This is a genomic window from Kordiimonas aquimaris, assembly GCF_025574485.1.
GTDB classification, from domain to species: domain Bacteria; phylum Pseudomonadota; class Alphaproteobacteria; order Sphingomonadales; family Kordiimonadaceae; genus Kordiimonas; species Kordiimonas aquimaris.
This window is the reverse complement of the sequence record NZ_JAOBPO010000001.1, coordinates 697516-755186: the sequence shown is the minus strand read 5'-3', so window position 1 is coordinate 755186 and position 57671 is coordinate 697516. Positions and strand designations below refer to the sequence as shown.

At 47.7% G+C, this 57671-nt stretch carries 56 protein-coding genes; 24 read left to right on the top strand and 32 right to left on the bottom strand.

All coding sequences use genetic code 11. The features are described from left to right. Positions 1-27 precede the first annotated feature (27 nt). A complete protein-coding gene (locus OEU88_RS03530) occupies positions 28-1422 on the bottom strand; it encodes a sodium-dependent transporter (protein WP_262693721.1) in 1395 nt (464 codons plus the stop codon). A gap of 228 nt (positions 1423-1650) precedes the next feature. Between OEU88_RS03530 and OEU88_RS03525 the strand changes: the two genes are divergently transcribed. After that, positions 1651-2505 carry an MBL fold metallo-hydrolase gene (locus tag OEU88_RS03525; protein ID WP_262693719.1) on the top strand — a complete coding sequence of 285 codons (855 nt, stop codon included), beginning with the start codon at positions 1651-1653 and terminating at the stop codon, positions 2503-2505. Between the two features lie 16 nt (positions 2506-2521). On the opposite strand, the gene OEU88_RS03520 is transcribed toward OEU88_RS03525, so the two are convergent. Beyond that, positions 2522-2962: a GIY-YIG nuclease family protein gene (locus OEU88_RS03520; RefSeq protein WP_262693718.1), complete on the bottom strand. Its 441-nt coding sequence runs from the start codon at positions 2960-2962 to the stop codon at positions 2522-2524. Between the two features lie 167 nt (positions 2963-3129). Then, the gene (locus OEU88_RS03515; RefSeq protein ID WP_262693717.1) at positions 3130-4017 is read right to left on the bottom strand and encodes a LysR family transcriptional regulator; all 888 of its coding nucleotides are present in this window, start codon (positions 4015-4017) and stop codon (positions 3130-3132) included. A 98-nt stretch (positions 4018-4115) separates the two neighbouring features. On the opposite strand from OEU88_RS03515, the gene OEU88_RS03510 reads away from it, so the two are divergent. After that, positions 4116-4982 (top strand): SDR family oxidoreductase, encoded by an 867-nt coding sequence (locus OEU88_RS03510; RefSeq protein WP_262693716.1) that lies wholly within the window; start codon positions 4116-4118, stop codon positions 4980-4982. A gap of 114 nt (positions 4983-5096) precedes the next feature. Next, positions 5097-5318 (top strand): tautomerase family protein, encoded by a 222-nt coding sequence (locus OEU88_RS03505; RefSeq protein ID WP_262693715.1) that lies wholly within the window; start codon positions 5097-5099, stop codon positions 5316-5318. 95 nt (positions 5319-5413) lie between these two features. Here OEU88_RS03505 and OEU88_RS03500 read toward each other — a convergent pair whose 3' ends face one another. Next, on the bottom strand, positions 5414-6241 hold the full coding sequence (locus tag OEU88_RS03500) for a DUF2189 domain-containing protein (protein WP_262693714.1): 828 nt from the start codon (positions 6239-6241) through the stop codon (positions 5414-5416). Between the two features lie 198 nt (positions 6242-6439). Between OEU88_RS03500 and OEU88_RS03495 the strand changes: the two genes are divergently transcribed. The 6 genes from OEU88_RS03495 to OEU88_RS03470 all read left to right on the top strand — a co-directional run bounded on the left by OEU88_RS03495 (position 6440) and on the right by OEU88_RS03470 (position 13859). Then, positions 6440-7555, top strand: coding sequence for a pyridoxal phosphate-dependent decarboxylase family protein (locus OEU88_RS03495; RefSeq protein ID WP_262693713.1), 1116 nt, complete (start codon positions 6440-6442; stop codon positions 7553-7555). Between the two features lie 106 nt (positions 7556-7661). Further along, positions 7662-8759: an alpha/beta fold hydrolase gene (locus OEU88_RS03490; RefSeq protein WP_262693712.1), complete on the top strand. Its 1098-nt coding sequence runs from the start codon at positions 7662-7664 to the stop codon at positions 8757-8759. Between the two features lie 266 nt (positions 8760-9025). Further along, a complete protein-coding gene (locus OEU88_RS03485) occupies positions 9026-9874 on the top strand; it encodes an MCP four helix bundle domain-containing protein (protein ID WP_262693711.1) in 849 nt (282 codons plus the stop codon). Beyond that, entirely contained in the window at positions 9822-11222 is a 1401-nt protein-coding gene (locus tag OEU88_RS03480) for a methyl-accepting chemotaxis protein (RefSeq protein ID WP_262693710.1), read from the top strand. The genes OEU88_RS03485 and OEU88_RS03480 overlap by 53 nt, the downstream gene beginning before the upstream one ends. A gap of 121 nt (positions 11223-11343) precedes the next feature. Further along, the gene (locus OEU88_RS03475) at positions 11344-12090 is read left to right on the top strand and encodes a hypothetical protein (protein ID WP_262693709.1); all 747 of its coding nucleotides are present in this window, start codon (positions 11344-11346) and stop codon (positions 12088-12090) included. A gap of 308 nt (positions 12091-12398) precedes the next feature. Next, on the top strand, positions 12399-13859 hold the full coding sequence (locus OEU88_RS03470; protein ID WP_262693708.1) for an MBL fold metallo-hydrolase: 1461 nt from the start codon (positions 12399-12401) through the stop codon (positions 13857-13859). Between the two features lie 187 nt (positions 13860-14046). Here the strand turns inward: OEU88_RS03470 and OEU88_RS03465 are convergent, their stop codons facing one another. Further along, the gene (locus OEU88_RS03465) at positions 14047-15045 is read right to left on the bottom strand and encodes a helix-turn-helix domain-containing protein (protein WP_262693707.1); all 999 of its coding nucleotides are present in this window, start codon (positions 15043-15045) and stop codon (positions 14047-14049) included. 249 nt (positions 15046-15294) lie between these two features. On the opposite strand from OEU88_RS03465, the gene OEU88_RS03460 reads away from it, so the two are divergent. From OEU88_RS03460 to OEU88_RS03435, 6 genes are all read left to right on the top strand, one after another. Then, a complete protein-coding gene (locus OEU88_RS03460) occupies positions 15295-16155 on the top strand; it encodes a DUF2306 domain-containing protein (RefSeq protein ID WP_262693706.1) in 861 nt (286 codons plus the stop codon). 261 nt (positions 16156-16416) lie between these two features. Next, positions 16417-16770, top strand: coding sequence for a YigZ family protein (locus tag OEU88_RS03455; RefSeq protein WP_262693705.1), 354 nt, complete (start codon positions 16417-16419; stop codon positions 16768-16770). A 215-nt stretch (positions 16771-16985) separates the two neighbouring features. Then, positions 16986-19439, top strand: a complete 2454-nt coding sequence (locus tag OEU88_RS03450; RefSeq protein ID WP_262693704.1) for a zinc-dependent metalloprotease — start codon at positions 16986-16988, stop codon at positions 19437-19439. 154 nt (positions 19440-19593) lie between these two features. Next, positions 19594-21825, top strand: a complete 2232-nt coding sequence (locus OEU88_RS03445; protein WP_262693703.1) for a patatin-like phospholipase family protein — start codon at positions 19594-19596, stop codon at positions 21823-21825. 180 nt (positions 21826-22005) lie between these two features. Further along, positions 22006-22401, top strand: a complete 396-nt coding sequence (locus tag OEU88_RS03440) for a hypothetical protein (RefSeq protein WP_262693702.1) — start codon at positions 22006-22008, stop codon at positions 22399-22401. A 114-nt stretch (positions 22402-22515) separates the two neighbouring features. Continuing rightward, complete coding sequence (locus OEU88_RS03435) at positions 22516-22896, top strand: VOC family protein (RefSeq protein ID WP_262693701.1); 381 nt, start codon at positions 22516-22518, stop codon at positions 22894-22896. 77 nt (positions 22897-22973) lie between these two features. On the opposite strand, the gene OEU88_RS03430 is transcribed toward OEU88_RS03435, so the two are convergent. Then, entirely contained in the window at positions 22974-23966 is a 993-nt protein-coding gene (locus tag OEU88_RS03430; protein ID WP_262693700.1) for a 2-hydroxyacid dehydrogenase, read from the bottom strand. A 141-nt stretch (positions 23967-24107) separates the two neighbouring features. Here OEU88_RS03430 and OEU88_RS03425 point away from each other — a divergent pair, with 141 nt between their 5' ends. The 4 genes from OEU88_RS03425 (at position 24108) to OEU88_RS03410 (ending at position 26774) form a co-directional block, all read left to right on the top strand. Then, positions 24108-24632, top strand: coding sequence for an SH3 domain-containing protein (locus OEU88_RS03425; protein ID WP_262693699.1), 525 nt, complete (start codon positions 24108-24110; stop codon positions 24630-24632). Positions 24633-24800: 168 nt separating this feature from the next. Next, positions 24801-25769 carry a bifunctional helix-turn-helix transcriptional regulator/GNAT family N-acetyltransferase gene (locus OEU88_RS03420; protein WP_262693698.1) on the top strand — a complete coding sequence of 323 codons (969 nt, stop codon included), beginning with the start codon at positions 24801-24803 and terminating at the stop codon, positions 25767-25769. Next, positions 25762-26223 (top strand): GNAT family N-acetyltransferase, encoded by a 462-nt coding sequence (locus tag OEU88_RS03415; protein ID WP_262693697.1) that lies wholly within the window; start codon positions 25762-25764, stop codon positions 26221-26223. The genes OEU88_RS03420 and OEU88_RS03415 overlap by 8 nt, the downstream gene beginning before the upstream one ends. 89 nt (positions 26224-26312) lie before the next feature. Further along, positions 26313-26774 (top strand): AAC(3)-I family aminoglycoside N-acetyltransferase, encoded by a 462-nt coding sequence (locus OEU88_RS03410; protein WP_262693696.1) that lies wholly within the window; start codon positions 26313-26315, stop codon positions 26772-26774. 101 nt (positions 26775-26875) lie between these two features. Here the strand turns inward: OEU88_RS03410 and OEU88_RS03405 are convergent, their stop codons facing one another. Both OEU88_RS03405 and OEU88_RS03400 read right to left on the bottom strand, forming a co-directional pair. Beyond that, positions 26876-27706, bottom strand: coding sequence for a hypothetical protein (locus OEU88_RS03405; RefSeq protein WP_262693695.1), 831 nt, complete (start codon positions 27704-27706; stop codon positions 26876-26878). Positions 27707-27710: 4 nt separating this feature from the next. Continuing rightward, a complete protein-coding gene (locus OEU88_RS03400) occupies positions 27711-28175 on the bottom strand; it encodes a GntR family transcriptional regulator (RefSeq protein WP_262693694.1) in 465 nt (154 codons plus the stop codon). An 11-nt stretch (positions 28176-28186) separates the two neighbouring features. Between OEU88_RS03400 and OEU88_RS03395 the strand changes: the two genes are divergently transcribed. Continuing rightward, positions 28187-29542 (top strand): serine hydrolase, encoded by a 1356-nt coding sequence (locus tag OEU88_RS03395; RefSeq protein WP_262693693.1) that lies wholly within the window; start codon positions 28187-28189, stop codon positions 29540-29542. A gap of 14 nt (positions 29543-29556) precedes the next feature. Here the strand turns inward: OEU88_RS03395 and OEU88_RS03390 are convergent, their stop codons facing one another. Next, a complete protein-coding gene (locus OEU88_RS03390; protein ID WP_262693692.1) occupies positions 29557-29934 on the bottom strand; it encodes a Rid family hydrolase in 378 nt (125 codons plus the stop codon). Positions 29935-30058: 124 nt separating this feature from the next. On the opposite strand from OEU88_RS03390, the gene OEU88_RS03385 reads away from it, so the two are divergent. Further along, complete coding sequence (locus OEU88_RS03385) at positions 30059-30430, top strand: hypothetical protein (protein WP_262693691.1); 372 nt, start codon at positions 30059-30061, stop codon at positions 30428-30430. A gap of 53 nt (positions 30431-30483) precedes the next feature. Here OEU88_RS03385 and OEU88_RS03380 read toward each other — a convergent pair whose 3' ends face one another. From OEU88_RS03380 to OEU88_RS03300, 17 genes are all read right to left on the bottom strand, one after another. After that, entirely contained in the window at positions 30484-31878 is a 1395-nt protein-coding gene (locus tag OEU88_RS03380) for an NAD(P)H-dependent flavin oxidoreductase (RefSeq protein ID WP_262693690.1), read from the bottom strand. Between the two features lie 197 nt (positions 31879-32075). Continuing rightward, positions 32076-34241 carry a polyribonucleotide nucleotidyltransferase gene (gene pnp / locus OEU88_RS03375; protein WP_262693689.1) on the bottom strand — a complete coding sequence of 722 codons (2166 nt, stop codon included), beginning with the start codon at positions 34239-34241 and terminating at the stop codon, positions 32076-32078. Between the two features lie 239 nt (positions 34242-34480). Further along, on the bottom strand, positions 34481-34750 hold the full coding sequence (gene rpsO, locus OEU88_RS03370) for a 30S ribosomal protein S15 (RefSeq protein WP_262693688.1): 270 nt from the start codon (positions 34748-34750) through the stop codon (positions 34481-34483). Positions 34751-34770: 20 nt separating this feature from the next. After that, positions 34771-35670 (bottom strand): tRNA pseudouridine(55) synthase TruB, encoded by a 900-nt coding sequence (gene truB / locus OEU88_RS03365; protein WP_262693687.1) that lies wholly within the window; start codon positions 35668-35670, stop codon positions 34771-34773. Beyond that, on the bottom strand, positions 35670-36080 hold the full coding sequence (gene rbfA, locus OEU88_RS03360; RefSeq protein ID WP_262693686.1) for a 30S ribosome-binding factor RbfA: 411 nt from the start codon (positions 36078-36080) through the stop codon (positions 35670-35672). Before rbfA ends, truB begins: the two co-directional genes overlap by 1 nt. 29 nt (positions 36081-36109) lie before the next feature. Beyond that, on the bottom strand, positions 36110-38707 hold the full coding sequence (gene infB, locus OEU88_RS03355) for a translation initiation factor IF-2 (RefSeq protein WP_262693685.1): 2598 nt from the start codon (positions 38705-38707) through the stop codon (positions 36110-36112). Positions 38708-38743: 36 nt separating this feature from the next. Next, positions 38744-39349, bottom strand: coding sequence for a DUF448 domain-containing protein (locus OEU88_RS03350; RefSeq protein ID WP_262693684.1), 606 nt, complete (start codon positions 39347-39349; stop codon positions 38744-38746). Positions 39350-39372: 23 nt separating this feature from the next. Then, a complete protein-coding gene (nusA, locus tag OEU88_RS03345) occupies positions 39373-40983 on the bottom strand; it encodes a transcription termination factor NusA (RefSeq protein ID WP_262693683.1) in 1611 nt (536 codons plus the stop codon). 61 nt (positions 40984-41044) lie between these two features. Then, a complete protein-coding gene (gene rimP, locus OEU88_RS03340; protein WP_262693682.1) occupies positions 41045-41557 on the bottom strand; it encodes a ribosome maturation factor RimP in 513 nt (170 codons plus the stop codon). A 190-nt stretch (positions 41558-41747) separates the two neighbouring features. After that, positions 41748-42488, bottom strand: coding sequence for a tRNA (guanine(46)-N(7))-methyltransferase TrmB (trmB, locus tag OEU88_RS03335; RefSeq protein WP_262693681.1), 741 nt, complete (start codon positions 42486-42488; stop codon positions 41748-41750). A gap of 112 nt (positions 42489-42600) precedes the next feature. Further along, positions 42601-44259 carry an apolipoprotein N-acyltransferase gene (gene lnt, locus OEU88_RS03330; RefSeq protein WP_262693680.1) on the bottom strand — a complete coding sequence of 553 codons (1659 nt, stop codon included), beginning with the start codon at positions 44257-44259 and terminating at the stop codon, positions 42601-42603. Continuing rightward, entirely contained in the window at positions 44259-45257 is a 999-nt protein-coding gene (locus tag OEU88_RS03325) for a hemolysin family protein (protein ID WP_262693679.1), read from the bottom strand. The genes lnt and OEU88_RS03325 overlap by 1 nt, the downstream gene beginning before the upstream one ends. After that, entirely contained in the window at positions 45247-45849 is a 603-nt protein-coding gene (gene ybeY / locus OEU88_RS03320; protein WP_262693678.1) for an rRNA maturation RNase YbeY, read from the bottom strand. The genes OEU88_RS03325 and ybeY overlap by 11 nt, the downstream gene beginning before the upstream one ends. A gap of 5 nt (positions 45850-45854) precedes the next feature. Then, entirely contained in the window at positions 45855-46970 is a 1116-nt protein-coding gene (locus OEU88_RS03315; RefSeq protein WP_262693677.1) for a PhoH family protein, read from the bottom strand. Between the two features lie 36 nt (positions 46971-47006). After that, positions 47007-48410, bottom strand: coding sequence for a tRNA (N6-isopentenyl adenosine(37)-C2)-methylthiotransferase MiaB (gene miaB / locus OEU88_RS03310; protein ID WP_262693676.1), 1404 nt, complete (start codon positions 48408-48410; stop codon positions 47007-47009). A 119-nt stretch (positions 48411-48529) separates the two neighbouring features. Further along, positions 48530-49450 carry a lysophospholipid acyltransferase family protein gene (locus tag OEU88_RS03305; protein ID WP_262693675.1) on the bottom strand — a complete coding sequence of 307 codons (921 nt, stop codon included), beginning with the start codon at positions 49448-49450 and terminating at the stop codon, positions 48530-48532. Then, positions 49434-49859, bottom strand: a complete 426-nt coding sequence (locus OEU88_RS03300; protein WP_262693674.1) for a Fur family transcriptional regulator — start codon at positions 49857-49859, stop codon at positions 49434-49436. Before OEU88_RS03300 ends, OEU88_RS03305 begins: the two co-directional genes overlap by 17 nt. Positions 49860-50137: 278 nt before the next feature. Here OEU88_RS03300 and OEU88_RS17665 point away from each other — a divergent pair, with 278 nt between their 5' ends. Beyond that, positions 50138-50428, top strand: a complete 291-nt coding sequence (locus tag OEU88_RS17665; protein WP_394805207.1) for a sulfurtransferase TusA family protein — start codon at positions 50138-50140, stop codon at positions 50426-50428. 4 nt (positions 50429-50432) lie between these two features. Here the strand turns inward: OEU88_RS17665 and OEU88_RS03295 are convergent, their stop codons facing one another. Genes OEU88_RS03295 through OEU88_RS03285 form a run of 3 tightly spaced genes read right to left on the bottom strand, consistent with a single transcriptional unit; the run spans position 50433 to position 52332 of the window. Further along, entirely contained in the window at positions 50433-50930 is a 498-nt protein-coding gene (locus OEU88_RS03295) for a GNAT family N-acetyltransferase (RefSeq protein ID WP_262693673.1), read from the bottom strand. Between the two features lie 39 nt (positions 50931-50969). Then, on the bottom strand, positions 50970-51674 hold the full coding sequence (gene tsaB / locus OEU88_RS03290) for a tRNA (adenosine(37)-N6)-threonylcarbamoyltransferase complex dimerization subunit type 1 TsaB (RefSeq protein WP_262693672.1): 705 nt from the start codon (positions 51672-51674) through the stop codon (positions 50970-50972). 52 nt (positions 51675-51726) lie between these two features. Further along, positions 51727-52332 (bottom strand): malonic semialdehyde reductase, encoded by a 606-nt coding sequence (locus OEU88_RS03285; protein WP_262693671.1) that lies wholly within the window; start codon positions 52330-52332, stop codon positions 51727-51729. A 128-nt stretch (positions 52333-52460) separates the two neighbouring features. Here OEU88_RS03285 and OEU88_RS03280 point away from each other — a divergent pair, with 128 nt between their 5' ends. After that, positions 52461-53504 (top strand): polysaccharide deacetylase family protein, encoded by a 1044-nt coding sequence (locus tag OEU88_RS03280; protein WP_262693670.1) that lies wholly within the window; start codon positions 52461-52463, stop codon positions 53502-53504. A gap of 18 nt (positions 53505-53522) precedes the next feature. Here the strand turns inward: OEU88_RS03280 and OEU88_RS03275 are convergent, their stop codons facing one another. Further along, positions 53523-54083 carry a NifU family protein gene (locus OEU88_RS03275; RefSeq protein ID WP_262693669.1) on the bottom strand — a complete coding sequence of 187 codons (561 nt, stop codon included), beginning with the start codon at positions 54081-54083 and terminating at the stop codon, positions 53523-53525. Between the two features lie 137 nt (positions 54084-54220). Beyond that, positions 54221-54793 carry a TetR/AcrR family transcriptional regulator gene (locus OEU88_RS03270; RefSeq protein ID WP_262693668.1) on the bottom strand — a complete coding sequence of 191 codons (573 nt, stop codon included), beginning with the start codon at positions 54791-54793 and terminating at the stop codon, positions 54221-54223. 250 nt (positions 54794-55043) lie between these two features. On the opposite strand from OEU88_RS03270, the gene OEU88_RS03265 reads away from it, so the two are divergent. Further along, complete coding sequence (locus tag OEU88_RS03265) at positions 55044-56990, top strand: transglycosylase domain-containing protein (RefSeq protein WP_262693667.1); 1947 nt, start codon at positions 55044-55046, stop codon at positions 56988-56990. Positions 56991-57185: 195 nt separating this feature from the next. Here the strand turns inward: OEU88_RS03265 and OEU88_RS03260 are convergent, their stop codons facing one another. Continuing rightward, positions 57186-57515 carry an SdpI family protein gene (locus tag OEU88_RS03260; protein ID WP_262693666.1) on the bottom strand — a complete coding sequence of 110 codons (330 nt, stop codon included), beginning with the start codon at positions 57513-57515 and terminating at the stop codon, positions 57186-57188. Between the last annotated feature and the right edge of the window lie 156 nt (positions 57516-57671).

Sequence of the window (57671 nt, the reverse complement as noted above, 5' to 3'; positions counted from 1 at the left end):
TAGTTGGGTTTATAGATGGCTTAGTTTTTAACTGAGGCCTGAAACCAGGATCACCACAAGGGCTGCCGGGCAAATGAAGCGGATCAGCACACGCCAAAACGCGAACAAGCCACCTTCTGGCAGATCAAGCTCTTTGCGGATGGTTTCTGACGAAACGGCCCACCCTGCAAACAGCGCCACAAACAAACCACCAATTGGCAGCACAATGTTCGAGACGAAGAAATCATTGATCTGGTAGAAGGTTGCCGGGCTGCCAGCAAGCTCACTAAGGCCCAAGAACGCCAGCGGGTAAAACTCTGCCCAGTCATTAAACGAGAAGACCGACAGCAAGCCAATGGTAAAGGCAATGCCGCCCGCAATGATCGCCGCAACCCAGCGGCCCATGCCAAGCTTTTCACCGAAGTAGGACACTGCAGGCTCCAGCAGCGAAATGGACGATGTGATCGCCGCCACACCCAGCAGCACAAAGAACAGCGTACCAAACAGGATACCACCCGGCATTTGCGCGAAGGCAACCGGCAGGGTTTCAAACAGCAGGCCAGGGCCAGAGTTTGGCTGAAGACCAAAGGCGAAAACGAGCGGGAAGATCGCGAGGCCCGCAAGCAAAGCAACGCCTGTGTCAGCCGCCGCAATAATGCCTGCTGACTTGGTGATGGAAATATCCTTCGACAGGTATGCGCCGTAAGCAAACATGGTGCCCACCGCAACCGATAGCGAGAACAGCGCCTGACCCAGCGCCGCGATCACTACACCAGCGGTGATTTTGGAGAAGTCCGGCGCGAACAGATACGCAAGGCCCTGCTGGAAATTACCAACGGCCATGGAGTAACCGACAAGCACCAGCAAAATGACAAACAGCATGGGCATGAGGTAAAGCACGGCTTTTTCAAGCCCGCCCTTGATGCCCTTGCCGACAATGAAAATGGTCAGGCAAATGAACGCCAGATGCCAGAAGGCCATCATGGGGCCGTTGGCGTAATGGTTCGCGAGCTCCGCTTGTGCTTCAGGTGCCGTGATGCCGACAAACGTGCCGGTTAGGGCCTTGATGACATACGCCATCACCCAGCCTGCGATCACGCTGTAATACGACAAGAGCGCGAGGCCACCGGCGAAGGTGCCAAGGAAACCAAGCCACTTCCAGTTAGCTGACTTGCCGCTGTCTACCGCGATTTTCTCAACGGAGCCGATCGGGCTTTTGCCCGCATAGCGGCCAATGGCAAGTTCTGACACCAGCACGGGCCAGCCAATTAAAAACACAAAAAATATGTAGATGAGCACAAAGGCGCCGCCGCCGTTTTCACCTGCAATGTACGGAAACCGCCAAATGTTCCCGAGGCCAACTGCGCTCCCCACAGCGGCAAAAATGAAAGCAGCGCGCGAAGACCAATTCTCCTGACCGCCGCCTGATGTTGATATTGCCATAATTCCCTCCCCTGAAATTAAAGGCCGACCCGATCCGGGTTCTGACGCCCCTGTGCAATGATGACAGACTAGCCATGAAGGGACATATGTCAACGCAGTGACACCCAAAAGGGATTAACGCGGTGCAATCAGGGGCAGTGCTGGCATCACGAAAAACTGAGGTGACAGTTGCCTATGATGCATGGGAAACAGCGGCTAAACATGTCACTCAATGTAAGGGGAAGAGGTATGAACCGTTTTAAATTTATGGCCGCCGTGGTGGCAACCGGGCTGGGCCTGAACATGGCGACCACTGCGCCAACGCTGGCGCAAGACGAGGCTGTGCGCGAGATCACGAACATTAAAGGCAACCTGTACCGGTTCCGGAACAATGGTCATTTTTCCGCCTTTCTGGTGACATCAGACGGCGTGATTGCAACTGACCCGATCAACGAAGCCGCAGCCACATGGCTGAAAGCCACACTCCGCTCGCGCTTTGGTAAGGAAATTAAGTATGTGATCTATAGCCATGAGCATAATGACCATGTCTCTGGCGGGGAAGTGTTTGACGAAACAGCAACCATTGTTGCCCACGCAAACACAGCAGAAGCACTGCACAAAAACCCGTTTACGGCAGTGCCTGAGCGCACGTTCGAAAAATCAACCACCATCAAGCTGGGTGACGGCGCAGTGAACCTGCACTATTTCGGCCCAAGCCATACGGACAATGTGATTGCGATTGAGTTTCCGGCAGAACGCGCCGTTTTTGTGGTGGATGCCATTTCGGTTGATCGCCTGCCGTACCGCAACCTTTATGCTCACGACATGCCCGGCGCGATTGATTTCATTAAAGGCGTTGAAGCACTTGATTTTGATATCTTCATGCCCGGCCACGGCAGCCTTGGCACCAAAGCAGATGTGGTGGAGCACCGCGAATACCACGAAGACCTGCGCGATGCAGTGCAAGATGTGATTGATGACGGCGGCACGCTCGCCGATGCCAAAGAGCAAATCAAGCTGGAAAAATACCGCGACTTTGAAAACTACGACGGCTGGCTTGGTGAAAACATTGACGGCATGTGGCGCTTGCTGACTGCCAAGTAAGTAAAGCTGTTAGCCTCTATACAGGCATCAATAAGTGGCTGACGCATGTGCGGCAGTCACTGCTGCCAAAACCGGGAACGGCGACTTGAAACCGGCCTGAGTTGATCAGCACCGCGCCCAGCATACACTCGTCACCATCCGCTACGGCAAGTGCAGAAACGTGTGCGGCCCGCGTGGTCAATTGGTCAACGTGCCAGTGGATTTCCTTTTGCCTTTTGAAATGACGCGCAAGCCGGGCCTTCATGCCACCACCGCCGTTCGCGCTACCGACATAAAGGTATGTGCCAACTGAAAGCGTGAAGGCATCTCGCCCCGGCAGTTTAACGGCAACGGCTCTCTCAAGCGTGACGAAGAGGATATAGGCTCCTTTGGTTTGATCGAGATTATCAAGTGCATTAGGCGTTGTTCGCTCTGAATGAAGCCCTTTGAGTTGCAACATAGCGGTCAACTTGTCCATGTTAATATTTTCTCGAAGGGTCAATTCTAACTCCTGTAACCAACACTATCTGTTCGCTCAATATGACAGGCATTCTTTGCATGCAGATTTCTGGTCGATTTCATTAATCATTAAATCAATGAATGTTCTGACTTTAGACGCGAGTACGCTTATCTGTGGGTACAGGGTCATTTAAGTTTCTCTGCGAGAAAATCAACAAATGCGCGAACCTTCGGCGCTAAATGCCGGTTGTGCGCAAAAACTGCATGGATAGGTGTTGCTGAAGGGAGTAAAGGAAAATCTTCGAGCAACGGTATGAGAAGTTTTTCCTTCAGCGCAGAATGAACCATCCATGATGGGATCATAATGATACCTTGTCCAGTTAGAGCATTTTCCTTCAAAAAAGTAAGGTTGTTGGCATTCAAAGAACCAGATATCGGAATGTCTAATGTTTTTCCTTGATCGTTGAACTTCCAATAATTTTTACCTGCTGCTGTACGAAAAGACAGACAATTATGTTTTCCAAGTTGGCTTGGGTGTGACGGTGTACCATAGGTGGCAAGATAGTCAGGGCTTGCACATATCACTGAAGAACTCATAGCAAGCTTTCGTGCGATTAATCCAGAATCTCCCAAGTGACCGAATCGTATTGCCAAGTCCATCGCATTATCCACAATATCCAGATTATCTGTATTCATGGAAAATCGTACTTGAACTTTTGGATAACGTATAAAAAACTCTGGTAAAACAGGCGCTATAAACGTAACGGCAAAATCTGTTTCTACCGTCACATGCAAGTGCCCTGAGGGTGACTCAGCCAATTGGCTTACAGCGCGTTTCGCCTCTTCAATATCTGCAACAATCCGCAGGGTGTGTTGATAGTATATCTGACCTGCCTCGGTAAGACTTTGCTTACGTGTCGTTCGATGAAAAAGACGCGCACCCAGCTCGTTCTCCAGATGTGAAATCTGCCGCGATACAGAAGATGGCATGATTCCGAAGTAACGGGCAGTGGCTGAGAAACTGCCTTCTTCCACAACTTTAACAAACAATTGCATATTCGAAAGGTTATTCATTTGTGCATTTATTGCACAGATCATATGTATTTCAAGGTATTTATCTAATCAAATGCACATATTAAGTTCCTAGTCAGTAACAAAATAAGGAAACAAATATGTCGAAAGTCATTCTCATTACTGGCGCATCAACTGGATTTGGTCGCTACACAGTCGAAACACTAGCTGCTGAAGGTCATAGAGTCTTTGCTTCTATGCGGGATATAAATGGTAAAAACCGCGAGCACGCGGGCGCCATAAAAGCCAAAGGCATTGAGGTCGTTGAGCTTGACGTAACTGAGACTCAATCGGTGGAACAGGCAGTCGCATCTGTCGTCAACAAAGCAGGGCGTATCGACGTTTTGATTAATAATGCTGGTGTAGCTTCAGCAGGTGTTTCGGAGGCCTTCACGGATACGCAAGTGACAGCGCTCTTCGATGTGAACGTTATCGGTCTGCATCGTGTCACCCGTGCAGTCTTGCCAATATTTCGTCGTAAAAGGAGCGGATTAATCATCAATATTGGCTCAATTTTGGGTCGAGTGACGTTCCCATTTTTCGGTATTTACGGTGCCAGCAAATTCGCTGTTGAAGCGATAACGGATAGTCTACGATATGAAACTTCACAGTTTGGCATTGACGTCGCTTTGGTTCAACCAAGCGCATATCCAACGCAAATGTATAGCAGTGCCGCCCAGCCTCACGACACGGTGAAAATAGAGGAATACGGGGATGTTGGGGAAATTCCAGGAGCGATGTTTGAGAGTTTCATGTCTATGTTCGAGGGCGCTGACGCTCCAAATCCTCATGATATTGCCGAAGCAGTAGCAACACTGATTGAAACACCTGCTGGACAACGACCTACTCGTACAGTCGTCGGTGCAAGTTTCGGTGCTGACACAATCAATAATGCGATTGAGCCCGTGCAAGCCAGCAGCGTGAAGGCATTAAGTCTCGATCATCTTGAGATATTAAAAACTGTGTAAAACAATATCAATCTACCATGTGTTCATAGATTTCAGATCGAAGTAGGGGTGGTAAATTACCATCCCTCTCAACTTAAGTGTTGTAAACCCAGCCACACTAGAAAGGAATTTCTCATGCCACTTATTGAGGTGAAAGTATTCAAGGATGAACTCGATAAAGATCAATCCGCAGCGATTATTGCCAAAATTACAAATGTAGTTGTTGAAGTAACTAATGAAAGAATTCGTCCCTACACATGGGTGATTATTAATGAAGTGAAAAACGGCCAGTGGGGCGCCGGAGGTAAAGCGTTAAGCCTCTCAGACATAAGAAAAATCACGCTAGATGGATCATAAAATCAAACAACACTAAGAGAAAAACAGACGATGAATTACAACACCTCAAGTTTGCCCACACAACTATCACTACAGACGTATTTAGCGGTGACGACCTATGCCTCGTTTTCTGCGGCAACGAGGGCTTCTTCACTGCGCATAGCCTGATAGGCATGCCACGTGCCGTGACCCAGTATTGGAAAAATCACAATAAGCCCAACAAATGCATTGGCAACACTGAACAGGAATAGTGCCAGCACGATACTGCCCCACACAAAAACAACTGATTTGTTCATCCAGGCGATAACCACACTTAGCGCCACAGCCGTCATGGTGTCTTTCTTTTCATTCATCAGCATGGGAATTGAAAAGGCACTGATGGAAAAAGAGAAAGCCGCCATTAAGCCACCCACAGCGCTGCCAACCATCAAAAGCGTGCGCCCCGTATTGGTTAAAAAAAGCGTATCAATAGTTTGTTCCAAACCACCGAACGGTGCCAAACCAAAAAACAGTGCATAAAGCACAACTGCAAACCGCAGCCAAAAGGTCATGATCAGCATCAGCACAATGCCCACAAGGAGGAGTTGCCCTGGTGACTTTGGCTTAACAGACAGCATCTCACGCGTGGATACACCGGCAGCCCCTGCCGCCAGCAATCGGCTTTTTCCGTATAGCCCAGTGGCGATGAAAGGCCCCAAAACCATAAACCCCGCAATAGCCGGAAACAGAAAATAACTGAAACCGAAGCGAAACATAACAGCGACGAAAGCAACCGATATCAAAAACACCGCCAAGCCATACGATAGGCTGCTGACAGGTGAAGCAAACGTATCGCGCACACCCGCTTTCAACCAATCAAATGGTGCATGAACTGGCAGGCCCCGCGCAAAGTCTTTCGCCATGGTTGGCGGCCTTTGTGCTACAGATGCGTTTTCGTATGTCATATCAACCCCTCCGTTTTCAATTAGTCACACTCTTTAGCTGTGTCAGCATGTTGCCCTACTGAACAATTTTGCCAAGTACGTGAAACCTTCCCCAAGGCCGATCATATCATAATGCTGTAAGGCTTTGTAGCGTTTCACAACCACGAGCACTATAACTTAGATGTTCCATACAGGCGGCAAACCAAACAAGGTTACATCATGCTCGAAGAAATACCTTTTGAATTACCAGAACTCGGCAGAGAGCCTGATCAAGTGTTTTCCCAAGTCAGCAACTTGATTAAAACCCATTCTGCAGATATAGGCGCCGCTTGGATTATGGCACATATGGACCCGCCCACGCCCGAGATTGCTGCAAAAGTTGTGGGGCTCAACGCAGAATATAACCAAAACCTGTTGCACCCGGACCTGAGCCCTCTGGCAACAGTGGTCGAGAAGCGGGTTATTGATTGGCTTTTGCCTTACTTCGGTATGACCGACGGTCATTTTTGCGCAGGATCTACGATTGCAAACCTAACTGCGATTTGGTGCGCAAGAAAACACGGTGCAAAGACTGTTGTCGCATCGAAAGATGCACATATATCCGTTGCAAAAGCAGCAGATATTCTGGGCATGAAGCTTGATACGGTCGCGGTTGATTCCGCAGGAAAACTAAACCGCGACAAGCTCACGAATTTGAAAGAGGCATGCCTTGTTTTAACAGCAGGAACAACAGGCAGAGGCGCCGTTGATGATCTCTCACCATCAGGCGCGCTATGGACGCATGTGGACGCAGCATGGGCAGCCCCGCTCAGGCTTACAAAATATTCGGATATTCTGGACGGCATTGAGAAAGCAGACAGTGTCGCGATTTCTGCTCATAAATGGTTCTATCAACCAAAAGACTCTGCCCTTGTTTTATTTAAGGATAAAAAGGCGCTCCGTCACATTAGTTACGGCGGGTCTTATCTCGCGGCGCCAAATGTCGGCGTACAAGGTTCGCGCGGTGCTGCCGCCATCCCGTTAATGGCGACACTCATGGCATGGGGGCGCAGCGGTTTGGCGCAGCGTATAGAGAAAAGCATGGCGGATGCTGAAAAGCTGGCTGACTTTCTGCGCACACATGATGCGACCGAGCTTAAGCAAAAGCCGGAAACCGCGGTTGTCACATGGCGCCCAAAACGCAAAGAGATAAAGGGCGTTTTAGCAGCGCTTGCAGACACGTCTTCGCAAACACAAATTGATGATGAGGTTTGGGTTCGTCAGGTTGCCGCAAACCCGTTCATTGAGGTTGATCTCATTATTTTAAAAATTAAGGGATATGTTGAAAGCGCATGATCCGCATTGCTTGCAACTGTAAATCGCCTTGCCTACACTTCCCTTTCAATGAACTCGCACAACGCTGCTTACCTTTAATCAGGCATAACATCCCGCAGGAAATGAAATGACAAAGCTACCCGTTCGCTCAACATTCCGGCTTCTCCTTTCAATTGTCATGGGCCTTGCTTTTGCATGGCAATCCGCGTTTGCGGATGGTGGCCATAAGGTGTTTGAACTGGGGTCGTTTCAGTTCGAATCTGGCACCATATTGCCAAATACAAAACTGTCGTATGTGACACACGGGAAGTTGAATGCAGACAGAAGCAATGCGGTGCTCGTGCCGTCCGCATACGGCGGTGACCATCATGGTTATGATTTCATGATTGGCCCCGGCAAAGCATTGGACCCTGAAAAGTATTTCATTATCGCAACAGACATGTTCTCGAACGGATTGTCCAGCTCACCCAGCAACACACCGGCACCATTTGACGGGCCGCGTTTCCCGGCCATCGCCGTGCGCGACAACATCAATGCGGGCTACCGACTACTGAGAGAAGAGTTTGACATTGAACACCTTTATGCCGTTGTTGGCTTTTCGATGGGGGCGCAGCAAGCCCTGCAGTGGGCGGTGAGCCATCCTGATTATGTGTCCAGAATTGCACCTTATTGTGGTTCCGCCAAGGAATACCCGCACGGCAAAGTACGCTTGGAGGGATGGATTACGGCCATCACAGCAGACGCGGCTTACAACGGCGGTGACTACAGCGAACCACCACTTGTCGGGCTGCGCGCGGGCGGCACGCACTGGGCCGCGTGGGGTTTGTCGCAGGAATGGTACCGGCAGGAAAAATACAGGAATTTTGGCTTTGATCACGTAGAAGATTACTTGCGTGAGTTTTGGCAAAACGGCTTGTCTCAGGGAGATGCCAACGACTTCATTACCCTTGCGCGGGCGTGGCAAACGAACAATGCGGGCAATACAGAAGGCTTTAATGGTGATATTGAGAAAGCGCTGAAATCTATAAAAGCAGATGTGCTTTATATGCCCTGCGCAACAGACATGTACTTTCCGCTGGCGTCACTAAAGTACGAAGCTGAATTCATTCCGTCCGTGCAATTTACACCCATCCCTTCTATCTGGGGACACCTGGCTGGTTCTGGCCTTAACCCAGAAGACAATGCATTTATTAACGAGCACATAAAAGCATTTTTGCTGCAGTGAAAGGGTCATGTAAATACGGGCCCGTTCATTTGCCACACTGTCCGCCCATATATTTTCTACATCCTGTCGCAAATACTATTACTGAATTCAATAAAGGATGATTATTTGTCACTTACCTTTTCTTCTTTATTTGTAATAATAACACAAACTTAAGAAGGAAAATTGCACAATAATCTCAATGTAGATCGTTAACAGAAATTAAAGAAATAACTGAGAAGTTGTTTCAGTACCGGGGGTCACAATTATCAAACTTAGGCTGATAAATCGTGACAAATTATACCGAAGATTCTTCTCACCAAAATCGAACAACCGACCTACGACAGGATATTGCCTCCAATTCTGCAGGAATCAAGCAAAGACTGAAAGTCAAATTTGATAATCTCAAGATTGGTAAGAAGGTTGGTTTAGGGTTCGGTGTCGTACTTGTATTTCTGTTTGCAGTTAGCATGGTCGCTTTTTTTGGACTCCAAGCTGCTGTCAACAACTTTAGCGAATATCGGGCAACAGCGCGCCAAACCAATGAACTAGGCCGGGTGCAGGCAAACTTATTACTCGTGCGGCTTGGTGCAAAAGAATATATTTTAAGTGGTAGCGACAACGCAAAGAAAACTGTTAACGACCGACTGATAGCAACACAAAACCTAGTCACATCAAGCAATCAATTATTCCAGGATGCCTCACAGTATTTTGACGTCGAACAAGATGTGGCTGCCCTTGGTAGCGCTTCGTCGCAACTCAACAACTATTTAGATGGTTTTAATAAAGTCGTAAACGCCAGAGCAAATCGAAACAGCCTTGTTGACCAGATGAACACCCTTGGTCCTGTAGCCGAGAGAAACCTAACCAAAGTGATGGAGAGCGCATACACGGATGGTGACAGTGAGGCAAGTTTTATGGCAGGAAAAACACTTCGTAGTCTATTACTTGCTCGCCTTTACGCAAATCGCTTTCTTGTCGATAATCAACAATCCAGCGCAGACCGGGCCGCTTCTGAATTATCGTCGTTTAGCACTAATGCACAAGCTATGTTGGATACTCTACAAAACCCCACTCGTCGGCAACTTGCGCAAGCAACTTGTTACAGGTGCTCAAAACTACGAGGCGGTATTCAATGAAGTAACAAAAGTTATTTTTGACAGAAATAATGTCATCAAAGGCACACTCGATAGAATAGGTCCGCAAATTGCTGACGATATTGAGCAAATCAAGCTTCGCAACAAGGCACGTCAGGACGAGCTTGGCCCATTGGCCGTAGGAAACATGGAAGGTTCCAAAAACTTTGCCGTTATCTTTTCACTAATTGCAATTGTTATTGGTGTCCTTTCAGCGATTGGGATTGGACGTCTAATTTCAAGACCTGTGCTGACTTTGACAGGTGCCATGGGTAAACTGGCTAACGGCGATAAACAATCAGAAATTCCCGCAACTGACCGTTCAGATGAGATTGGCGAAATGGCACGCGCTGTCGAGGTCTTCAAACAGAATGCGATTGAGATAGATCGGATACAAGCTGAACAGGCAGAGGAACAACAGGCTGCTCAGTTGCGTGAGCAAGAAGAGGACCGCAAGCGAGCTAAAGAAAAAGCTGAATCAGAAGCTCGAATCGAAGAAGAAAAACGGAGAGCAATGAACGAATTGGCTGATAACTTCGAAGAGAGCGTAAGAGACGTGGTTAATGATGTCTCAAGTTCAGCAAAACAGATGCAAGCAACCGCTAAGGGCATGGTGGGCAGCGCACAAGACACTGGCGAACGGGCGGTAGCGGTTTCAGCATCATCTGAAGAAGCAACAGTGAACGTTCAAACAGTTGCCTCGGCTGCTGAAGAACTTGCTGCATCAATCGAAGAAATTGGCCGTCAAGTAAGTCAATCAACGACAATTGCTTCTTCAGCTGTAAAAGAAGTTCAAAGCAGCGCAACAACTGTGCAAAATCTATCAGCTGCTGCACAGAAGATCGGTGATGTTGTCGATTTGATCAGCGACATCGCTGAGCAAACAAACTTACTTGCTTTGAATGCAACAATTGAAGCAGCCCGTGCTGGTGATAGCGGGAAAGGCTTTGCTGTAGTTGCTTCCGAAGTAAAATCACTCGCCAGTCAAACAGCAAAGGCAACCGAGGAAATCTCAAAGCAGATAACAGATATTCAAGAAGAAAGCTCCAGCACAGTTACTGCCATTGAAGGTATTAGTAATGTGATTACCGAAATGAACGAAATTGCGACAACAATTTCAGTTTCAGTAGAGCAACAATCTTCGGCAACCTCAGAAATATCCCGCAGTGTTCAAGAAGCTGCAACAGGTACACAGGATGTAACTTCTAACATTACGACCGTCAGTGAAGCAGCCAATGATACTGGCAAAGGCGCCACTCAAGTTCTGGAAGTAGCAGGTGGCTTAGCGCAACATGCCAGCACACTAGATACAGCTGTTAACGAGTTTCTAGCACGAGTTCGAGCTTCTTAAGATACATCACAGAGTTTTCTCGATTAGGCCTGCTCTTACAGCAAGTTATTCTAAAAGAGTGTGTAGTGAATAAAAAGAAAGGTAGCCTGACTATCGAAGGTCAAGCTGACATGGGAACAACTTGCTAAAAATCCGCTTTATACATACTGGCGCCATAACAGCTTTTATCGGCTTGGTTTTTTTTGGTCTCATGGGAAGTGCCGGCGCCCAAAATGTTGGTGGAGTCTTTGGTCCTAAGGTTGCTCCAGGAAGCAAGGCGATCGAGTTTCGAGCAGCCATTGCACCGCAATCAGATGGACGCCCATCACGCCTTACCAGCCGTTTTCATTATCAGCAAAGTGTCACAGATAATCTGCGCCTGAGAGCCGTGATACAAGGTGCGGACACAAATATGAGCAACTTCGATTTTGATCTCGTTCAATTCGAAGCTCAATATCAGTTCCTCAACAAAGAGCGTAACGGCTTTGACTCCGCCTTTCGGCTAGATGTTTTGCTGGGCAAAGACCGGCCCAACCTTGTTAGTTTTAACTGGACCAATGATGTACCGCTTAATGAGCAGTGGTTTGTCCGCGCGGTGATGCTCGCACAGGTTCAGTTCGGGTCAAACCGCAATAGTGGCCTCTTCCTTCAAACTCGTTCTAGCTTACGCTACAAAGTAAATTCCAACTATAATTTGCAAGTACAGGTCTTCAATACATACGGCTCGACGGCCGACTTTCCGGCAATTCGAAATCAAAATCACTCAGTTGGCCCAGCCATTTCCGCAAAAATTGCTGAAGGTTGGTCAATTGAAGCAAGCACACTGCTCGGCCTAACAAACGCAACTTCAGATGTAGATTTTCGCGTTTTCCTCTCAAAATCATTCTAAACTCGTGATCGACCAATTAAAGCATTAACTGAATTAGGTATAAATGTGCTTCTTTGGGTGTCTTAGATCGCTCGGTTTACGCCCACTTCTGGCCTTAACCCAGAAGACAATGCGTTTATTAACGAGCACATAAAAGCATTTTTGCTGGACTGAGACACTCGCCTTCGTCTCGAAGCGAACATTCGGGAGGTGGCATTAAGGCCTCTCTAAGAACAATCACCTCTTTTCGTAAAGCTTTCGTTGCAAAAAATCTATAAAGTAAATTAAGTTATATTATAACAATAAAATCTTGAGCGGGAATATTTTTTATGCAGCGTAATCTAACGCGTTTTTTGTCAGCGGTAACTTTTGCGCTTTTGGGCTTAGTATCATTCATCATTATAATGCCCACGGCTTCAGCAGGAGAAGTCGATGATTATATAACCAAGCTTAAAACACACTATAAAAGCACTCTGTCAATTAAAGCCTATTCAATGAAATATCATTTCTTGAACAGACGCTATCAGGATCACAATTACTGGGACTACCAAACACCTAACCTATTCATGTCGCAAAGAGTGGTTGAAGCTGATCTGGTCAAAAGACACTTTTACGACAATGATATAGTTTATTATTCAGGAGGGCGATTATACGACAGAGCACAATTCCAGAATAACAAGGAAAGCTTTTTCTATGAAAAAAGCGCTACAGTATTAGGAAAAGCTGTTCAACGCAGAGACATGGATAACTTTGATATATTTAAGGGTTATAATGTCATGAATATTGATTTTCTAGCTGTAAGGCCACTTCTTGAAGAAACCGATATTAAGGGAAACATTACCCTTCACCAAGAGAGAAAATCAGGAGCGACAACCCTAATACATAAAACTTCGAATGATGATGTTATTGATTATAAATTTAGCAACAATCCATTGCAGTTGATATCGATCAACCATAGGCCTCTTGGTGGAATTTTCGTTTATAACGATTATCAAACCACAAAGAATATGACCTTTGCTCGGTCCATATATCAATACTATGATGGAGAAACGAAACCAACTTACATAAGCTTCATTGATAACTTTAATATTATTGAAGAAGTGGACCCTACCAGACTGCAGCTACCAGAAGGATACGGCCCCATAATCTCTAGAGGCGACGGGGTTCTTGTATCAAAAGAAATTGCAACCGATCTTTATCTTATCACCGACTCTTCGGCCGCACGCAACAGTCTGTTTAAAGTGAACGGCGATAAAATTACGGTATTTGGCGCCAGTAATAATTCCAGATTAGCAGATAAAACGATAAAGCTTATTCTTGATCAATTCCCAAAAAAGAAAATCGTCTCAGTTTATGTTACTCACCCTCACGGGCATCAGATTTCTGGCCTTAAAGCTTTTGCTAATCAAGGAATAGAGATACTTGCCGACAACTACAGTATCGCGGCCATAAAAGCCTATCCTCCCTTTGCTGACGATATTGCTACATTCAAATTCCGCACAATTGAACATGAGCATATTATTGATGATACACATTTTTATGTACTAGAAAATATGCATTCAAAAAGACAAGGCTTTGTATATTTCAAAGATAGTGGAATTATTTTCCAAACGCACTTCCTGCATATCCCCCAAGATAACACCATCGCTAAGGTGATTCCTAGTTACACCAGAACCTTCATAGACTTTGTTAGAAGTAAACAGCTTAAAATCAATCGGATTGTAGCAAATTATAACAACAATAACATTTCTGTTGAAGTGATGAATAAAACCTATGACGTCAATTTTTGATATGTTTTAGCGCGAGGCAATTCTTGTAAGCAACCACCTGCCCTATGGCTTTGCCTCATGTTTGTTTTTGAGAATATCATTTCTGACCTCAGTTCAAAACATGTTGTGGCAGATGGTCCGTGCCAGTCCGCCTCGGCTACAAAAGCTTTTATCAAGGAGCCCACCATAAGACACAATGGACGATAGCTTACTCAACAGCGGCCCGGTACTCTCTGGGGGTCATCCCAACCTGTCGTTTGAAAGCACGATTGAATGGTCCGATCGAATTGAAGCCACAATCGAAAGCAACCGACAAAATAAGCCGCTCTTTATTTCCAGGGCTAGCCAAAGCTTCCTTGGCGCTTTCTATGCGACATGAATTGATCAGGTGGTTAAAATTCCTGTATCCTAGCGAACCCGTTATGCACTGCGTAACCTTGTATTCATGTTCCCCAAGAAGTTCAGCAAGGTCAGCCACTTTCAACTCCGGGGTTGCAAACTTCCTGTCTTGCTCAAGGAACTGAATGATCCGTTTGGCAAGCACATCGTCGCCAGCATGTCTGGCAGCATATTTAGGTACCTTTGATAACGAAAGCGGATGTAGTTTCCGAAATGAAATACATAGCCTCGTTCCAATAACACCCACCAACGCGCTGGATATAAGAACTGTCTCTTTCCATTGTCCACCGAGGCTGTTTTCATCAGCGTTCAACACCCACAAAAGGGTGAGGGCGATCATGGCGCCAAACGTCAGGCTAAATATTTGACGAAAGCGCCGCTCCTGTTTGTGCAGTTCGTTGCTGTAATCCGAAAACACTTCAGCAAAGACCAACACCAAAGCACCGATACAAATGAACCCTTCGGCATTACCAAGAATGCGATACATTTCTGACATGGACCCGTTTGGTGGATATCTCCCGATAAGGTTGCTGGACCCTTCAACTGCGATGATTGCGGCCATCGCAAATATATTCCAGCGCTCTATCTGTTTTTCTTCACGAAAAAGACTGCGGGCAAGAAGCCAGAGCCAACCACATCCTGCAGACCCGACCACCGCAGCTATATTTGCGAGCGGGGCAACAACACCGCCAACCATGCTCGGTAAGATAGATGCCGTCACGGAAAGCGTGAAGGCCAACCATATTAGGTTAATTGGTTCAATTGGTGCAATATTCAGTGGCAGGCGCCGAGCCAGCAATGCGGTCATAATAGGTACTACCTCAATCCATCTGTCGTGTTTAGGCAGTCTTTTGCGCCGCCCTGTCACCATCTTACACGCGGCAACCGCCAGAAAAAACTTCCAAATACCATAAAAATACTGGCCGTTTTCCAAATAGGCGAGAATAGCGCTTACTCCTTCTTATAAAGCTTGTTTCCCGGAGCGTCAAAAATATGAGGTGCAGGACAACTGCTCACAAAAGAAACCGCGCCGTACATTAAAAAAGGAGAACAAGCGATGGCGACAGCGACACAAACATTCTTGAATAAAGAAACTTCAACAAACCACCCCGTTCCACCCCAACCAAAACCCTGGCCCGACCGCATGGTAAGATACTCTGGTATTGCATGGTTTTTGGCGGCGGCTATCGGCCAGTGGATATTTGTTTTTTATGTCGTCCTTCAGTACATCCCGGAGCTGGTACAATTTGGCCTGCCCGGATTGGCGAATACCACCTTACCTGACGGGTATATCGCCGGTGACATGGCGGGCAATCTTGCCATAGCTGCTCATGTACTGATCGCGATTATCATCATTGGCAGTGGCCCACTTCAGTTCATCCCCCATATCCGGAACCGGTTCCCTCGCTTCCATCGTTATGTGGGCAGGGTTTATATAGTGATGGCCTCAATCACTAGCATTGCCGGGCTTTATATTGTCTGGACACGCGGCGTTCCGGGCGGCTTGGTTGGCCATCTCGCCATTAGTCTTGACGCTGTTCTGATTTTGGCCTTTGGCGGATTGGCAATAAATTTTGCAACCAAGCGGCAAATAGACCGGCACCGCCGGTGGGCTATGCGGCTGTTTATGGTTGTCAGTGCTGTATGGTTCTTTCGTATTGGTCTGATGTTCTGGTTCATAACAACTGGCGGCATTGGCATTAACCCGGAAACTTTCGAAGGCCCGTTTCTTACCTTCATGTATTTTGGCCAGATGGCTATACCGCTTCTGATACTGGAAGCCTATTTCCTCGCACAGCGCAGTAAAAACAACGCACTAAAGTCTTCTGTTGCGGTGGTTTTGATCCTTGCAACAGGCGCAATATTGGTGGGCACTTTCGCTGCAACCATGGGCATGTGGTTTCCGCGCCTCATTTAAAACAAAAAAGCGGCTGGGCGGCCTGCTCTTCATAAACTGGAGATATTTTCAAAACGCCGCCCTGTCGTTTGAAACTGGCAAAACTATTGAACCTCATTAACGGTGAGAAAGGGTGCCTTGAATTTTTATCGTTTTAGGCATCCGACCTTAAAAGTGAGACAATATTTCCATCAAAATTGATATGAAACGTCGGCACAAACCCTGGCCTCGCTCCCAGGCAGCCCTTGCGCATCGCGGGCACCTGCCCTATGGCTGTGCTTCATGTTGATTTTTGAGAATATTATTTCTGACCGCGGCTCAAAATATGCTGTGGCGGGTGGGCCGTGCCAGTCTGCGGCAGACGCAAAAGCGTTTATCAAGGAACTGAAACGCACCAAAAAGTTTGCCAAGGCAACACACAATACATGGGGTGTGATCTGCGATGATGGCAACCTGAAAAATGACGACGGTGAAAGCGGTGCGGGCATGATCATTCTGCGCATGCTGGAACGCGCAGATGTGCACAACCATATCATTGTTGTGACCCGCTGGTACGGCGGCAAGCATTTGGGCGGTGACAGGTTCCGCCACGTGCAAACAGCAGTGAATCACTATCTTGCAGCTTTAAAAGAATAACCTCAAACACACCACCATAAGACGCTGCAGCGATGGTTAGTGATATAAGGTAACACAAGGGATTGCGCTTCATCGCACTGGACGCACACACCGCCCCAAAAAAGGCCAAAGCGCCATAATCATTATGCCAGTAACATTTCCGACAACGCACTTCCAATGCTGATGTTTAATCACTAAAACACCAGCCAGTGGGACACTTTGCGCAGGAGAGGCTAATGAACAATCTAATCAAACTGGCATGCGCCACTAGCATGCTGGCACTTTCGGCAACATACAGTTTTGCCGCGGACACAAGTGCCGTTAACACACTACAAAACAAACAAGACGAACAAGAAGCAAAAGACGCTGACGCTAATGGCGGCGGCGACGAAAAAGCCAAAAAGAAAAAATCAAAAATCAAAAAATATGCTGACGTCATTACAGATAAAGCGGTCACACGAGCTGGTGTGTTCACAACGCACCTGGTTGAGGGTAAGGCATATTTTGAAATTCCGGCAGACCAGTTGGGCCGTGAATTTGTTTGGCTGGTGAAAATTGCCGGCATTCAAAACCAAAAGGGTTTGATCAGTGCTGATTCAGCGCGGCAGTATGTTTATTTTGAGCGCATAGGTAATGACCTGATTTTGCGTGCCAAAGACCATTCCGTGATCAAAGCAGAAGGCGAGCCGGAAACATTTGTGATTAACGCAGCCCACCTCGACGGTGTGCTGGGCAAGTTCCCGATTGTAACCTTCGGTGAAAATGAGACACCCGTCATCGACATTACACCAGCCTTCCTTGGCAAAGTGAAAGGTCTGGAAGGCCTGAACGACGACAAGATGGACGCCAAAACATCAGTGGTGAAAAACGTAAAATCGTTTGAACGCAATGTTGAAGCGCGCGTGCTTGGCCTGTTTACACGCAAAAACGGCAAGGAGACCGAGAGTGTAACGGCCGAAATTCGCCATTCTATTCTCGCATTGCCCGATAATCTGATGAAACCGCGCCATTACAACCACCGCGTTGGGTTCTTTGACGACCGTTACACTGACTATAACGGCATCAAAAACAAGGTAGAGACCAAGCGTTACATCAATCGTTGGCGCCTTGAGAAAAAAGACCCGAACGCGGCAGTGAGCGAACCGGTGAAGCCAATCGTATGGTATATCGACCGCGGCACACCAACACGCTACATTGAAGCAACACGCCAAGGGATTGAGTTCTGGCAATCTGCATTCGAGAAGGCTGGCTTCAAAAACGCGATCATTGCCAAAATGGCACCAACAGTTGAGGAAGACCCTGATTGGGACCCGGAAGACGCACGCTATGCAGTTATCCGCTGGGTGCCGTCAACTATTCCAAACGCCAATGGCCCGCACGTGGCCGATCCGCGCACCGGCGAGATCATCGAAGCTGATGTGCGCATGTACCACAATGTGATCAAACTGATTGAAGAATGGTATTATGCACAGGCTGGTGCCACCGATCCACGCGCGGCTAAGCTGCCATTGCCTGATGATGTTATGTCTGATCTGGTACGGTTTGTTGTTGCGCACGAAGTGGGGCACTCCATTGGTCTGCACCACAACTTCATTGGCTCAAACGCATACACAATTGAGCAGCTCCGCGATCCTGAATTTGTTGCCAAAAATGGTGTCGCCTCATCCATCATGGACTACGCGCGCTTCAACTATGTAATCCAGCCTGAAGATGGTGTTTCACCAATCGACTATGTGCCGGGACCATATGACAACTTTGCTGTTGAATGGGGATACACTGAATTCTCCGGTGACCGCACAGCAGAAGAAGAAATTCCATTGCTGAACGCGATTGCTGACCGCCAACTGACAGACAAGTCTTTGCGGTGGGACTCGTACTCTGACGGTGCGGCATACGACCCGCGTATTCAAACCGAAGATATCGGTAATGATGCGATGGAAGCAACGCGTTTGGGCATGAAAAACCTTGAGCGTATTATGGCCAATGTAGTTGATGCAGCGTCTTATGAAGACGGCATGACATACGACGAAATCAAGGTCGCGTACGGCGCTCTGGCATCACAGTATGTGCGTGAAATTCGCCACGTCGCCAAATATGTTGGCTCTGCGGTGTACCGCCGCGAACTGGCGCAAGGCCACGAAGAAACAGAGGTTTTCACCAGCTACCCTATGGATAAGCAAAGGGAAGCCATGCAGTTTATTGCGGATAACGCTTTCAAATTGCCAGCGTTCTGGAAAAACGAAGACGTACTGAAACGTGTTGGTTATGACTTCTATATCGACTCTGTTGCACGGTTTGGCACGCGCCCGCTGAACACTTTTTTATCTGCTGACAAGATTGATCGCATTATCAAGTTTCAAGCTGCTGGTCTTGAAACATATGACCCTGTTGAACTGTTTACAGACGTCAGGTCAGCGATATTTGAAGAACTGGGTGAGCGCCGTCCAAATGTGTCGGCATACCGACGTAACCTGCAAGCAGCGATGGTTAACTTGCTTATTGCTGGTGTCACGGCACCGTCAGAAGGCGATGATGCTGTAAGCGACGACTATCGCTCGCTGTGTCGCTCAACACTGGCTGGGCTGCAAAGTGATCTTGAACGCGTTGGCGACAGAAATAGCGGTACCTTAACGGGTATCCATTTCCAGAACCTAGCGAGCAAAGCTGCTGACGCACTTGATGTCGATTAATCGACATTAAAACCATAGAGATGCATTCAAAGCATCTGGACTAAAAGAGGGTGTTGGCATGCGTGTCAGCACCCTTGTTCGTTTAAGTTGGTAGACGCCAACGCAAAGGCATGATTAAACGGTCCTCGGTGGTTCAGACATTCGAGGAAACACAATGGTTCGCATCAATCTTACCGCATACTTTCTTATGATCGTTGCACTGGCAACTGGCGCTGCACATTCACAGGCAGATAGTGCAACCACCAAGCAGGAACGACCCAAGGTCGGTCTCGTTCTGTCAGGCGGCGGCGCACGCGGTGCTGCGCATCTGGGTGTGTTGAAAGTTCTTGAAGAGAACCGCATCCCGATTGATGCTATCGCTGGTACCAGTTTTGGTGCGTTGGTCGGCGGCCTGTATGCCTCGGGGTATTCCGCAGATGAACTAACCGAAATTTTAAATACACTGGACTGGCAGGAAGCCCTGTCCACCACGGCACCGCGCAAAGACCGCTCATTCCGCAGGAAGCAGGACGATGACGGCTTCCTGATCAAGTTCAGGGTGGGTATCAAAGAAGGTAAGCTAAAGCTGCCGTCTGGCCTTGTTAACCCTAACAACCTGCGGTTATTGCTGCGCGAACTATCTACCGGTGCGGCAGATGTGCGTGATTTTGACAATCTCGCTATCCCGTTTCGTGCAGTAGCCACTAATCTTGAAACCGGTAAGGCTGTGGTACTCGGCAAAGGTGATCTCGCGTCAGCCATGGTTGCCAGCATGGCAGTGCCTGCCCTTTTCCCCCCTGTGGAGCTAAACGATCAAATTCTGGTCGACGGCGGCGTTGCAAACAACATTCCCATTGATGTTGCCCGCGCGATGGGCGTGGATATCGTTATTGTAGTGGATATAAGTACACCGCTGAAAAAACGAGACGATCTGGAATCTTTTACGTCTGTTATCAACCAGCTTTCACTGATTATGACAAACGCAAATGCCGCTGCACAAATGGCAACGCTGCGTGACAGTGATATTGTGATCCGCCCGCAGGTGAATGATATTGGTTTGGTGGAGTTTGAACGCACAGGCGATGCTGTGCCACTGGGTGCAGTTGCAGCGCGCGCCGCTGAGGGAAAACTGTCTGCCCTAGCGTTACCAGATGCTGCCTGGCGTATGCACCTTGCCAGCCGCACACTTGAGGCAAACACCGATCAAGTGATTGACTTTGTGCGTATCAACAATACGTCAGCGCTCTCGGATGAAGCCATTCGCGCACGTGTTTCACAAACCACCGGCGAACCACTGGACGCGCAGCAATTATCACATGACCTGACTCGCCTGCACGGTTTGCAGCTATTTGAAGAAGTCGGCTACCGCAAAGTTAAAGACGACGATCTTACCGGCATTGAAGTACGCGCACGCGGGAAAGATTACGGCAATACCCAGCTGCGGTTCGGGCTGGCCATGCAAGATAATTTTGACGGCGAAAGCGGCTTTCAGCTCGCCTTTGGCCTGAACCAGCTTGCACTAAACTCACGCGGCGGTGAATTCGCTGCACGCGCTACAATTGGTGATCAGCTTGGGCTATTCACAGAGATTTACCAACCACTGGATTTTAATGACCGCTTTTACGTGTTTGCCAATGCTGACGTGACCGAGCTAAACCAAAATATTTCAGCTAATGACGGCACGGATGCATTGCTTGGTCAGGCCCGCGTTACAGGTGCAACCTTCCAGTTAGGTGCGGGTCGAAACTTTGGTGTATGGGGAACCTTGCGTGCAGGATTGCAGCGCAATTATAGCCGGATTAGAGGCCGTATAGGATTACCGCGCGATGTTATTGTAAAAGTAGATTCCAGCAGGTTTGTTGCTGAATTTGAAATCGACACACTCGACAACCCCCGCTTCCCGCACGAAGGGCTTGGGTTTGAAATAGGCTATGGTAACGATCTCTCGTTACTGGGGGGTGACGGGCAGGTTGATAATCTGCAAGTCGGTTTCTACAAGCCATTTTCATGGGGCGATAATACGCTTGGAATAAACTTTCTTGCCGCAACCACGTTTAACGGCACACCTGACGAAACAGACCTGATTTCATTAGGTGGTTTCACCAACCTCACCGCTTTTGCACCCGGGCAATTAAGCGGCAATCATGGTGGTGTTTTAAGCGCTGTTTATTACCGCAAAGTTGGTGGTGGCCTAGGCTATCTTGCACAAACACCGCTGTATGTGGGCGCAACACTTGAAACCGGAAACGTATGGAACGACACCAGTGACATCAGCCTCGGCGACCTGAAATGGAGTTCAAGTCTTTTTGTTGGTGCTGACACATTGATCGGCCCGATATATTTGGGCGGCGGTATTGGCAGCAGAGGCGAGGCAGCAGCCTTCCTCTTCATCGGTCAGCTATTTTAATGCAACAGCTGATAAAGGTATTTACACTCACATATAAGCCTTCAACTTCAGCCACTAAGCCAACTTCACTTGCACACAGCTTGTCGCATTGGTCTTGCGACTGATGCACAGCCCCGCTTACAGTCTTAAGGATATTCAACCGGGCTCATGGGGGTGAGCTCAAAAGCACGGGGAAGCTTTATGGAAGACCGCCTTTTACACTGGTTATGGCGCAACAAAATGATTGTTGGGCTGCTCGCTGTTATTATTTCTATTTTCACATGGACTATCGAGCTGATGGGTATGGTTTATGTATGTCCGTTTTGCCGGACACAGCGCACCGTTATCGGCCTGCTGGGCCTCATGATGCTGTTTCCCAATCCGGGGTGGATTGTGCGCTATGTTGCAACAGTGATTGGCGCGTTCGGGTTTGCCGTTGGGGCTACCCAGCATTTCGCTGGTTGGCGGCGCATCATGTCAGGCGAGTTTGAATGGGGCGAACAATGGTATGTAAACTCATGGCCATTGTCCGGCTTTGCTATCTTCATCATCACAGGGCTTGTGCTGTTGCTATGGACATACCGGAAAGAGGCATAGGCAGCGCGCAAGCCTATGACCCAAACACATGTGAGTGATATTTTCGTTCACCGTTGACTTGGGCGGCGTACGTCATACATTACGGGCAACCTCAACAATGAAAGAAAGCTGATTATGTTTAGCCATATTATGCTTGGTGCCAACGATGTTGCTGAATCCAAGAAATTTTATGATGCCATTCTCGCGACACTCGGTCGCAAACCGGGTGTAATGGATGAAAAAGGCCGCTGCTTTTACTATGAAAAAAGTGGCATTTTCTCCCTGAGTAAGCCCATTGACGGCAACCCAGCTACCGGCGCCAACGGCAGCACAATTGGTTTTGCTGCAGCAAGCCCTGAAGAAGCTGATGCATGGCACAAGGCAGGCTTAGAGAACGGCGGTACAGCAATTGAAGACCCACCGGGTGTTCGTGAAGGCGGTGGTACAAAAATGTATCTGGCTTATTTGCGCGACCCATCAGGCAACAAGATTTGCGCGCTACATTTGATGAGCTAAAGTAACCTTGTACGTTAAAATTAAAGACCACTTGCTTCTCAGCAGGTGGTCTTTTTTATTGCATAGATAATGGTGCGTTAGATAGGCAGCACACGGTCCGGCGGACGGTGGCTGTCCACATAGGCGCGGATGTTAATCAGCACCTTTTCTCCCATCGCCATACGCGCTTCTACTGTTGCGCTGCCCATATGCGGCAAAAGCACGACATTCTCAAGCTCAAGCAGCTTGGGGTTGATGGTTGGTTCCTGTTCGAACACATCAAGGCCTGCGCCTGCAATACGTCCAACCTCGATCAGGTCAGCCAGCGCTTCCTCGTCAATAATTTCGCCGCGCGCTGTGTTAATGATAAAGGCGTGTGGTTGTAGTTTTTTCAAGCGCTCCCTATCCAACAAACGGTTTGTTTCTTCTGTCAGCGGGCAATTCACCGAGATAACATCCATGCGGGTAAGCATCTGATCCAGATCTTCCCAATATGTTGCCTCAAGCTCAGCTTCCACATCTGCCGGCAAACGAGACCGATTATGATAATGCACCGACATGTTAAAAGCTTTGGCGCGCCGCGCCACCGCGCGACCAATGCGGCCCATACCAATAATGCCTAGACGTTTACCCTGAATACGGCGACCCATCAGGAACGTAGGTGTCCATCCGGTCCAGTCACCTGATCGCAGAATTTTTTCGCCTTCAAACAAACGCCGCGGTACTGACAACAGCAGGGCCATTGTAAGGTCAGCCGTATCTTCCGTTAAAACGCCCGGCGTGTTGGTGACGATGATGCTTTTTTCTTTTGCTGCCGTTAGGTCGATATGATCAACGCCTGCACCAAAATTGGCAATCAGTTTTAACTGCTCACCCGCAGCAGCGATTATGTCTGCTGTGATATCATCTGTAACGGTTGGCACCAACACATCTGCCTCAGCTACGGCTTTCTTTAACTGCTCTGCAGTCAAGGGCTTGTCAGCTAAATTAAACGTCACGTCAAAAAGCTCTGCCATGCGTGTTTCGATGCTATCAGGTAGTTTGCGAGTCACAATTACCTTGGGACGCGTGCGGTTTCCTGTTTGACTCATGTGACGAAATAACCTTTTCTGTCGGCTGATTTGGGATGTTTAACGAACAACCCTTGCCAATAGCGTACTTAGTGGACAAATATGTGCGTTACCTAGCAGATGGTGAACCGTGTTTCAAATGACAAGCGATACTGAAAGACAATGACCAACAAGATATCAATGAAATCGTTTGTAACCGTAGCGATTGCGACTGTAATGGCAGCAGCGGCGATGTCTGGCCTTATGCCTGCTACCGCGCAAAAAGTTGGACCAAGCGGCAATCCGCTTCCCCGATTCGTATCCTTAAGCGCCAGTAAAGCCTTCATGCGAACAGGCCCCGGACGGCAATACCCAGTGGACTGGGTGTATGAACGCCAGAACCTGCCGCTGGAGATTATCGACGAATACGGTGCATGGCGGCAGGTACGCGACCATGAAGGCACAACTGGCTGGATGCTTGTGTCCTTGCTGTTCGGGCCGCGCACAGTAATGATACGCGGCAAGACCAGAGAACTATATGCAAACCCTGCATTGAACGCTGAACCTGTTGTCATCGCAGAAGCCGGTGTGATCGGTCTGGTTGAAGGGTGTGAAGGCCTGTGGTGTGAGATAGAAATTGCAGGTGAAAGCGGCTGGATTGAACGCAGGCATCTTTGGGGCGTTTACCCTGGCGAAACCCTAGATTAAAATACACACCTGACCTGAAGCGCTCCGTACTTTAAATCCGTTTTCATTGTATTCTGGATATAAAACGCTGGCTGACATTTAACATTTAAACAATATCAAATTCTTTCCTTGAGTCTACTTTGCAACTTATTATATAAGTACTTACGTAAATATAGATAAGTGATAATCATGAATAAAGAACTGTACTTTGAATTAGGCCTTGGCACGCGTATGCGGCGCCTGATCGAGCTTTTCACGGCAAGCGGCGAACGCCTTTATGCTGATAAAAATGTAGCGATTAAAGTTGGGCATTTTTATGCAATTTATGCTGTGGCACAGCGCGGCCCGCAAACAATTAACGATATTGCTGAAGCTGCTGGTTTCAGCCACTCCGCTGTAAGCCAAACAGTAAAGAAACTTGTTAATCTGGGCATTTTCGACACTCATGCGACCAATGATGCCCGGCAAAAAAATGTCGTGTTAACAGCCAAGGGTCAGCAGATTATCAGCACACTTGGGCCTACATGGAACGCAATTGAAGAAGCGATGAAAGACGCCATTGCAGAAACAGGTATCGATTTTATGGACAGCCTCACCCGCCTTGAACAGGCCCTCGGGAAAACAAGCCTTTATGACCGCGTGCAAGCCAAATTGACGACACCAAGCAGAGCGCATGCATTCGAAATCAAGCCGTATGACAATAAATGGCGGCAAGCTTTTCATGATTTGAATATGCGCTGGTTGAACGAATATTTTGAAGTGGAACCGCTGGACACCGTTTTATTGTCTGACCCGGAAAGTACTATACTAAATGAGGGTGGGGAAATATTCTTCGCTGTCAGCAATAATGCGGTACACGGTACAGTCGCGATGAAGCGTAAAAACACCGGCGTGTTCGAGCTCACCAAACTTGCGGTAGACCCAGATGTGCAACAAGGCGGAATGGGTAAAGCATTATGCAAAAAGGTGATTGAACGTTTTGTGGCGCGCGGCGGAACAACTTTGTTCCTGGAAACGAACACCATACTCGCACCGGCGCTGAAGCTATATGAGAAATTAGGTTTCATTGAAAAACCAAATCCCTATTCCAGCCCTTACAGTCGATCAAACCATTATATGGAGTGGATCAACCCCAAGCTCGGGGCACAGCATGGGTGAAGTCAAGATAATCACGGCTGAACAACAAAGCGATTTTGCATCGGCAAAGAAACTATTTCAGGCTTATGCTGACAGCCTTGACTATTCAATTGAATATCAGGGGTTTTCTAGCGAGATGGCTCGTTTTCCAGACGGGTACAAACTCATTTTACTCGCCGCGCTAAACGGCCAACCTGTCGGTGCTGTCGGATTGAAAGAAAGCGATGGTGATAAGGTTTGCGAAATGAAACGCATGTTTGTGGAACCAGCCGGTAGAGGGCGCAACATTGGCCGCTTGCTTGCTGAGCGCTTGATACAGCAAGCAAAAACCCTGGGCTACAAAACCATGCTGCTTGATACACTGCAACGCTGGAAACCTGCCTACTCTTTATATCAATCCCTCGGCTTTACAGAGACCGAACCATTCGAGCACTTCCCACAGCCAGATGTGGTTTACATGAAGCTCTTGCTCTAAGGTGAACGCTTACATTCAAGGCTTAGAAGCACACCTGATAAATGATATATATAACGCCGCGACAACCGCATGTGTTTAGGGGGTGATTTATGAGTGAAAAAATAGCCGCTACCATAAAACAGCTAGGGCATGATGAATGTTACCTACTGAGACAATTGCTCAACCTGTTTGGTACTGCGTTTGAAGACGAAGACACATACACCAAAGCGCAGCCAAGTGATGCCTACCTGAAAAAACGACTAAGCGACGAGACATTCATTGCGCTTATTGCCATGCAAGGTGAAAATGTGGTGGGCGGGCTGGCAGCCTACGAGCTTAAGAAATTTGAGCAAGAACGCAGCGAATTCTATATTTATGATTTAGCGGTCGATGCAGATCACCGACGAAAAGGGATAGCTACCGCTCTTATTGATCAGCTAAAGGAAATCGCAAAATCTCGAGGGGTCTTTGTGATTTTTGTACAAGCAGACTATGACGATCCGCCCGCGATTGCGCTTTATACCAAATTAGGTGTGCGAGAGGATGTATTACATTTCGATATTGAGCCTTAACGACAATGGCTTATGGGTAATACGTCCATTATTTAACAATTGTTACGCTTAGTTTTTAAGCATTTTTACCTTTTTCTTCGCTACATAAAGGCTGGCTGATTTCACGCTGTTTTCTGCCGGGAAAATCCGCGCATGATGTCTTTTATTTTCGCATGCATACTCATACCTATAAACCACCCTTGAATTAAAATACTCATTACAATGAAGAAACTAGTATCCGAGAATAAAGAGACCTCGTAAAAATCACCCAAGATTCGGAAAATACCTGTAAAAACACCTAAATATAATACAAGTATACAGCCTATAACTTCAAACTTACGCCCATTAGAACCAATTATAAGTTCCATTTCACTGTGTTTTCTTCGCAGTACTACCAGAAGCATTACAGTACCGATGATAAGAACAACGGCCAACCCCGATAACCGTGCAATCGCCAAGCCAACAATTAGAGAGCCTGCTGATAATGCAAAAGCATAAACAGCCATGATACTTAACAAACAGATGTAAGAGACATACACACTCCACACAGGAACGTAGGCCGACAAGCGCCTGTCTTCTGTTGATGCAGACCGTTTTTTCGGTAGCGGTATATTGCGCGTAACAAAAAAATGAAACAGGACTAAATATAGCACACAACTCACCGACCAATAGACAATGGGACCAATGAACATCATCAACAATAATGAAGATTGAGAAGCCACAATAGTCAAATGTACATACGTAACAAAAAGAACAATTGCTGACATATACGATAAGCTGACTGCCGTTCTCTCGAAAAATAAATGACTACGAAAGCTTGGGTTTTCAGAAACCCAAACAGGGTTTCTCTTGAATGCTAAATGACGATTTACCGCCACCGCAATGCGTGCAGCTATAACGAATAAAACCGGTATTTGTGTAAAGGTTAAAACCAGCAAGATTGTATCAGTCATGGTATTATTCCTTTAGATGGGTGATTTGTATTTCCAGCAAAGCACAAACGTCTTCAGCACTCATACCGTGCAAACGAAACGACTGTATAAGCGTTTGGAGCTGAATGGCTGCATTATGGCTATTATTCTGCATGATGTTTTGAGCCGCGCTATCTCGTACACATGTACCCTTACGACCACGGTTTACGGTAACATGCTGTTGCTCCAGCAGTTTGTATGCTTTGGCAACTGTGTTTTGATTAAGGCCTAAATCATTGGCAAGTTGCCGAATAGCTGGCAAATTATCACCAGCATTAAGAGCACCATTCTGTACGCCCTGCTGCACCTGTTGAACAATTTGCTCGTATACAGGTGTTGGGCTGCTCATATTTATTTCTATTTCCATGTAAATTAAGTATATCTTTTTGTACTGTTTGACAATAGTACAAATTAATACAATACTATTTTTAGTACATAAAAATTTATTCATGAAAGCACCACATGAGCATTCTCACAATCGGAACAGCCCTTGCTCTTTTTATGGTTAACACCCCAGAGCCATTGGATTTACAGAAAATTGAAGCAGCCCTGGATACCCGCACGAGCGCCGAATATTACGCAGGACTCGCTGTTGGAATCGTTAATATGGATCAAAAGGGCCTATTGATTTTAGGCGATGCCAACAAAACGACCAGCAGGCCTATTGATAAAGACAGTATATTTGAAATTGGCTCAATCACCAAAACCATGACCGGCATTTTACTTTCTGAAATGGTGTTGAATGGTGAGGTTCAGCTTGATGATCGGATTTCAAAGTATCTCCCTGAAACCGTTAGAATACCGATGTACGAAGGAAATCATATAACACTGCGGCATTTAGCAACTCATACGTCAGCATTACCTCGCTTACCGAGTAATCTAAAACCCACCAACATTGCAAATCCGTATGCGGATTACACAATACAAGACATGTATGATTTTCTGTCTAGCTACGAACTAATGTATGAAATCGGCACTAAAGCAGAATACTCAAATTTAGGCATGGGTTTGCTGGGTCATATACTGTCTCTCAAGGCAAACATGCCTTACGAACAAGTCGTTACTGAACGTATACTAAAACCATTGGGAATGAATGATACTACGATTACTATTCCAAGAACAAAAAGTCATCACCTTACCAATGGACATAACCAACTCGGCAAGTCGACATCCCATTGGGATTTACCAACACTCGCAGGTGCAGGTGCACTAAGATCAACGATTACAGATATGATGCTGTATCTATCAGCCAACATGAAGCCAGAAGCCTCTCCGCTTTCAAGTGCAATAAAAATGAGCCATCAATTTCAAAATGATTTCGATACTACAGCAGGTTTATCAATCGGGCTTGCTTGGCTCATACAAAAAAATGGTGATAGCTCAGTGACTTGGCATAACGGGGGAACGGGCGGCTATCGGTCATTTATCGGTTTTAACAGTCAGAAAGACCGCGGTGTAGTAATCCTGGCAAACTCTCTAGATGATGTAGATATGCTTGGTGTAAACATCTTAAACGGCGATACGAAGAATCTTGGTTATATTAGCTCGGAAGAGATATCTTTGGCTCCAGAACGCTTAAAACAATATACAGGTGATTATCAACTTGCACCAAACTTTATCCTCTCCATCACCGAAGAAGATGGACAACTCTTTGCACAAGCAACAGGACAGCAAAAAACTCCCGTTTTTGCCAAGTCAAATACAGAGTTCTTTTATAAAATAGTGGACGCTTCCCTGACTTTTGTTGAGAAAAATGGCAAAGTAATTTCTCTAATTTTACATCAAGGCGGCGATCACCCAGCAAAGAAAATAAGATAGAGGCATCATGGGGTTTAAAATTCACTAATTACAGCATCAACCTGAATTTCAACGAGTGCCTGCTTGGGTGAAAGTTTCTGTACCTCAACAATGGTGCTAGCAGGGCCTATATGGCCAAAAGCATTTGAATGTGCCTTTGCTACACCGGGTTCGTTTTCCATATCGGTTACATAAGTCACGGTACGAACCACGTCACTCATGCTGGCACCCGCTTCAATAAGCGCGGACTTAATAATATTCAGGGCAGCCTCGGCCTGTTCGAACACGCCAGCATCAAGGTCAGCGCCGCGGGCAGTTGTCCCTGAAACGAAAACATGGTTACCAACACGAACTGCGCGGGAATATCCATATTCATCCTCAGAGGCATAACCGGAACTAATATTTTTACGCATGTTATTCTTCCTGAATTCTCACAACTACACGGAAACCTAATCGGGCTAATTAGTCGCACTCATTGCTGCTCCGGCATTTGTAACCTAGCATCAAACCTTCAGTGGCACATTAAGGAACCAGCTTATGTCATTCAACAAAGTGCTCGTTACTATTGGTAGCCTACTAATTTTTATTACTAGCTTTTTACATATCAGCGCAACTGACCTAGCATCACAGGCCGCTACCGCAATCCAATCGCCTTTCTTTAGCGCCGCTGTAAAACCATTATGGATAACATTCACATCTCATCTAATCGTGTTTTCCATTATCGCTATCATAATTGGCTTCAAAGGAAGCCCGACTATGCAAAGATTGCTCATACTTATCGGCATAACACCCATCATCGATGCAGCAATGATGTTTTATTATATTGGGCCGTTCTTACCAGAGCTGATGTTGGTTGCTGCAGGTATGTTGTTGATTACAGCAGGCCTACTAAAGCCTAAAACAAAATAAACCCGACGCTAACCGGGTTTATTTCACTGCGATACGATATGAATAATCGCGTATTAGTCACCCGTAATAATGCGATCAACCAACTGCTTCACTGTAGGCACAAAGCCATTCGAGTAAAACGGATCAGAGCCAAACCGGAACGCATTGTGGCCGGCAAAAACAAGGTTATCGTCAATACTGCCTTCATGCGCAACATCCTCAAGCGTCTTCTGAATGCAGAAACTACGCGGGTCAGCAAGGCGTCCTGTAGAGTTTTTCTCGTTGGTTGCCCAACTAGAAAAACGACACTGGCTTAAGCAGCCAACGCAATCTGCCTGGTCTTTTCTGATCTCTGCACACTTCTCAGGAGTAGTGAAAATCAGACTATCACCTGGAGTTTTCATTGCTTTGGTATAACCAGCATCAATCCATTTTTGCGCTTTCTCAGCTGAGTCGCCGCAAACGTAATATTTCTTGCGATCAACCGTCAACTCAACGCAAAACTCGTCCGTAGGCTTCGCGCTGAACTCAACCTGGCGGTCATTGCGCTGCACCAGTTCACCAATAAAGCTGTTCTTAAGTGCACTAGAGAAAAAGCCAGTTGGGCTAAAATTCTGCAAAAGAATATCGCCCTGCTTCAATTCAAGCAGTTTCTTTTTCCACTTATCTGAAATCTGGCTTTCCTTCGTCAGGAGTGGGCGCGTACCGAACTGGAACATGATCGGGCCAAGTTCCTTGTTGTCGATCCAGTCTTTCCACTCTTTCAGGTTCCAGACACCACCGGCCATGATAATTGGTGTTTCACCGAGGCCAAGCTTGCGCATAATGTTACGCAGTTCCAATACACGTGGGTATGGATCACCCGGCTTCGTTGGGTCTTCTGCATTCGACAGGCCATTATGCCCACCAGCAAGCCATGGATCTTCATACACAACCCCGCCAAGTTTCTCGGCAGCATTTTTGTAGGCCCGGCGCCACAACAAACCAAACGCACGGCCCGACGAAACGATAGGGTAATAGTGTGCACCGTATTTGCTGGCGAGCTCACCAAGCTTAAAGGGCATGCCGGCACCACACGTAACGCCGTGAATCATGCCTTTTGTTTTTTCCAAAACTTCGTGAAGGATGCGCTGTGCGCTGCCAACTTCCCAAAGCATGTTAATGTTGATATGACCTTCGCCCTTGGAAATTTCCCAAGCCTTACGCACCTGATCAATGGTGCCTTTTACAGAGTAAGCAATCATTTCTTCATGGCGATCCGCACGCGTACGGCCATTATATTCGTGCGTTTCCACATTACCGTGTGCGTCATACTGGTCTGCAATAACAGCCGAAATTGTACCGACACCGCCCGCACCGGCCCATGGGCCTGAACTAGCACCTGTTGAAATAGCGACACCTTTGCCACCTTCAATAAGAGGCAGCACTTCCTTGCCGCCAAGCCTGATCGCATTCAGGTTAAAACTCATTTAGTACTCCCGTCGCTCTGCCTGTGACATGCAAAGCATTTCCATTCAACATACAGACCAATTGTTTCGGTCAGCTGACTGTCCAACGGCTTTGCGCTGCATAACATTACAACGCGCCCCAATCGGAAACTGGCGTGATTATAATACACACCAGTTTCATTTTTACGAACGCTTTAACGCGTTCTTAATTTCAACACCTAGTTACGGCGTGGACCTTTGCTTGGGCCAGACTTTGGCGGTGCAGCATTTGGATCGTCTTCACCAGTTTCCTGATCAACAACACGCATCGACAAACGCACTTTGCCGCGGCCATCAATTTCCAGGCACTTCACGTAAACTTCGTCGCCTTCTTTGACAACGTCGGTTACTTTCTCAACACGTTCTTCAACCAGTTCAGAGATATGCACAAGACCGTCACGGCTACCCATGAAGTTTACAAACGCACCGAAGTCCATAATACGAACCACTTTACCTTTGTAGATGGTGCCAACTTCAGGCTCGGCAACAATGCCGGTGATCCATGCTTTGGCTGCTTCAATCTCAGAGGCTACGCTTGATGCAATCTTGATTGTGCCATCATCATCGATGTTCACCTTAGCACCAGTTTTCTCAACGATCTCACGGATCACTTTACCACCAGTACCAATCACTTCACGGATTTTGTCCGATGGGATCTTCATCGTCTCAATGCGCGGTGCGTGCTCGGAAAGCTCAGTACGCGCACCTGAAAGACCTTTGTCCATCTCATCAAGAATATATGCACGACCACGACTTGCTTGCTCAAGCGCAACTTCCATGATCTCTTTCGTGATACCTTGGATTTTAATATCCATTTGAAGGGCTGTCAGGCCTTTCTCGGTACCAGCAACTTTAAAGTCCATGTCGCCGAGATGATCTTCATCACCAAGGATATCAGAAAGAACAGCAAACTTATCGCCTTCTTTAATCAACCCCATCGCAATACCGGAAACCGGGCGCGTGATAGGAACACCGGCATCCATCATAGCAAGCGATGAACCACACACTGTCGCCATTGAAGACGAACCATTTGATTCAGTGATCTCTGACACAAGGCGAATTGTATACGGGAATTCTTCCGCATCAGGCAAAACAGCCTGCACTGCACGCCATGCAAGTTTACCATGACCAACTTCACGGCGACCCGTAAAGCCTACACGGCCACACTCACCAACAGAAAATGGCGGGAAGTTATAATGCAGCATAAACTTGGAACGGTAAGATCCCTCAAGCTGATCAATGATCTGCTCGTCTTCACCTGTACCAAGCGTAGCAACCACAAGACCCTGTGTTTCACCGCGTGTGAACAATGCAGAACCGTGTGTGCGTGGCAAAATACCAGCCATTGCTTCAATGTCGCGCACATCATCAAGAGCTCGGCCATCGATACGTGTACCTGTTTCAAGGATGTCACCGCGAACAATGCTGCTTTCAAGCTTCTTGGTCAGGTCAGCAACCATTGCATCTGTCAGATCATCGTTTTCCGCAACCATGTCAGCCGTTGCTTCTTTAACGGCAGCTTTGATTTCTGCAATACGACCCGAACGCTCTTGCTTCACTTTAATTTCGTATGCAGCGCGCATATCTGCTTCAGCTACTTCAGCAATTTTTGCTTTCAAGGCAGTTGTGTCTGGACCTTCAGGAAGCTCCCAAGGCTCTTTTGCAGCAACTTCAGCAAGTTCGATGATACCGTCGATAACTTTTTGGAATTCTTGATGACCGTACATTACAGCACCAAGCATCACATCTTCAGACAGTTCGTTTGCCTCAGATTCAACCATAAGAACGGCATCATGTGTACCGGCAACAACCAGTTCAAGGTCGCTCTCTTCTTTGATTTGCTCGATAGTTGGATTGAGCACATATTCGCCGTCAATGTAGCCAACCTTAGCACCAGCAATAGGGCCGAAGAACGGCAAACCAGAAAGCGTAAGAGCCGCAGAGGCACCAATCATGGCAACAATATCGCTATCGTTTTCAAGATCATGGCTCACAACTGTACAGATAATCTGTACTTCATTTTTGAACCCATCAGGGAACAATGGACGGATCGGACGATCGATCAAACGACAGATCAGCGTTTCTTTTTCGCTTGGGCGACCTTCACGTTTGAAAAAGCCACCTGGAATTTTACCAGCGGCATAATATTTCTCGGTGTAATTTACTGTTAGCGGGAAAAAGTCCTGACCCGGCTTAACAGAACGTGCACCAACCACGGTACAAAGAACAGTCGTATCGCCGTATGAAGCCATAACCGCACCGCCAGCTTGGCGGGCAACATGACCAGTTTCTAGTGTTAGGGTACGGCCACCCCATTCAATTTCTTTGCGATGAATATCAAACATATTTTTACCTTTCAAAGGCTTCCGGTTATCGCATTCATGAGCCGGAAAGCCTCGCATACCCCCTTGGGTATGCTTCTTTCAGAATGTTTCCGCCACAACCCCATGTCACGGCGAAATGACTTGCTTTTTGTATAGGAAGGCGAGCTAACGCCGCCAATTCATTCCCGATATACCCGGCCTAAACGATCAGGCCTAAAAGCAAGAAGGCCGACCCATCAGGACCGGCCTTATTGATCAGTCTACTTACGTAGACCAAGACGCCCGATAAGCGTTTTATAACGCGCGGCATCTTTACCTTTTAAATAATCAAGAAGTTTACGACGCTGGTTAACCATCTTGATCAGACCACGGCGAGAATGGTTATCCTTCTTGTGGTCTTTAAAGTGTTCAGTCAGCGTAGAAATACGTGAAGACAAGATAGCGCATTGTACTTCCGGTGAACCGGTATCGCCTTCTTTAACAGCGTATTCATTGATAAGTTCTTGTTTCTTTTCAGCAGTAATCGACATCGATCTTCTCCTAACAAAATTTACATATTGAAGACCCGCAGTGGACGAATATTCTCGCCCTCGGCTTCTGCAATCGCGACCGGTATATCACCGTTCACAAGTAAGCAAACGCCCTGCTTAGCTTTGGGGTTTTGGATTGACCGACCCATTTTGATGTCGGCAGCTTCCTGAGCCGTTACGGCGAGCGCCAAGATGTCGTCCAGCGCCGTCGTAATTGGCTGCAAATCGCCCGCAGCGCGCGCACTATGGCGCATGTCTTCCAGCTTTTCCAGCGAAATCGCAGCATCTAAACTAAACGGACCCACACGCGTTCGTCTCAGCACGGTAATATGGCCGTAAGTGCCCAATTTCAGCGCTATATCACGGCCAAGAGATCGCACATATGTACCTTTTCCGCACACTACATGAAATTCAGATTCTCCTGTGTCTGCGTTAAATGAAACATGCTTAAGTGATTGAATTTCAACGCTTCTGGGTTTTATTTCCACATCGACACCTGCGCGAGCCAATGCATAGGCGCGCTTGCCATCGACCTTGATTGCGCTGTATATGGGCGGTACCTGCTCTATGGTACCAACAAATTCATCAAGCACAGCCTCAACATCTGCGACACTTGGTACATGACCACCTGATTGTGTAATTTCGCCCTCACAGTCATCCGAATCGGTAGCTGTTCCCCATTTTACTGTAAACTGATACTCTTTGGTTGCATCAACAATATAAGGCATTGTTTTAGTAGCTTCACCAAAGCCGACGGGTAAAATACCGGTCGCTAATGGATCAAGTGTGCCACCATGGCCAACCTTTTGAGCATTGAAAATACGCTTGGCAATCGCCACAATTTTTGCACTGGAAAAGTCCGCTGGTTTATCAACAACCAACCAGCCATCAACTTTGTCGCCCTTACGTTTGCGCGCCATTAAGCGTCGCCTTCGCCGGCCTTAAGGTCTTTGCGTACTTTAGGATCACGCAACAGCGCATCAATATGACTGGCCTCATCGAAGCTTTCGTCAATTTTAAATCGAAGCTGCGGCATATATTTCATATGCACGGCTTTGCTCATTTCACCGCGAATGTGTGCACTGTTTTTGTTTAGTGCCTTCGTGATAACGCCCTTAGGGTCACCGCCTAAAGGCATCACAAAAACTGTGGCGTTGCGTAGATCAGGACTTATCCGCACTTCAGACACTGTGACTGACTGACCATCAAGGTCCGGGTCCTGCACATCACCGCGCGCAAGTATGGAGGCAATAGCGTGCCGCACATTTTCGCCAACACGCAACAAGCGCAAGCTCGGCCCTGCGGCCTGCTGATGATCTCTTTTTGACATGGTTAAACTCTCAATAAAACCGAGCGGTGTTAAAGAACACGCTCGATTTCTTCAAGTTCAAATACTTCAAGCACATCGCCTGATTTGAAATCATGATAATTTTCAAATGTCAGACCACATTCCTGACCAGATTTCACTTCTTTCACATCATCTTTAAAGCGACGCAGATTTTCGATCTGACCGGTATAAATGATCACATCATCACGTAGGATGCGGGCTTTAAGGTCGTTACGAATAGAGCCCTCGATCACCATACAACCAGCGGCCTTGCCTGCTTTACCAGCCTGGAAGGCATCTTTGATGTCTGCGCGGCCAATAACATTTTCTTTGAACTCAGGTCCAAGTTGACCAGCCATCGCTGATTTCACGTCATCAATCAGATCATAGATGATTGAGTAGTATTTAATTGTAATACCCTCAGCCTCGGCAGCGTCACGGGCCTGTTTGTTAGGTCGTACGTTAAAGCCGATAACCAGTGCATTCGATGCTTGCGCAAGCGTTATATCAGCTTCAGTGATACCACCAACAGCACCGTGCACAACGCGGCATTTAATATCGTCGTTACCCGACTTCTCCAGTGCTTGCGTAATCGCTTCAACCGAACCTTGAACATCGCCCTTAATCACAACATCAAAGGCTTGCTGGCCATCAGCTTCCTTAAGATTAGAGAAGATACTCTCAAGCGTTTTCGGCGCAGCAGATGCAGCTTGGCGTTTCTTACGCGCCAAGTCTGTACGATATGTTGCAACTTCACGTGCACGCGCTTCATTCTCCACAACAGAGAAGTCATCACCAGCACCAGGAGCACCGTTCAAGCCAAGCACTTCCACTGGCTCGCTTGGACCAGCTTCTTTAACTTGTTTGCCTTGATCATTAACAAGTGCGCGCACACGGCCAGATTCAGCCCCAGCAACAAAAATGTCGCCAACACGTAGTGTACCGCGCTGTACAAGCACCGTTGCAACAGGGCCGCGGCCTTTATCAAGCTTGGCCTCAACTACAACGCCTTCGGCCTCGCGATCAGGGTTGGCTTTCAATTCAAGAATTTCAGCTTGCAGCGCAATAGCTTCGCGCAACTTGTCCAAGCCTGCGCCTGTCAACGCTGACACTTCAACTTCCTGCGTATCACCCTGGAAAGTTTCCAGAACAACTTCATGCTGCAGCAATTCATTACGCACACGTGTAGGATCTGCACCTTCACGGTCCATTTTATTGATTGCCACAATCATCGGCACACCGGCGGCTTTCGAATGGTTGATAGCTTCAATAGTTTGCGGCATGACGCCATCATCAGCAGCTACAACAAGAATAACAATATCTGTAACACTCGCACCACGCGCACGCATTTGCGTAAAGGCAGCGTGACCCGGCGTATCCAGGAATGTGATCTTGTCACCGTTTTCATCTGCAACCTGGTAAGCACCAATATGTTGTGTTATGCCGCCCGCTTCACCAGATACAACGTTGGCTTTACGCAGCGCATCAAGCAATGACGTTTTACCGTGATCAACATGGCCCATAACAGTTACAATCGGCGCACGCGGCAGCAGATCTTGTTCACTGTCCTCGTCACCAACCAGGCCAATTTCCACATCAGCTTCGCTTACGCGTTTAGCCGTGTGACCAAATTCTTCAACAACTAGCTGCGCCGTATCTTGATCGAGCGTATCATTGATCGTAGCAATAATATCCAGCTTCATCAGCGCTTTCATTACAGCGGTTGCTTTTTCTGCCATCCGCTGCGCTAGCTCCTGAACAGAAATTGCTTCAGGTACCGTAATTTCACGTGATTGGCGCTGCTGTGGCTGTGCACCACCCATTTCGGCTGCACGCTTTTTAGCTTGCGCACGTTTGTAGGCAGCCAAAGAACGCTGACGCTCATCACCAGCCGTTGCTGTTGAAATAGTAAGCCTGCCACGACGCCCACGATCATTGTCACGACCACGCGGACGCGCATTACGGTCTTGTGATGGTCCGGCCTTTTTGTCTTTACGTTTAGGCTTACTGCGTGCTTCAGTAGTTTCACCGCCAGCTTGGCGCGCTTCACTTGCCTTTTTAAGCTGTACGGCACGCGCTTCAAGTTCAGCTTTCTGCCGCGCTTCAGCTTCGGCTTTTTCACGTGTGGCTGTGTCATCCGCAAGTTTCTTCGCGGCTTCTTCCTCAGCTTTTATCCGTGCTGCTTCTTCAGCTTTTTTCTTGGCATCGGCTTCAGCTTTTTGGCGCGCATCAGCCTCTTCGTCATATGCCGCAGCGGCAGCAGCTTCGCGCTTCTTGCGTTCAGCTTCAAGAACAGCGCGTTGCTTCGCCTCTTCTTCTTCGCGTTTCTGCGCTTCGCCCAGAACACGTTGACGGTTTTCAAGCTCGGCATCTGTCAATGAACGACCACCGGAAGATGGCTTTTTCTTTGGCACATAGGCTTTAGGCGCTTGCGGCGCTGGCGTTTCTGGTGCTTGAGGCGCCTCAGCGGGCGCTCCACCTTTAACGAGGATACGCTTTTTCTTGCGTTCAACCACAACCGATTTGCTGCGGCCATGGCTGAAATTTTGACGAACTTGACCAGTTTCGACACCTTTTCCAACACCAAGGGTCGAACGTCCAGACAATGTTAATTTCTTATCGTCACTCATACTATTCTTCGTTCCTCTGCGCTTTTTAGTTTGCGCTTAACGGGATTGATCAACTTTGATCATCCCCTCCAGTCGGCCAATATCAGCCTTCAATTTATCAGCACCGCCACTTTGCATTAGCAAAGCATGTACCACATTATCGCGTCCTAGTGACGCCGAAAGTTGCTCACGGTCAAACAGATCAACGACAGGGACATCATGTCCAACAGCTGATCTTATTTTCCGCCGACCATCATCAGCACCGTCACTCGCCGCTAAAACCAAAGCTGGAACACCTGTTCCTTTTTTAGTTAGCGCCGCGCCAATCTTGTCGAAACCTGTAATCAGGTTTCCCGATCGTTGCTCCAACCCCAGCCTGTCAAGGCAACGCTTGGTTAACAACCGCGTAATTAATTCGGCCAAATCACCCGGCACCGTACTTTTCGGCACTCCGGCTTTCAAAGACCGACTCACGGCCTTAGCAAACTGGCCGCTTTTTACAGCATCACGAATGGATATGCCATCCGATTTAACCCATAGTCCACGCCCTGGCAGTTTTGCCGCAACATCCGGCACTAACACCCCGTCAGGGCCTTGCACCAAACGCACCAGCTGCTCAACTGGCAAAGTATCAAAGGTCAATATACAGCGCCGTTCAGGCATATGGTGACCCTTGCTTACTTCGGTTATTCTGCCTCTTGCTCAGCTGCGGCTTCAACTTCCTCAGCCTCTGAAGTTTCTTCCACCACTTCTTCCGGAGCAGGGAATGCTTCTTCAGCAGACAGCCAGCCAAGTACCACACGCGCCGTCATCACCATTGTGCTGGCTTCTTCTTCGGTCAGCGGGAACTTGCGTAAAATACCGTCTTCTTTGCTTGTCAGCTCATCAGCAGCACAACCGGCAAAGTCTTCCAATGTCTTTACCTGCTCCTCACCAAGAGCAACAAGCATTTGCGGCGTCAAACCTTCAACATCGGCAAGGGCATCTTCAACACCCATTTCAATCCGCTTTTCATCAGCGGCACGTGCTTCAGCCTCAAGGAAATCACCAGCACGGCGCTGTAGCTCACCAGCCAGATCTTCATCAAAGCCTTCAACAGCCAGAAGCTCTTCAAGTTCTACGTAAGCAACTTCTTCAACCTCGGTGAAGCCTTCAGCAACAAGCAAATGTGCAAGCGTATCATCAACATCGAGCGCTTCCATGAAGCGAGCGCTTTGCGCCATAAACTCTTCCTGACGGCGTTCGCTTTCTTCAGCTTCCGTCATGATGTCAATTGTCCAACCAGTCAATTGTGATGCAAGACGTACGTTCTGACCACGACGACCAATCGCTAGCGACAGCTGCTCATCAGGAACAACAACCTCAACACGCGTGCGTTCTTCATCAAGAACCACTTTTGCCACTTCAGCAGGCTGCAATGCATTCACAATAAAGGACGCTACATCAGGAGACCATGGAATAATATCGATCTTCTCGCCTTGCAGCTCATTAACAACCGCCTGCACGCGGCTACCACGCATACCAACACACGCACCAACCGGATCAATAGAACTGTCATTCGAGATAACAGCGATTTTGGCACGGCTACCCGGGTCACGTGCTACTGACCGAATCTCGATAATACCGTCATAAATCTCAGGCACTTCTTGCGCAAACAATGCGCCCATAAACTCAGGTCTTGTGCGCGTCATGAAGATTTGCGGGCCACGGTTTTCACGGCGTACTTCATAAATAAAGCCGCGCATACGCTCATTCTGGCGAACGTGCTCACGCGGAATAACTTGATCACGGCGCATTACAGCTTCTGCGCTACCCAGATCAACGATCACATTGCCGTATTCAACACGCTTAACAACACCAGTAGTGATCTCACCTACACGGTCTTTAAATTCTTCATACTGACGCTGACGCTCAGCATCACGTACCTTCTGAACAATGACCTGTTTTGCCGTTTGTGCCGCAATACGTCCAAAATCCATTGGTGGCAAACTAGATGCCAGATAGTCGCCAACTTCAGCGTCTTCTTTGTCTTTGCGTGCATCCTCAAGGCTGATTTGAACCGCAGGTTCTTCAACTTCCTCAACAACTTCAAGCACACGAAACAGACGAATGTCGCCAGTGTTTTTGTCAATCTGCGCACGAATTTCATTTTCCGCGCCATACCTAGAACGGGCCGCCTTTTGAATAGCGTCTTCCATCGCTTCAAGAACAATGTCCTTGTCGATAACTTTTTCACGCGCAACCAATTCTGCAATTTGCAGCAATTCTAGTCTGTTTGCACTGACAGCTGTTGCCATCACTTATACTCCATCGCTTAAGAGAGACATGCCCTCGTTAGCCGTTGTTAACTTTACGCGGCTAATTTACTGCGCCGCTTGTTTCTGTTGATGCAATTTTTTGCACCGCCTCCAATAACTCGTCCGTCAAAATCAGTTTCGCCTTCGCGACATCACTGTATGGCAAAACAACCTGCCCCTCATCGGTGTCCAAGACAATTTCACTACCATTGAATGCAGTCATACGGCCTTTGAAGCGCCGTCTGCCATCGATTTGGTTCTCAAGCTCAACCTTTGTCTCAAAACCAACCCAACGTTCAAAGTCTTTCTTGCGCGTCAGAGGCCGGTCAACACCAGGTGAACTTACTTCCAGCAAATACTCACCCGGCAACGGATCTTCGACATCCAGAATAAGAGACACTTCACGCGAAAGCGTAGCGCAGTCCTCAACACCCATCGTACCATCCGGGCGTTCGGCCATAATTTGCAGTGTAGGCTTACGCCCACCGCCATATGTCACGCGCACCAATTCAAACCCCAACCCTTCAACGGTGGATTTGATTAGCTCCTCAATCTGAACAGACGCCTCTGTCACGTCGTATTCCTTCTCATTATATCCTAAAATGCGCAGTAAGACATTAGGTGTGCACTATGGCAAAGCGGAGAGAACCCCGCTTCCTAAATAATACCGTCGATTCAGGAAAAGTGGCTTTTATATACTCCCAAGTCGGCGAAGCCGCAACCCAGAAATATAGGTTTCATAAATATTCAACAAAATAACGCCGCTACGCTGCAGTCTTGGAGACGCTGCGCGGCATTCGTTTGAACCTGAAATAAGTGGCATGCCCCTCCAAAGCCTTAGCTTCATAGCGCGTTTCAGGCCAGTCATCCGGCCTGACCAACCAATCATCAGGGCCCGCAGCCAACCATTCAAAATCATCACGGTTTGCCATTTGCAGAGCTGTCCACTCTCGGTAAATGGGGTGATCAGTACCGACACGGAACTCGCCGCCATCTACTAAAATGCGAGCAAGTTCATTTAGGTTAAACCGATTCACAAACCGACGCCGTGCATGCCTGCGCTTAGGCCACGGGTCTGGGTGCAGTAAAAATACACGCTCCACAGACGCGTCAGGTAACCGCTTGATGACATGCCGTGCATCGTCACCGTAAACACGCACGTTATCAATCTTGTTGTCATAAAGATGGCTAAGCAAACCGGCAACGCCGTTCATATATGGCTCGCAGCCGATATGACCAACATCTGCATTGTTTGTCGCCTGCCACGCTAAATGCTCACCTTTTCCAAACCCGATTTCCAACCAAATCGCACGCGGCTTTTGAGGGAATAGCTCGTCCAGATTAAGTAATACAATCTGATCAGAAGTTGGGTCTTCAATGGGCACAGAAATTGTCGGCAGGAAATCATCGATCAATGACTGCTTTCGATCAGATAAAGCAGGTCCTTTGCGGCGCCCAAAAAAGCGATGCTCTGGTCGCAAAAAACTTTTCTCTTCAGATGCCATTCTTACTGCGTCCATCCTGATATTATCTGCCGTACAGTGTTCAGCTTAAATACTGCTGCGCTCGTATATCCCATAGTGCAAATTGAGGCAAAGTGATTTTAACCTGTACGACTTAAAGCTCCGCAGACGCGTGTTGATTACGCAGGCGAACAAACGCCGCGATCGCAAACATCAAAGCCACAAAAGCCGTGAGACCAAAGGTCAGCATTAACTTCAGGCTTGTATTGTAAGCAGGCGCTTCAATGGCATGCGGTAATGGACTGTCAAGCACTCCCTGTTTATCCAGCGACAAGCTGGAAACAGTGCGGCCATATGCGTCAATAACCGCGCTTACGCCTGTACTCGCAGACCGTATAACAGGCAATCCTTCCTCAATAGCGCGAAAACGAGCCAAACCCAGATGCTGGTATGGACCATTTGTAACACCGAACCAGCCATCGTTGGTTATATTAAGCAACCATCCAGGGCGGTCTTTACCGGTTGGCGTCCGACCAGGGAAAATGATCTCATAGCAAATCATAGGTGTAAACGATGGCACCCCGGGCAGGCCATATGTCTTCATACCTGTACCAGATGAAAAAGCAGACCCCCCCGTGAGCTGAGATAATCCAAAAAACTGAAGCAAACCCTCAAAGGGTAAATATTCGCCAAACGGCACAAGGTGGCGCTTGTCATACCGCGCATAAAGCTGCCCGCGCGAATTAAACGCGATCAAACTGTTATAAAACTTGATACCAGCATCTGTGCGTTCATAGCGCGGCGCGCCTGTTATTGCGTAGGCACCAAAATCAAGCACCCGGGACATACGCCATCGCAACAACGAACCTTCGCGGTCAAAGTTTTCCCGCTGGACAGCTGTTTCAGGCCAAATCAACAGCTTTGTGCCTTCGGCTTTGCCTTTTTCGTTACCACCACGCGACAAGCTCATATGCTTATCAAAGTGGTCGTCAATCAAATGAGAAAGCCATTTTTCACGCTGCCTCACGTTAGCTTGCACAAGCTTTAGCGAAACACCCAGCTCGAAACTCGTTTTACCACTCTCAAGCCGAGCCTGACCCCAGAACGCACCAATGATAAGCGCCGCCAAAGGAACGAGTGAGACAATTGAACCAGGCACTGTTCTGCGCACACCTATAAACGCAGCAGGAACAGCAGCAGCCAAAACGGTAAGACCTGACAAACCGTAAACTGTTCCCAAACTGGCCAACTGTGCAACAGGCAGCCAATCAGCCCAAATAGTTCCCACAAGGTGCCACGGAAACCCGGTAAACAAGTAGCCGCGCGCAAACTCAAACAGCAACCAGACACTCGCGAATAATAGAATGCGCCATGCGCTAGGCACCCACAGGCGCCAGCACACCCAGAATGACAAACCAACATAAATTGCCATCAAACCAGCGAGCGCAAAGATTGCAAATGGCGCCAATATAACCGGTACATTATCCTGTTGTGTGAAAGAATGACCGATCCACGTCAGACCAACAGAAAACAAACCGAAACCAACCCACCAGCCAACGGCAAAAGCTTGTCGGCCTGATTTTACTTGGTCGATCAGAAAAATCATCAACGGAATGGCCACGAAAATAGCCGGGAAAAAGTTCACCGGCGCGAAACCACGCGAAACCAGAAAACCCAAAATGAAGGCTATAATTGGAAACCGCCAAGACGGTGCCTCGCTCAGCCATTGCGCTAAACGAACAAATAGTAAGTCAAATCTGCCAGCTTTCGCTGGATCAGATTGACCCGTTTCGTTGATAAGTTGCGCTGCCATTACTCAGATTTTTCGCTCTTGGGCGTTTCTGTACTTGTGGCATTGTGTACTGAGTTTTCAACTTTGGACGCAGGTGGTTTTGCTGCAGCTTTTCTTCGTCCAGGTGGGTGTATACGTATCTTTTTAATGCGGCGCGGGTCAGCATCCAGCACCTCAAACTTATAGCCCGTCTCGTGCTCAATAATTTCACCAATGTCCGGGACGCGGTCGCCCAGCAAAAACACCAAACCACCTAACGTGTCTACATCTTCGCCGCGCTCTTCAGGCGTTAACTCAACACCAAGCGCCTCTTCAAGTTCTTCCACATCAATACGCGCATCTGCATCATAACGTCCCTCAGGCAACGGCACTAAATCCGGTGCTTCAATCTCGTCATGTTCATCGTCAATCTCACCGACAATTTCCTCAACCATATCTTCCACGGTAACAAGGCCGTCAGTGCCACCGTATTCATCAACCACAACTGCCATATGCGTGCGGGATGCACTCATCTTACCAAGCAGATCAATAACACGCATGGACGCTGGCACATAAAGGACAGGTCGGCGAATAGACGACAGAGAAAAGGCATCTGAATTCTTACCTTCAACGACAACCTTCAAGGTGTCTTTCACATGCACCATACCGACAACATCATCCAGTGTTTCACGGTAAACAGGCATGCGGGAATGTGCAGCCTCGGCAAATACTTTCATCAAATCCGGGAAAGAAATATCGTTAGGCACAGAAATAATATCTGCACGTGGTACCATCACATCACCTACGCGGAGGGCGCCGTACTCAAGCACATTAAACAACATCTCACGTTCTTTATCGCCGAGACTTTCACCGCCGCTGCCCTCATCATGTTCAACAATCGCTTCCTCAAGGCTTTCACGCAGCGACGTTTCACCGGTCTTCACGCCAAAAAGGGTACGCAGCGATGTGAAAATACCCGACGATTCTGCATTGGCGTCTGTATTGTTATTAGTATTTTCAGTAGGGCGACTATCTGTCATCGGTAAACTCTTCTTGGTAGGGATCAGCAATGCCAATGCCTGACAATATATTGCGCTCAAGGTCTTCCATAATCTGCGCATCCTGATCATTAATGTGATCATGCCCAAAAAGATGCAAAACACCATGCACAACCATATGAGCCAGATGGTCATTAACGTGTTTCTTTTGCGTTTTCGCTTCTTCAATAATAACAGGTGCGGCAATAATAATGTCACCGAGCATTACTGGCGGACCGTCAGCCAAAGCCTGCTCAATCGCAATATCAATAAAATCAGGCTCAATCGCCGGAAAGGACAACACGTTTGTTGGTTTATCCTTGCCGCGATACTCACCGTTTAATTGCTGACTGTCATCAGCATTCACAACGCGCACGTAAAGTTCTGCTGGTGGAAGGTTACCGTTAACACATGCAGTTACCGCATGTGTAGTAGCCAAGCGCAATACAGCCTCAACTGTTTCAGCTTTACCGAGGCCGTGATCTTCAATATCTATATCTATATTGAGATGTTCAGCCTCAGCAGTGATGCCGAGGCCGGTGATACTCGATGAAGGATCATCTGAAGGTGCCAGTGCACCAAGCGGGTTAGGCATATCTTTTATCCGTAACGACCATCATCATCGCCGTAAGCTTCAACAATACGCCCCACCAAAGGATGACGCACAACATCACGGCGATCAAAACGTGTAACAGCAATACCGTCCACACCACGAAGCTTATCAAGGGCGTGCTTAAGGCCGGACTTAATACTTGGCGGCAAGTCAATTTGACTAGGGTCACCGCAAATTGCCATACGGCTATTTTCACCAAAACGGGTCAAAAACATCTTCATTTGCATCGGTGTTGTATTTTGAGCCTCATCCAGAATGACAAATGCATTCGATAGTGTACGCCCGCGCATGTATGCAAGAGGCGCAATCTCAATCTGGTTACTGGCAAGGCGTTTTTCAACCTGCTCAGCAGGCATCATGTCATAAAGCGCATCATAAAGTGGGCGCAGATACGGATCAACCTTGTCTTTAAGATCACCTGGCAAAAACCCAAGGTTTTCACCCGCTTCAACAGCAGGCCGAGACAAAATAATACGATCGATCTCACCTGCCAACATACGCGCAACAGCCATCGCAACAGCCAAATATGTCTTCCCTGTTCCAGCAGGCCCAACACCAAACACCATTTCACACGTAGCAAGATTGGAAATATAATCCGCCTGCCCGGGAGAACGCGGCATAATCACCCGGTTGCGCGTCGTGATTTTCATGTCACTGCCTTTAGGCTGCATGGGGCGTTCTTCAGGTGATGCTTGTTGCGCAGAGGCTTCACCACCAAGGCCATCATTTGCAGGCGGTATACCATCAGCCATACGGACAGCGCCGTCCACTTGGCCAGGGTCAATCTCGACACCTTGCTTCGCCAGTTCTTCAAGGTCACTCAGCACACGATGGGCAATCTCCGTACGCTCCGCTGACCCTTCAACTGCAACACGGTTGCCTCGGTTAATCAGCACCACACCAAGCTGTTGTTCGATGCGCGCAAGATTGCGATCATGTTGCCCAAAGACAACCGCGGCTATGCGATTATCTTCAAATTCAAACGTTTTCTTGCGAATTTCAGATCGTTGGTGGGCAGAATGATGAGGCTGCGGTGCGCGCCCCACTTTACCGGACTTATCATTACCGGTTTTGTCGCTCTTTGAGCTGACTTTGGCATACATATCTGGCTTGCGGCTCCTTAAAGGCCCACGCCCGGCTTAATGCAGGGCGCCGACAAGTTCACCCTTCAGGCTATTTGGTCCCGCTTCGGTAATCCGAACCCGCACCAACTTGCCCATAAAACCACTGTATGGTTTATCAGCGTCCGCGTCCAGCGTGTTTTCATGTGATGTGACATCTACATGCACAGCCTGCAAATATGGGCTACGGCCCAACAACTGACCTTCCAGCTTACCTTCACGCTCTAGCAAAATGTCCATTTCACGACCAATAGAATTAGTGTTGAACTCAAGTTGGTGCTCATTCAAAAGCGCCTGCAAGCGAGCAAGCCGTTCAGACTTAACGCTTTCGTCTACTTGTTGTTCAATCACTGAAGCAGGTGTGCCGGGGCGCGGACTGTATTTAAAGCTATATGCCTGCGCATATTTAACGCGGCGGACCAGATCAAGCGTGTCTTCAAAATCTTGGTCGGTTTCACCCGGGAACCCGACAATAAAGTCAGATGATAAAGCAATATCAGGCCGTGCAGCACGCAAACGGTCAATGATATCGAAATAACTCTCGCGTGTATGTTTGCGGTTCATGGCATCAAGAATAGCATTGGAGCCACTTTGCACCGGCAAATGCAAATAAGGCATGCACGATGCAACATCCCTGTGGGCATTGATAAGCGTATCATCCATATCGCGCGGATGCGAGGTAGTATAACGGATACGACCAAGTCCTTCGATTTGATCAAGCGCGTGAATAAGATCACCGAGGTTAGCCGTGCCACCGTCAGCAAGTGCGCCGTGATATGCGTTTACATTTTGGCCTAGCAATGTGATTTCGACCACACCAGAAGCGACCAATCGTTTTGCTTCTTCAACAATATCTGCAATTGGGCGACTATATTCTGCACCGCGCGTGTACGGCACCACACAGAAAGTACAGAATTTATCGCACCCTTCCTGAACAGTCAGAAATGCCGCAGGCCCACTGTAGGCGCTTTCTTCCGGCAAATGATCAAACTTGGTTTCTGTTGGAAACTCTGTATCCAAAACTCGCGCACTGTTGCGTCCTGCCGCACGCTGCTCACCAGCCGTTTTAAGCATGTCCGGCAGGCGGTGATAAGTTTGCGGCCCCAAAACCATATCAATGGTTGGCGCCCGGCGCATCATCTCAGGCCCCTCAGCCTGTGCAACGCAGCCCGCGACAGCAATGTACATGTCATTACCCTGAGCAGCTTTAGCCGTTTTAATCTGCTTCAAACGACCAATCTCAGAATATACCTTTTCGGCAGCTTTTTCGCGAATGTGACAGGTGTTCAAAATGACCAAGTCAGCATCATCTGACGATTCTGAAACACTGTAACCGTGCGGCTTCAAAACGTCTGCCATGCGTTTTGAATCATAGACATTCATTTGACACCCATAGGTCTTAATGAAAACTTTTTTACTCACGGTCAGTCCTTGCTCTTTATAATAGGCATTTCTAAACAGGTTTTACACACCCTGAAAAAGGTGCCGGACACTAGCACCGCCTGCGCAAGAGTCAAGCGTAGCCAACACAAAACAGAGAGCTAACCTGCTTCTGGTGAAGGAGCCGAGCGTAGAAGCTCACGCGGGCCAAATCTAAGTTCTGCACGATGCGCACGCTCCAAGCCTTCTTTAACGCGTGCTTCACAATACTGCGCCAGTTCTTTTCGGGAACCAGCCTCTGAGAGCGTTACAGGCTCATGAAATTCAATTGTAACTGCCGTTTTGGCCCGGCCCGTGAATTGCCGCAGGTGGCTGAAAAGCTCCACATCGCCAAGCCATGCGACCCAAGGCTTCTGACTGCGCACCAGAGGCATGTCATTAACTTCAATATACGCAACCGTAATTGGCTGTATCTTAAACGGCGCCTCAGACACTTCATCTGCGCGCTCGGCAACAGAAAAAAGAGCCGACTTGAAAGGCGCCACATCAATACCGCTTGTATTCGTACCTTCAGGGAACAAAATCAAACTATGCCCTTCAGCGATACGGCCTGCAAGTTCATCACGCTGGCGCGCACTGTCTGTTCTGCGCGCACGATTAACAAAAACAGTTTTATGAAGACCACATAGTGTGCCGAGCAATCCCCAGCCTGCTACTTCGGATTTTGCAATGAAGCTGGCATTTTTCAACTGACCACCCAGCACAATAATGTCGAGCCATGAGATATGGTTGGCTGCATACAAAGTAACACCGTCCGTTGCAGGAGCACCAACAAGGCGCACGTCGATACCAAGAATACGACACATCGTGCGATGCCATAGGCCAGCAATAGGCCACCAAAACCGCTTGGAGAAACGCGCCATTACATATTGTACAGAAATAAGAGGAACAGACGCCGTCATAATAGCCGCAACACGACCAATACCCAGTGCAGACCAACCTTCTGCCCTAAGATTAGACTTTAATCCGCCGTATTCAACCGGCGATGAAGCGTCAGTATTTGGGTCACTTATCTTTTTCAATGGGGATACCATACAGTTCCATGCGGTGATCGACGAGCTTGAACCCCATACGCTTCGCGATCTCTTCTTGCAATTTTTCTATTTCATCATTGTGAAACTCAAGTACTTCACCGGTTTCAACATTAATCAAATGATCATGATGGTCTTCGGTTGCAGGCTCATACCTGGAGCGCCCATCACGAAAATCGTGTCTCTCCAGAATACCTGCTTCCTCAAACAGGCGAACCGTACGATATACTGTGGCAATACTAATACCGCTATCCACAACTGTTGAACGCCGATACACCTCTTCCACGTCAGGGTGATCCGTAGCGTCAGTTAACACCTTGGCAATCACCCGTCGCTGGTCAGTCATTCTCATGCCTTTTTCAAGGCAAAGCGCTTCTATGTCTGGTTGCTGCGTGGGCATATTGTACACGTGCTCCTGAATATGGTTTGTACAGTTATTTGCTCGAAATAATGATGCCATGACAATGGCACAGACCGCACTGAAGCGCAAGAACAGCAAGCATCAAAGTGCCGTGTTTCGCTATCTTTAATTTCAACCTGTCAAGATAAAGGCTGAACACATATTGAGACGCTTGAGATAAGTTACTGCTAATATGCGCGACGCAAGGCAGCAAAATTATTGAAACACAGGTGACTTGATCATACTTTGACATCTATAAACGGGACTTCACCCAACTAATGAATGATAACATGCAGCCAAATTTCTCAGAAATAGACTTGGACCTTCGGGGTGTTTACTGCCCCATGGCATTTGTGAAATTGAGAATACATGCTGACCAATTGCCTGATAATGCTGAATTTACAGTAGTTTTTGACAACACCAAGGCTAATGAACCACTTGTAAGGTCAGTCAAAAGTCTTGGCCATCTCGTTGCAACCAGAAAAAATACTCATCATGATTTCGAGAGAGACGATGACAACTCTCATGAACCGCGGGTCATAATTATATCTGTACAGGTTAAAAAATAATATCCTAACGGATATTTTTAACAAGTGTGCATGCGTCAAAAAGCACACCAGCCCTTGTTTTATAATAGTTTTTGCGCACACCCATATTTTTAAAACCAGCTTTCTTATAAAGGCCTAATGCGGGCGCATTGTCAGACCTCACTTCCAAAAATAAACGGTCAATCCTACCACGCTTTAAGTGAGCGATTATTTTATTCAAAATCACAACGGACAGACCTTTATTTTGCGCCTGAGGGTTGGTTGCGATGGTCAACAATTCCGCTTCGCCTGCCACTGCTCGCACAATAGCAAAGGCTTTTGGCGCATCACCAATAGCGGCAATAAAGAAACTAACCCCTTCATGATTATACAAGTCTTCAATCGAAGACCCTGACCAGCCCTCTTCATCTAAAGCTGCAAAAGCATCTTTGTGTATGCCTGAAAGTGCCTCAAAAAAACTTGCTGTAGGCTCTCGCATGGCGATAGGCGCAGAGCCCGTTCCTTCCGCGGCGAGTGACACCACATGAACATCTACATCGCTTTTTTCTACAACACACATGTTTTAACGAGCAGAATTGACAGGAAGAATAGGAACAGCTTTTTTGGCGTCTGCATCACGCAGATAAAGCGGTTCGGGCCTATAATTCTCAGGGTTCAATGACCAAGCCATTAGCCCTAGCTGCGCAGGATCAATAACTGATGTATTTTCCAATGTAACACCACTTAAAACATCTTCGAAACCGGCTTGCACAAGCACAGCACGGCCGCTCCCTATTACAAGCCCTGGCAATGTTTTCATATGGCCCGCAACAATATCGGCATCTTGATTAACTGGTTGCATTATGGGTTGCGGCATACCTTGCTCATCAACACCCTTAAACGCTTGATGAAAAACCTGACCACCGCGACCCGTTATCACAGCATGTATATGCTCACCCATGCAGCCCGCACTATTTTGCGCTTGAGCCGCCAACACCTGCAAACCTGACAAACCAATGCACGCGATCTTGTTAGCAAGTGCAATACCACGCGCAGCAGATAAACCCACCCGCAGTCCAGTGAAGGTACCTGGACCTGTCGTAACAGCAAGGCGTTTGATATCGTTATAACTAGAGCCAGTTTCAGCTAATATCTCGCCGATTAATGGTAGCAAACGTTCCGCATGCCCACGGCCAATGTTTTCCGAGCGTTTTGAAACCACCCGGTCCCCAATATCGACCAAGGCCGCACTACACGTCTGTTCGCTGGTATCAATGGCTAGCAGCATGTGTTGACGCTTTTCAAAATTTCAGAAAACTGAATGATCATGCATCACTCACTCAAAGTATCTTTGCAGCATCAGCAAAACTGAGCCGCGGACTGCGAGGGAAAATATCTTCCGTCTTCCCGTACCCAAGTGTGCAAATGAAATTAGAACGATACTGGGTACCTGCAAAAAACGCTGCATCAACACCCGCAGCATCAAACCCTGACATCGGGCCACAGTGCAAACCAATACTGCGCGCCGCAAGCATCAGATAGCCGCCCTGTAATGTACCATTACGCATTGCTGTTTCAGCAGCAACACCAGAGTCTGCGAACCAATTCTTGGCATCAGGGTTATGAGGAAACAGTTCAGGTATTTTGTCGGCGAATGCCATATCGTTAGCAATGATAACTGTCACCGGCGCTTGCATCATCTTTTCATCATTACCTGCCATTAAAAGCGGCTTAAGCTTAAGCTTCGCTTCTTCACTTTTCACAAAGTAAAAACGTGCAGGGCTGCAATTCGCACTCGTGGGGCCCATTTTTGTCAGGTCATACAAGTGTTGCAACTGTTGGTCAGACACGGGCGTATCGCGCCATGCATTAATTGTTCGCGCTTCAGTGAATAACTGGTCAAGCGCAGCCTTATCCAGCGGCGTTGTATATGGAAAATCTGCCATAAATGCTCCATTTTCTTACTGCACAACAATGGTTCATGATGTGTGCGTGAAAGTATAAAATATTTTGCTCGTCTTGCCAGTTCACGACAAACAAGGCAAGCTTGAGCTTCAATTTGTGAGAGTTATAGATGTTTCATAAGTATATTTATCATTTGGTTGCCACGCTGTTGCTTTTCACAAGCACACTCAGCCCAGCAATCGCTGAAGATAAATCTGCTGTTGTTTTATTATATCATAGATTCGGCGAAGATACCCTCCCGACCACGAACATTCGACTAGATCAGTTTGAAACCCAGATCGCGCATTTAACCTCAGGGAACTATAATGTCTTGCCACTTTCAGCGATTGTTCAAAGCTTGAAGAATAAAGAGCCGCTACCTGAGCGCACCGTTGCCATCACTGTTGATGATGCATACAAGTCGGTATTCGATGAAGCATGGCCTCGCCTAAAGGCGGCAGGCTTACCTATGACACTGTTTGTGTCCACAGATCCAATTGATGAAAATAATCCCAATTATATGTCGTGGGATGACATCCGTGCGCTGCGGGATGAAGGTGTCGAAATAGCACACCATACGGCAAGTCACCTGCACATGATCCATGCAGGCCTTGACGCAGCGCTTGCAGATATGCGCCGCGCCAGTGGTCGCTTTCAAACAGAACTTGGCTTTGTGCCTGATATGTTTGCCTATCCATACGGAGAGTATAGCCCTGCATTGCGCGATGCGATTGAGGAGCTGGGTTTTGTGGCGGGTTTTGCTCAATATTCTGGCCCAGCCGCACACTGGAGTGACCCATACGTTCTGCCACGTTTTCCTGTTAACGAACGCTTTGGCAACATTGACAGATTTCGCCTTATCACCAACGCGCTTGCACTGCCGGTTGAAGACATTACACCTGCCTCTCCAGTGTTAAGCGACGCAGCTAACCCGCCGGTATTCGGCTTTACCGTTGATGGATCAGTGACAGGGCTCGGCGCAATGGCATGTTATCCAAGTCACCTTGGCGCACCCGCAGAACTGATCACAATTGGACAAACACGCATGGAGGTACGGTTTGATCCACCGTTTCCACGAGGACGCAGCCGTATAAACTGCACATTACCAGCGGGTAATGGCCGTTGGTATTGGTTGGGACAGTTTTTTTACTTAGCTGGCGGCCGTCTGGACTGAGCCATTCAGCACACCAAGTTATTCAACAGCCTGCACATCAACAACTTCTGGTACATAGTATTTTAGAAGATTTTCAATACCATGCTTCAATGTAATTGTTGAACTTGGACAGCCAGAACAAGCACCCTGCATCTGCAGATAAACAACACCTTCCTTGAAGCCGCGATAAACAATGTCGCCGCCATCACCCGCCACAGCAGGGCGCACTTTTTCATCAAGAAGTGTTTTAATTTGCTCAACGATATCTGCATCTTCACCACTGTCGTCCACAGCCATGACATTGGCTTGATCAGTAATAGTTAGAACGGGTGCACCGGAAGCAAAAAACTGCATCAAGCCAGCCAACACATTCGGCTTAACCGCATCCCAGTCTTCTTCTGTTGATTTCGTGATTGTAATAAAATCATATCCAATGAAAACACCTGTCACACTTGGTAAGCCAAACATTGCCATAGCTAACGGAGAAGCCTGAGCCGCATCAGCATCGGGAAAGTTTGCAGTGCCAGCTTCAAGGAGAACCTGACCAGGCAGAAATTTCAACGTGTCTGGGTTGGGTGTGTGCTCGGTTTCAACAAACATGACTAAATCCTTCATAATTTGAAAGACATTTGGTGTGTCAGGACATAAAGGTCAAGGATAAAGACGAGAAAATCGAATAAATATATTAACTGAAAGCCACGCTTTGGATCGCAATTAGCTATAAAGTACGAGCTGCTTTACGCCGCAGCGACAATAGCAACATCACCCTGTAACTCGTCAAGGCATCGCATCAAGAATTTTCGCTCGCTTTTCACGCGAGACAAAATTAGGGCGCCCTGAATACGTTCAAGCGCATATGCAGCCCATTCATCACCTTCCAGACGATCACCACATATTTCTGTGTAAGCATCAGCATAACGGCGCAACCATGCAGAAACCACGCTTTCGATACCCTGCCCAAAAAGAGCGACACCAGTGCCATGCATAACACTGTTCATTAAGCAGGATGGCTGGTCCCCATCGTAGAACTGTCCCACGCCCTGAAGACTGTTTATAAGCGCATTGCTCGCACGCAAATGTGCATCGAAAGGCTCCAAAACCAACCTTTGAAGGCGCTTCCCTTCTTCGCCTAGCACTTTTTCAGCCATCTCTTGTTTGCCGCCCGGAAAATGATGGTAGAGACTGGCCTTCGACAAACCGGACGCTGAGGACAGAACAGACATGCTTGCCCCGTCATAGCCGTAGAGTCGAAAAATACCTGACAGTTTTTCGAGTAAAATATCACGACGATGTTTTGCTGGTCGCGCCATAAATTACCTCATGGTTTATTTACTACCAAACGTTCGGTAATAAATAAACCATGATTTAACATTTAAATAAATAGGCTATATTTGTCATCCAAACTTTGCCGTAATTACATATCATGATAGAGATACACGACAGAGACACACTGATCTAGCAGCGTAAAAAGTTATTTGGCCAAGGTTTTTGACTCCTTCAAAAAATAAAAAAGCGCAACAGCGCAAACAAAAGAAATCACCACCGCGAGGTAATTCTGCGGTGAACAAATCTACATCTGCGTCCCAAGAAAAAAGGTCACTTTTCTACCGCCTTGCATACGGCAGTGCTGTTGCAGGTGTTTGGGGTGTTATTCTCGGCGTTATATTAATCGCTGTGCTATCGCTTGATATGCCTGACCTGGAGAACCTGCCGGCACCAGGCATTAATGATACAGCCGTTGTCGTTAAGGCCGCAAACGGAGCTACACTGGTACGCACAGGTCCGATTTACGGCGATTGGATATCCTTTCGCGCGACACCTCAGTCTTTAATCAATGCATTCACTGCCGTCGAGGACCGTCACTTCTTTGAGCATGGCGGCATCGACGTTCGCGGCCTTGCCCGCGCAGTGTTATCAAATATCAGAGCTGGCGGTGTAAGGGCTGGCGGCAGCACGATCACACAACAACTGGCAAAAAACCTGTTTTTATCGAATGAGCGCACGATCAAACGAAAAGCACAGGAATTACTGCTTGCGCTCTGGATCGAACAAAAATTCACAAAAGAACAAATTCTCACGCTGTATCTTAACCGCGTCTATTTTGGCGGCGGGACATACGGCATTGATGCAGCGTCACGCAAATTCTTCGGGCATGCCGCCACAAACCTCTCAATTGCAGAATCAGCTCTTATCGCAGGCCTTGTAAAAGCCCCCTCACGGTTAGCACCACACATAAACCCTGAAGGCGCATGGAAGCGTGCAAAGGTAGTGCTCGGCGCAATGGTAGACGCCGAACTACTGAGTAGTGAAGCAGAACAAAAAATCAGGACCGAGCCGCCCGCTATCAAAACGGCAATTGCAGGGCGCAATGTGCGTTACTATACCGACTGGGCAGAAAGTGAAGCGCGCCGCCTTGTTCCCAATGCACACGGGAAATCATTTGTCATATACACAACACTGGACCCGAGCCTGCAGCGCGCAGCCGCTCTTGCTGTTGAACGAGGTTTAAGCGGAGAAGGCCAGAGGCAAAATGCCAATCAGGGCGCGCTGGTTGCAATCGACCTTGATGGTGCAGTTCGTGCCATGGTTGGTGGCCGCAATTATGGCCAAAGCCAATATAACCGGGTCACTCAAGCAGAACGGCAACCAGGTTCAGCATTCAAGCTCTTTACTTATCTTGCCGCCTTAGAGTCTGGTATTAAACCGGCGGACCGGTTTAATGATCGCCCCACTGTCGTCGGTGACTGGGCACCACAGAACTATACCAAGAAATTTAACGGCGAAATGAGTGCACAAGAGGCCTTCGCACGCTCAATCAACACTGTAGCTGTACAAATTTCCGAAAACATTGGTCGGGAAAAAAGCGCTGAAGTAGCTCGTCGCCTCGGCATTTCCACCAATGTCAGCCCCGTACCGAGCCTACCGCTCGGAACCGAAGAAGTGAAATTGATCGACCTGGCCGGCAGTTACGCCACAGTTGCAAATGGTGGGCATTTGGCCAAGCCATACAGCATCGTTGAGATATCAACTTTGGAAGGCGAAGTACTGTATCGGCGAAGGCCCCAAATACCGCGCGCCGTTGTGACATATCCGGTGATTAAAGACATGACAGACATGATGGCAAGCGTTGTTCTTTGGGGCTCTGGTCGCAATGCAGCAATTGACAGGCCAGCAGCAGGCAAATCAGGCACATCACAAGACAGCCGCGACGCTGTATTTGCAGGTTTCACCAGTGACATCACAGCGATTGTCTGGGTCGGCAATGACAATGGCGATCCCATGAAAAATGTTACAGGTGGCGGACTACCTGCGCGCATATGGCATGATTTCATGGTTGAAGCGAGCGCCGCGCAACCTGTGAGGCCACTACTTGCTGATGCCGGCATATACAGTGCCGCCGCCAGCCAAGCCACATACGATGAACAGCCAGTAGAACAAATTCAAACGGCCCAGAAAAAGAAGAAAAGAAGCTTCCTCAGTCGATTGTTTGGGGGCTCAGGCTCTTAATCTGAAGGCCGTAGATTCAAATCCTGCTCTCGCAACTAAACATTAAAAGCGCTCTCCTAGTAGATTTTGCGTTTAGATTATTTGAGGCTTATGATCAAGTTTCCATGAGTCAAAAATTACAGTGACTGAGAAACTACTGATAGGCGACTTAAAATCAGCAGTTTTTATAACTACACTTGGAAAAGCTTGCGAATGTCATCCCACTTTAAAAGCATATACTATACCAGCAAGTCCAAGTACAATTGGTATACTGAAGATTACATATGCTTTAACTGACAAATCCGCACTCCAGTATCTTTGCAACATAAACACTATTATCGCTGATATTATACCTGCGACTATAAACGATTTGCCGCCTATGTTGTTTACAGAATACCAAACCTCAACACTCTCCAAGGTCCGTTGTGTTCTAAAGCCATACCAGTGATTGGGTGCCACCTTATCCAGCGCCAGTGGTATGCCCATGGCGATAAAAACCGTACAAATCAAATAGGACATATAAGTCATAAAAACTAAAAGGTTCATATTATTGCCGCGTTAATTTCCAAAAATTCCAAAGGTCAACCTTGCTGCATGCATAGCTAACGAAAGCCGCTTTTTCCCAGCGTATCACACTTAGGTTCCCCGATTACCACCTAAATCATCCTTAATGGGGTCATCAGGGAAGTAATTTGGACACAA

Excerpts from the sequence above, each read along its gene's own strand:
- OEU88_RS03530 (WP_262693721.1), bottom strand. The coding sequence starts at position 1,422 with ATGGCAATATCAACATCAGGCGGCGGTCAGGAGAATTGGTCTTCGCGC.
- OEU88_RS03525 (WP_262693719.1), top strand. The coding sequence starts at position 1,651 with ATGAACCGTTTTAAATTTATGGCCGCCGTGGTGGCAACCGGGCTGGGC.
- OEU88_RS03520 (WP_262693718.1), bottom strand. The coding sequence starts at position 2,962 with ATGGACAAGTTGACCGCTATGTTGCAACTCAAAGGGCTTCATTCAGAG.
- OEU88_RS03515 (WP_262693717.1), bottom strand. The coding sequence starts at position 4,017 with ATGAATAACCTTTCGAATATGCAATTGTTTGTTAAAGTTGTGGAAGAA.
- OEU88_RS03510 (WP_262693716.1), top strand. The coding sequence starts at position 4,116 with ATGTCGAAAGTCATTCTCATTACTGGCGCATCAACTGGATTTGGTCGC.
- OEU88_RS03505 (WP_262693715.1), top strand. The coding sequence starts at position 5,097 with ATGCCACTTATTGAGGTGAAAGTATTCAAGGATGAACTCGATAAAGAT.
- OEU88_RS03500 (WP_262693714.1), bottom strand. The coding sequence starts at position 6,241 with ATGACATACGAAAACGCATCTGTAGCACAAAGGCCGCCAACCATGGCG.
- OEU88_RS03495 (WP_262693713.1), top strand. The coding sequence starts at position 6,440 with ATGCTCGAAGAAATACCTTTTGAATTACCAGAACTCGGCAGAGAGCCT.
- OEU88_RS03490 (WP_262693712.1), top strand. The coding sequence starts at position 7,662 with ATGACAAAGCTACCCGTTCGCTCAACATTCCGGCTTCTCCTTTCAATT.
- OEU88_RS03470 (WP_262693708.1), top strand. The coding sequence starts at position 12,399 with ATGCAGCGTAATCTAACGCGTTTTTTGTCAGCGGTAACTTTTGCGCTT.
- OEU88_RS03465 (WP_262693707.1), bottom strand. The coding sequence starts at position 15,045 with ATGACCGCATTGCTGGCTCGGCGCCTGCCACTGAATATTGCACCAATT.
- OEU88_RS03460 (WP_262693706.1), top strand. The coding sequence starts at position 15,295 with ATGGCGACAGCGACACAAACATTCTTGAATAAAGAAACTTCAACAAAC.
- OEU88_RS03455 (WP_262693705.1), top strand. The coding sequence starts at position 16,417 with ATGTTGATTTTTGAGAATATTATTTCTGACCGCGGCTCAAAATATGCT.
- OEU88_RS03450 (WP_262693704.1), top strand. The coding sequence starts at position 16,986 with ATGAACAATCTAATCAAACTGGCATGCGCCACTAGCATGCTGGCACTT.
- OEU88_RS03445 (WP_262693703.1), top strand. The coding sequence starts at position 19,594 with ATGGTTCGCATCAATCTTACCGCATACTTTCTTATGATCGTTGCACTG.
- OEU88_RS03440 (WP_262693702.1), top strand. The coding sequence starts at position 22,006 with ATGGAAGACCGCCTTTTACACTGGTTATGGCGCAACAAAATGATTGTT.
- OEU88_RS03435 (WP_262693701.1), top strand. The coding sequence starts at position 22,516 with ATGTTTAGCCATATTATGCTTGGTGCCAACGATGTTGCTGAATCCAAG.
- OEU88_RS03430 (WP_262693700.1), bottom strand. The coding sequence starts at position 23,966 with ATGAGTCAAACAGGAAACCGCACGCGTCCCAAGGTAATTGTGACTCGC.
- OEU88_RS03425 (WP_262693699.1), top strand. The coding sequence starts at position 24,108 with ATGACCAACAAGATATCAATGAAATCGTTTGTAACCGTAGCGATTGCG.
- OEU88_RS03420 (WP_262693698.1), top strand. The coding sequence starts at position 24,801 with ATGAATAAAGAACTGTACTTTGAATTAGGCCTTGGCACGCGTATGCGG.
- OEU88_RS03415 (WP_262693697.1), top strand. The coding sequence starts at position 25,762 with ATGGGTGAAGTCAAGATAATCACGGCTGAACAACAAAGCGATTTTGCA.
- OEU88_RS03410 (WP_262693696.1), top strand. The coding sequence starts at position 26,313 with ATGAGTGAAAAAATAGCCGCTACCATAAAACAGCTAGGGCATGATGAA.
- OEU88_RS03405 (WP_262693695.1), bottom strand. The coding sequence starts at position 27,706 with ATGACTGATACAATCTTGCTGGTTTTAACCTTTACACAAATACCGGTT.
- OEU88_RS03400 (WP_262693694.1), bottom strand. The coding sequence starts at position 28,175 with ATGAATAAATTTTTATGTACTAAAAATAGTATTGTATTAATTTGTACT.
- OEU88_RS03395 (WP_262693693.1), top strand. The coding sequence starts at position 28,187 with ATGAGCATTCTCACAATCGGAACAGCCCTTGCTCTTTTTATGGTTAAC.
- OEU88_RS03390 (WP_262693692.1), bottom strand. The coding sequence starts at position 29,934 with ATGCGTAAAAATATTAGTTCCGGTTATGCCTCTGAGGATGAATATGGA.
- OEU88_RS03385 (WP_262693691.1), top strand. The coding sequence starts at position 30,059 with ATGTCATTCAACAAAGTGCTCGTTACTATTGGTAGCCTACTAATTTTT.
- OEU88_RS03380 (WP_262693690.1), bottom strand. The coding sequence starts at position 31,878 with ATGAGTTTTAACCTGAATGCGATCAGGCTTGGCGGCAAGGAAGTGCTG.
- pnp (WP_262693689.1), bottom strand. The coding sequence starts at position 34,241 with ATGTTTGATATTCATCGCAAAGAAATTGAATGGGGTGGCCGTACCCTA.
- rpsO (WP_262693688.1), bottom strand. The coding sequence starts at position 34,750 with ATGTCGATTACTGCTGAAAAGAAACAAGAACTTATCAATGAATACGCT.
- truB (WP_262693687.1), bottom strand. The coding sequence starts at position 35,670 with ATGGCGCGCAAACGTAAGGGCGACAAAGTTGATGGCTGGTTGGTTGTT.
- rbfA (WP_262693686.1), bottom strand. The coding sequence starts at position 36,080 with ATGTCAAAAAGAGATCATCAGCAGGCCGCAGGGCCGAGCTTGCGCTTG.
- infB (WP_262693685.1), bottom strand. The coding sequence starts at position 38,707 with ATGAGTGACGATAAGAAATTAACATTGTCTGGACGTTCGACCCTTGGT.
- OEU88_RS03350 (WP_262693684.1), bottom strand. The coding sequence starts at position 39,349 with ATGCCTGAACGGCGCTGTATATTGACCTTTGATACTTTGCCAGTTGAG.
- nusA (WP_262693683.1), bottom strand. The coding sequence starts at position 40,983 with ATGGCAACAGCTGTCAGTGCAAACAGACTAGAATTGCTGCAAATTGCA.
- trmB (WP_262693681.1), bottom strand. The coding sequence starts at position 42,488 with ATGGCATCTGAAGAGAAAAGTTTTTTGCGACCAGAGCATCGCTTTTTT.
- lnt (WP_262693680.1), bottom strand. The coding sequence starts at position 44,259 with ATGGCAGCGCAACTTATCAACGAAACGGGTCAATCTGATCCAGCGAAA.
- OEU88_RS03325 (WP_262693679.1), bottom strand. The coding sequence starts at position 45,257 with ATGACAGATAGTCGCCCTACTGAAAATACTAATAACAATACAGACGCC.
- ybeY (WP_262693678.1), bottom strand. The coding sequence starts at position 45,849 with ATGCCTAACCCGCTTGGTGCACTGGCACCTTCAGATGATCCTTCATCG.
- OEU88_RS03315 (WP_262693677.1), bottom strand. The coding sequence starts at position 46,970 with ATGTATGCCAAAGTCAGCTCAAAGAGCGACAAAACCGGTAATGATAAG.
- OEU88_RS03300 (WP_262693674.1), bottom strand. The coding sequence starts at position 49,859 with ATGCCCACGCAGCAACCAGACATAGAAGCGCTTTGCCTTGAAAAAGGC.
- OEU88_RS17665 (WP_394805207.1), top strand. The coding sequence starts at position 50,138 with ATGAATGATAACATGCAGCCAAATTTCTCAGAAATAGACTTGGACCTT.
- tsaB (WP_262693672.1), bottom strand. The coding sequence starts at position 51,674 with ATGCTGCTAGCCATTGATACCAGCGAACAGACGTGTAGTGCGGCCTTG.
- OEU88_RS03285 (WP_262693671.1), bottom strand. The coding sequence starts at position 52,332 with ATGGCAGATTTTCCATATACAACGCCGCTGGATAAGGCTGCGCTTGAC.
- OEU88_RS03280 (WP_262693670.1), top strand. The coding sequence starts at position 52,461 with ATGTTTCATAAGTATATTTATCATTTGGTTGCCACGCTGTTGCTTTTC.
- OEU88_RS03275 (WP_262693669.1), bottom strand. The coding sequence starts at position 54,083 with ATGTTTGTTGAAACCGAGCACACACCCAACCCAGACACGTTGAAATTT.
- OEU88_RS03270 (WP_262693668.1), bottom strand. The coding sequence starts at position 54,793 with ATGGCGCGACCAGCAAAACATCGTCGTGATATTTTACTCGAAAAACTG.
- OEU88_RS03260 (WP_262693666.1), bottom strand. The coding sequence starts at position 57,515 with ATGAACCTTTTAGTTTTTATGACTTATATGTCCTATTTGATTTGTACG.